The sequence below is a fragment of the Streptomyces sp. NPDC006529 genome (genome assembly GCF_040611795.1).
Lineage (GTDB): Bacteria > Actinomycetota > Actinomycetes > Streptomycetales > Streptomycetaceae > Streptomyces.
Genome location: NZ_JBEXPB010000024.1, coordinates 56,437 through 99,428, shown reverse-complemented (window position 1 = coordinate 99,428; position 42,992 = coordinate 56,437). Strand labels below are relative to the sequence as shown.

The 42,992-nt window shown below is 73.3% G+C and carries 41 protein-coding genes and 1 pseudogene (1 of these 42 running past the window's edge); 21 read left to right on the top strand and 21 right to left on the bottom strand.

Translation table 11 applies throughout. The features are described 5' to 3' along the window. Positions 1–766: 766 nt before the first annotated feature. From ABZY31_RS18545 to ABZY31_RS18530, 4 genes are all read right to left on the bottom strand, one after another. Complete coding sequence (locus tag ABZY31_RS18545) at positions 767–1,285, bottom strand: carboxymuconolactone decarboxylase family protein (RefSeq protein WP_356411485.1); 519 nt, start codon at positions 1,283–1,285, stop codon at positions 767–769. A 159-nt stretch (positions 1,286–1,444) separates the two neighbouring features. Next, the gene (locus ABZY31_RS18540) at positions 1,445–2,530 is read right to left on the bottom strand and encodes a MerR family transcriptional regulator (RefSeq protein ID WP_356411520.1); all 1,086 of its coding nucleotides are present in this window, start codon (positions 2,528–2,530) and stop codon (positions 1,445–1,447) included. Positions 2,531–2,706: 176 nt separating this feature from the next. Further along, entirely contained in the window at positions 2,707–3,003 is a 297-nt protein-coding gene (locus ABZY31_RS18535; RefSeq protein ID WP_356411482.1) for a hypothetical protein, read from the bottom strand. Positions 3,004–3,090: 87 nt separating this feature from the next. Then, positions 3,091–4,662, bottom strand: a complete 1,572-nt coding sequence (locus ABZY31_RS18530; protein ID WP_356411479.1) for an APC family permease — start codon at positions 4,660–4,662, stop codon at positions 3,091–3,093. A 334-nt stretch (positions 4,663–4,996) separates the two neighbouring features. On the opposite strand from ABZY31_RS18530, the gene ABZY31_RS18525 reads away from it, so the two are divergent. Then, positions 4,997–5,686, top strand: a complete 690-nt coding sequence (locus tag ABZY31_RS18525) for a hypothetical protein (protein ID WP_356411478.1) — start codon at positions 4,997–4,999, stop codon at positions 5,684–5,686. Between the two features lie 44 nt (positions 5,687–5,730). Here ABZY31_RS18525 and ABZY31_RS18520 read toward each other — a convergent pair whose 3' ends face one another. From ABZY31_RS18520 to ABZY31_RS18500, 5 genes are all read right to left on the bottom strand, one after another. Then, positions 5,731–7,218, bottom strand: a complete 1,488-nt coding sequence (locus tag ABZY31_RS18520) for an aldehyde dehydrogenase family protein (RefSeq protein ID WP_356411475.1) — start codon at positions 7,216–7,218, stop codon at positions 5,731–5,733. Further along, positions 7,215–8,954: a D-aminoacylase gene (locus ABZY31_RS18515; RefSeq protein ID WP_356411472.1), complete on the bottom strand. Its 1,740-nt coding sequence runs from the start codon at positions 8,952–8,954 to the stop codon at positions 7,215–7,217. The genes ABZY31_RS18520 and ABZY31_RS18515 overlap by 4 nt, the downstream gene beginning before the upstream one ends. A 101-nt stretch (positions 8,955–9,055) precedes the next feature. Then, entirely contained in the window at positions 9,056–10,177 is a 1,122-nt protein-coding gene (locus ABZY31_RS18510; protein WP_356411517.1) for an LLM class flavin-dependent oxidoreductase, read from the bottom strand. Between the two features lie 105 nt (positions 10,178–10,282). Continuing rightward, positions 10,283–11,068 carry a glucose 1-dehydrogenase gene (locus ABZY31_RS18505; RefSeq protein ID WP_356411470.1) on the bottom strand — a complete coding sequence of 262 codons (786 nt, stop codon included), beginning with the start codon at positions 11,066–11,068 and terminating at the stop codon, positions 10,283–10,285. Positions 11,069–11,125: 57 nt separating this feature from the next. Then, positions 11,126–12,073, bottom strand: a complete 948-nt coding sequence (locus tag ABZY31_RS18500; protein ID WP_356411467.1) for an LLM class F420-dependent oxidoreductase — start codon at positions 12,071–12,073, stop codon at positions 11,126–11,128. A 236-nt stretch (positions 12,074–12,309) separates the two neighbouring features. On the opposite strand from ABZY31_RS18500, the gene ABZY31_RS18495 reads away from it, so the two are divergent. The 4 genes from ABZY31_RS18495 (at position 12,310) to ABZY31_RS18480 (ending at position 15,489) form a co-directional block, all read left to right on the top strand. After that, on the top strand, positions 12,310–12,591 hold the full coding sequence (locus ABZY31_RS18495; protein WP_356411465.1) for a hypothetical protein: 282 nt from the start codon (positions 12,310–12,312) through the stop codon (positions 12,589–12,591). 9 nt (positions 12,592–12,600) lie between these two features. Further along, entirely contained in the window at positions 12,601–14,187 is a 1,587-nt protein-coding gene (locus ABZY31_RS18490) for an alpha/beta hydrolase (RefSeq protein ID WP_356411462.1), read from the top strand. Then, positions 14,184–14,696, top strand: coding sequence for a hypothetical protein (locus ABZY31_RS18485; RefSeq protein WP_356411459.1), 513 nt, complete (start codon positions 14,184–14,186; stop codon positions 14,694–14,696). Before ABZY31_RS18490 ends, ABZY31_RS18485 begins: the two co-directional genes overlap by 4 nt. A gap of 109 nt (positions 14,697–14,805) precedes the next feature. Further along, complete coding sequence (locus ABZY31_RS18480; protein WP_356411456.1) at positions 14,806–15,489, top strand: hypothetical protein; 684 nt, start codon at positions 14,806–14,808, stop codon at positions 15,487–15,489. Here the strand turns inward: ABZY31_RS18480 and ABZY31_RS18475 are convergent. The 3 genes from ABZY31_RS18475 to ABZY31_RS18465 form a co-directional block, all read right to left on the bottom strand. Beyond that, positions 15,467–15,721, bottom strand: a complete 255-nt coding sequence (locus ABZY31_RS18475) for a glutaredoxin domain-containing protein (RefSeq protein WP_356411453.1) — start codon at positions 15,719–15,721, stop codon at positions 15,467–15,469. The genes ABZY31_RS18480 and ABZY31_RS18475 overlap by 23 nt on opposite strands. 32 nt (positions 15,722–15,753) lie before the next feature. Then, positions 15,754–16,989: an ATP-binding protein gene (locus tag ABZY31_RS18470; protein ID WP_356411450.1), complete on the bottom strand. Its 1,236-nt coding sequence runs from the start codon at positions 16,987–16,989 to the stop codon at positions 15,754–15,756. Between the two features lie 122 nt (positions 16,990–17,111). Then, complete coding sequence (locus tag ABZY31_RS18465; RefSeq protein WP_356411447.1) at positions 17,112–17,771, bottom strand: response regulator transcription factor; 660 nt, start codon at positions 17,769–17,771, stop codon at positions 17,112–17,114. Between the two features lie 90 nt (positions 17,772–17,861). Between ABZY31_RS18465 and ABZY31_RS18460 the strand changes: the two genes are divergently transcribed. From ABZY31_RS18460 to ABZY31_RS18440, 5 genes are all read left to right on the top strand, one after another. Next, a complete protein-coding gene (locus tag ABZY31_RS18460) occupies positions 17,862–18,386 on the top strand; it encodes a hypothetical protein (RefSeq protein ID WP_356411444.1) in 525 nt (174 codons plus the stop codon). Next, complete coding sequence (locus tag ABZY31_RS18455) at positions 18,383–19,525, top strand: peptidoglycan-binding protein (RefSeq protein ID WP_356411441.1); 1,143 nt, start codon at positions 18,383–18,385, stop codon at positions 19,523–19,525. Before ABZY31_RS18460 ends, ABZY31_RS18455 begins: the two co-directional genes overlap by 4 nt. Further along, positions 19,522–20,286: an ABC transporter ATP-binding protein gene (locus ABZY31_RS18450; protein WP_356411438.1), complete on the top strand. Its 765-nt coding sequence runs from the start codon at positions 19,522–19,524 to the stop codon at positions 20,284–20,286. Before ABZY31_RS18455 ends, ABZY31_RS18450 begins: the two co-directional genes overlap by 4 nt. Continuing rightward, a complete protein-coding gene (locus tag ABZY31_RS18445; RefSeq protein WP_356411435.1) occupies positions 20,283–21,515 on the top strand; it encodes an ABC transporter permease in 1,233 nt (410 codons plus the stop codon). The genes ABZY31_RS18450 and ABZY31_RS18445 overlap by 4 nt, the downstream gene beginning before the upstream one ends. A gap of 94 nt (positions 21,516–21,609) precedes the next feature. Next, positions 21,610–22,065, top strand: coding sequence for an NUDIX domain-containing protein (locus ABZY31_RS18440; RefSeq protein ID WP_356411432.1), 456 nt, complete (start codon positions 21,610–21,612; stop codon positions 22,063–22,065). A gap of 65 nt (positions 22,066–22,130) precedes the next feature. Here ABZY31_RS18440 and ABZY31_RS18435 read toward each other — a convergent pair whose 3' ends face one another. Both ABZY31_RS18435 and ABZY31_RS18430 read right to left on the bottom strand, forming a co-directional pair. Further along, the gene (locus ABZY31_RS18435; RefSeq protein WP_356411429.1) at positions 22,131–23,012 is read right to left on the bottom strand and encodes a trypsin-like serine protease; all 882 of its coding nucleotides are present in this window, start codon (positions 23,010–23,012) and stop codon (positions 22,131–22,133) included. Positions 23,013–23,163: 151 nt separating this feature from the next. Beyond that, positions 23,164–24,381: an amidohydrolase family protein gene (locus tag ABZY31_RS18430; RefSeq protein ID WP_356411426.1), complete on the bottom strand. Its 1,218-nt coding sequence runs from the start codon at positions 24,379–24,381 to the stop codon at positions 23,164–23,166. Between the two features lie 254 nt (positions 24,382–24,635). Between ABZY31_RS18430 and ABZY31_RS18425 the strand changes: the two genes are divergently transcribed. From ABZY31_RS18425 to ABZY31_RS18415, 3 genes are all read left to right on the top strand, one after another. Continuing rightward, complete coding sequence (locus ABZY31_RS18425) at positions 24,636–27,743, top strand: BTAD domain-containing putative transcriptional regulator (RefSeq protein WP_356411423.1); 3,108 nt, start codon at positions 24,636–24,638, stop codon at positions 27,741–27,743. Positions 27,744–27,914: 171 nt separating this feature from the next. Next, positions 27,915–28,130, top strand: coding sequence for a hypothetical protein (locus ABZY31_RS18420; protein WP_356411420.1), 216 nt, complete (start codon positions 27,915–27,917; stop codon positions 28,128–28,130). A 155-nt stretch (positions 28,131–28,285) separates the two neighbouring features. Further along, positions 28,286–29,056: a class I SAM-dependent methyltransferase gene (locus tag ABZY31_RS18415; protein ID WP_356411417.1), complete on the top strand. Its 771-nt coding sequence runs from the start codon at positions 28,286–28,288 to the stop codon at positions 29,054–29,056. Between the two features lie 32 nt (positions 29,057–29,088). Here the strand turns inward: ABZY31_RS18415 and ABZY31_RS18410 are convergent, their stop codons facing one another. Further along, the gene (locus ABZY31_RS18410) at positions 29,089–30,819 is read right to left on the bottom strand and encodes a FadD3 family acyl-CoA ligase (protein ID WP_356411414.1); all 1,731 of its coding nucleotides are present in this window, start codon (positions 30,817–30,819) and stop codon (positions 29,089–29,091) included. 102 nt (positions 30,820–30,921) lie between these two features. On the opposite strand from ABZY31_RS18410, the gene ABZY31_RS18405 reads away from it, so the two are divergent. The 3 genes from ABZY31_RS18405 to ABZY31_RS18395 all read left to right on the top strand — a co-directional run bounded on the left by ABZY31_RS18405 (position 30,922) and on the right by ABZY31_RS18395 (position 33,369). Then, positions 30,922–32,073 (top strand): lipid-transfer protein, encoded by a 1,152-nt coding sequence (locus ABZY31_RS18405; protein ID WP_356411411.1) that lies wholly within the window; start codon positions 30,922–30,924, stop codon positions 32,071–32,073. Positions 32,074–32,164: 91 nt separating this feature from the next. Beyond that, a complete protein-coding gene (locus ABZY31_RS18400; protein ID WP_356411514.1) occupies positions 32,165–32,596 on the top strand; it encodes an OB-fold domain-containing protein in 432 nt (143 codons plus the stop codon). Continuing rightward, positions 32,593–33,369, top strand: coding sequence for an enoyl-CoA hydratase/isomerase family protein (locus tag ABZY31_RS18395; RefSeq protein WP_356411408.1), 777 nt, complete (start codon positions 32,593–32,595; stop codon positions 33,367–33,369). Before ABZY31_RS18400 ends, ABZY31_RS18395 begins: the two co-directional genes overlap by 4 nt. A 17-nt stretch (positions 33,370–33,386) precedes the next feature. On the opposite strand, the gene ABZY31_RS18390 is transcribed toward ABZY31_RS18395, so the two are convergent. Continuing rightward, positions 33,387–33,863: a hypothetical protein gene (locus ABZY31_RS18390; protein ID WP_356411405.1), complete on the bottom strand. Its 477-nt coding sequence runs from the start codon at positions 33,861–33,863 to the stop codon at positions 33,387–33,389. 140 nt (positions 33,864–34,003) lie between these two features. On the opposite strand from ABZY31_RS18390, the gene ABZY31_RS18385 reads away from it, so the two are divergent. The 3 genes and pseudogenes from ABZY31_RS18385 to ABZY31_RS18375 form a co-directional block, all read left to right on the top strand. After that, complete coding sequence (locus tag ABZY31_RS18385; protein ID WP_356411402.1) at positions 34,004–34,495, top strand: hypothetical protein; 492 nt, start codon at positions 34,004–34,006, stop codon at positions 34,493–34,495. A gap of 35 nt (positions 34,496–34,530) precedes the next feature. Further along, entirely contained in the window at positions 34,531–35,001 is a 471-nt protein-coding gene (locus tag ABZY31_RS18380) for an SUKH-3 domain-containing protein (protein ID WP_356411400.1), read from the top strand. Continuing rightward, positions 34,998–35,396 (top strand): annotated as a pseudogene (locus ABZY31_RS18375) (SUKH-3 domain-containing protein); the annotation flags it as partial. The gene ABZY31_RS18380 and the pseudogene ABZY31_RS18375, both read left to right, overlap by 4 nt. Before the next feature lie 188 nt (positions 35,397–35,584). On the opposite strand, the gene ABZY31_RS18370 reads toward ABZY31_RS18375, so the two are convergent. From ABZY31_RS18370 to ABZY31_RS18360, 3 genes are all read right to left on the bottom strand, one after another. After that, positions 35,585–36,079, bottom strand: a complete 495-nt coding sequence (locus ABZY31_RS18370) for a peptidylprolyl isomerase (protein ID WP_356411397.1) — start codon at positions 36,077–36,079, stop codon at positions 35,585–35,587. Positions 36,080–36,169: 90 nt separating this feature from the next. After that, positions 36,170–38,662: a serine/threonine-protein kinase gene (locus ABZY31_RS18365; protein WP_356411511.1), complete on the bottom strand. Its 2,493-nt coding sequence runs from the start codon at positions 38,660–38,662 to the stop codon at positions 36,170–36,172. 259 nt (positions 38,663–38,921) lie between these two features. Further along, complete coding sequence (locus ABZY31_RS18360; RefSeq protein ID WP_356411394.1) at positions 38,922–39,704, bottom strand: VOC family protein; 783 nt, start codon at positions 39,702–39,704, stop codon at positions 38,922–38,924. Between the two features lie 376 nt (positions 39,705–40,080). Here ABZY31_RS18360 and ABZY31_RS18355 point away from each other — a divergent pair, with 376 nt between their 5' ends. Further along, on the top strand, positions 40,081–40,728 hold the full coding sequence (locus tag ABZY31_RS18355; RefSeq protein WP_356411391.1) for a TetR family transcriptional regulator: 648 nt from the start codon (positions 40,081–40,083) through the stop codon (positions 40,726–40,728). Positions 40,729–40,851: 123 nt separating this feature from the next. Here ABZY31_RS18355 and ABZY31_RS18350 read toward each other — a convergent pair whose 3' ends face one another. Both ABZY31_RS18350 and ABZY31_RS18345 read right to left on the bottom strand, forming a co-directional pair. Next, positions 40,852–41,331 carry a nitroreductase family deazaflavin-dependent oxidoreductase gene (locus ABZY31_RS18350; RefSeq protein WP_356411388.1) on the bottom strand — a complete coding sequence of 160 codons (480 nt, stop codon included), beginning with the start codon at positions 41,329–41,331 and terminating at the stop codon, positions 40,852–40,854. Further along, positions 41,331–42,545, bottom strand: a complete 1,215-nt coding sequence (locus ABZY31_RS18345) for an acyl-CoA dehydrogenase family protein (protein WP_356411385.1) — start codon at positions 42,543–42,545, stop codon at positions 41,331–41,333. Before ABZY31_RS18345 ends, ABZY31_RS18350 begins: the two co-directional genes overlap by 1 nt. Positions 42,546–42,668: 123 nt before the next feature. Here ABZY31_RS18345 and ABZY31_RS18340 point away from each other — a divergent pair, with 123 nt between their 5' ends. Beyond that, a protein-coding gene (locus ABZY31_RS18340; protein ID WP_356411382.1) for an acetyl-CoA acetyltransferase crosses the window boundary here: on the top strand, positions 42,669–42,992 show its 5' portion. The gene runs 894 nt beyond the window's last position; 324 of the gene's 1,218 nt are visible here — the first part of the coding sequence; its start codon is at positions 42,669–42,671; its stop codon lies off the right edge, out of view.

Here is a 42,992-nt window from a genome sequence, read left to right as displayed (position 1 = left end):
ATGGCCTGCGGCCACTCTTGACATGCCACCCCGTCCCGGAAAGCCAAGAACTGTCGGGCCGCCCCCGGGGGGAGGCAGGGGGGAGGGTGCCCGTTCCTGCCGGTCCGCGCCCGGCCGCAGGCCGAGTGGAGCCGATACGCCGCCCTTTGGGCGGAAAGAGCGCCCCTAATCGCTACGCGCTCCTCCGAGAGAAGCGTCTGCGAGCTGCGTGGGGCTGAGACTTCGGCCAGATGGGTGTTGGTGCGGGTCAGACGCCCGGCCGCCCCAAGAGTGGAGATTAAAGCGCCACAAAAGGGGCGTTTTAAGCGGCTGTTGAGCCTCGACGGCTGCTTGACCCGAGTGGACTCTCGTCTGGCCGAGCTTTGAGCCCCGCCGCGCCCCTCAGCAACCCCGAACAGGCCGCAGACGCCTCTCTCGGCGAAGCGCGTAGCGATTTGGTGCGTTCCTGTCGCCCAAAGGGCGTCACATGGGCCCCACTCGGGCTGCGGCCGGGCGCCGGGCCCCAGGCGATGGGCACCCTCCCCCATGCCTCCCCCGGGGGCGGCCCGACAGTTCTTGGCTTTCCGGGGTGGGCTGGGCGGTCAAGGGTGGCCGCAGGCCATCGCGAAGCGACGCGACGAAGGAGCGCCCTTGAGGGCACGGCCCGCACCGGAGAGACAGTTGAACTGACGGGCAGCCCCCGGAACCACCCCGACCCCGGACGCACAAAGCGCGCGCCGTTCGCGGCGGAGCCGCGACCCGGCGCAGCCGGGCCCCCACCCACACCTCACCCCCACTGCCCCGAAGCCCCCACCCCCGCGAGGGGCTTGCCCACTACTGCCAGGGCAGTGAAGAAGTTGACCTGGCCTATCGCGACCGTCAGGGTGGCCAGGGCCTTCTCGTCGTACTGCTCCGCCACCCGCGCGTACAGGTCGTCCGAGACGCGCTCGCCCCGGGGGTTCGGCAGGATGACGGCCTCGACCAGCTCCAGCGCCACCCGCTCGGCAGCGGTGTAGAACGGCGCGTCCTTCCAGGACGCCACGGCAGCGATCCGCTCCTCGGACTCGCCCGCCTTGCGCAGCAGGCCCGAGTGCATGAGCGTCAGGTACGTGTTGCCGACGATCTGGCCGGCCCGCAGGTGGATCAGTCCGATCGTGGTGCGCGGCACCGACCGGTTGCCCGTGGCCTTGTACAGCGCGCCCCCGATGGTCGCCAGCTCCGGGATCAGTTCGGTCGGGTCCGACATCCGCGGACGGACGGCCTGCTCCGCGACGGCCTGCTCCGTGACGGTCGAGCGTGCGTTCATGGCGGTTCTCCTTCGGTGGTGACGGCCGTGGCGGCCGGGCGCCGCCCGCGTGGGTCGCGTGGCTACACACCTCTGACGGAGCTCGGCGCACGGATGTGACCGGTCGGCCGAAGAAGTCGGAGAAGGCGAAAAAGGTGGAGAAGGCGAAAAACCTTTCCGCTACTCGGCGTCCAGGCTCACCGGCATCAGGAGGGAGAAGGTGTCCTCGGCGGCGGGGCGCAGGAGGACGAGGGGGGCCTTGGGGCCGACGTACTCCAGGAGGAGGCCTTCGGTGTCCGGCCCGGCGGCGAGGGCTTCCAGGAGGTAGGCGGGGTTGACCCCCACGCGGTCGACGGCCGGGTCCGGCGTTCCGCCGTCCTCGGTGGCGGTCACGACCGTGACCGTGTCCGCCGTCAGGGCCAGGGTGCACACGTCCTCGCCGCCCTCGGCCTGGCCGGCGAGCGCCCGGCGCAGTGCGGGGACGTCGAGGGGGATGCGGCGGCCTTCGGGCAGCCGGGTCAGGCGGCGGTAGTCGGGGAAGTCCTCGCCGATGACCCGGCCGGCGACCTCGTGGCCCAGGGTCTCCAGTTCCACCCGGTCCCCCGCCACGCTCAGGTGGGCCGGGGCGCCGTCGCCGGTCAGCAGGGCGCGCATCGCGTCGACGAGCGCGGCGGGGACGGTCACCTGGACCCGCTCGCCGCCGTGCCCGGTGGTGGAGGTGCGGGCGACGGCCATCCGGTAGCGGTCGGTGGCCACGACGTGCAGGTCGCGGCCCTCGATGTCGAACAGGACCCCGCCGAGGACGGGCAGCTCGGGATCGGTCCCGGCGGCGAAGCGGACGGCGTCGAGGGCGGCGGCGAGATCGGTGGCCGGCACGGTCAGGCGGGCGGTGGCGGCAGTGGCGGTGGATGCGGTCATCGTGGTGTTCCCCTTGGGTGCGAGTAGCGCTCGTAGCGTGGAGAACTCCGCACGCGCCTCGGCGAGGCCGCGTTCGAGCCGGCGCAGGTGGCCTTCCAGCAGGCCGGGCACCAGGCCGGTGTCCGCACCGGACCAGCCCGCGAGCACCAGCCGGATGTCCGCCAGGGGCATCCCGGCCCGGCGCAGCCGGGCCAGGACGCGGGCCTCGGCGAGCTGCCCGGGCCCGTACCAGCGGTATCCGGTCGCCGGGTCGACCCGGGCGGGCATCAGGACGCCCGCCCGGTCGTAGAAGCGCAGGGCGCTAACGCCGAGGCCGCTGCCCCGGGCCAACTCGCCGATGGTGCGCAGGCCGTCGCGCTGCTCGGCGCGCCCGTCACGGCGCGCGTCGTCGCGGTCTTCGTCGCGCTCGTCCGCGCGCTGGTCGTTCTCCACGACGACGACTCTGCGACCTCCACCAGGTCGAGGGTCAAGCCGGGGGTGAGACCGTTGCGCCGCTCAGCGCGCGGCGGCCCGCGCTTGCGGGCTCAGCCGCCGACCTTGGGGGCCTTCGGCAGGCCCGTCTCCAGGGCGGTGCCCGTGCCCGCGAGGGAGCTGTCGGTGGCGTGGGCGGAGGTCTTGGCGACTCCCGCGGCCACGCCGACGGCGGTCTTGGCGTCCTTGACGGCCCCGCTCGGGTTGTCGACGATCTCGCCGACCCGTGCGGTGATCGGCGGGCCCTGCGGCGTGGTCTCGTCCGCGGCCTGGGCGAGGCCCGGGGTGAGGGCGATGGCGGCGCCGCCGGAGAGGACCAGGGCGGCGAGGGTGCGCTTCATGGCGTTCATGCCACGCCCAACGACACCGGCGCCCGCGGGTCACCCCGGGGCGCCGGCGCCGTTGACCGGCCGACCCGTCCGTCGGCCGCCCCGGCCTCAGTCGTTGACGACCAGTGCCGGGGTCGCTCGGGTGAGGACGCGCCCGCGGAAGAAGGCGGGGCTGCGGCGTTCGGTGACCAGCATGATGACCAGCCCCAGGAGCAGCAGGCCCACGCCGATGACGAACACGCTGCCGACGCCGAAGACCGTGGAGCCGGAGCCGTAGGACGGGTTCCACATGTCGACGAGGGTCTTGCAGAAGACCGCGGCGAGGAGCAGCCCGCCCGCCACCGGGAAGACGCCCTTGAACAGCAGGTCGCGGCCGGAGCGGCGCAGTTCGCCGCGGAAGTACCAGGCGCAGGCGAAGGCGGTCAGCGAGTAGTAGAAGCAGATCATCAGGCCGAGCGCGAAGATCGTGTCGGTGAGGACGTTCTCGCTGACGAGGGTCATCACGGTGTAGAAGGTGCCGGTCGCCGCGCCCGCCATGACGGTCGCCCGGCCGGGGGTCTTGAACCGGGGGTGGACCTTCGCGTACGCGGACGGCAGGGCCTCGTAGGTCGCCATGGCCAGCACCGTGCGGGCGACCGGGATGAACGTCGTCTGGAGGGATGCGGTCGCCGAGGCGAGGACCGCGACGAAGAGCAGGACGCCGAGGCCGGGGCCCATGACGGGGCCGGCGAGGGCGGCGAAGACGTTGCCGGAGGTGTCGGGGTTGCCGAGGCCGAAGCCCTTGTCGCCGGAGCCGACGGCCATCTGGGCGACGATGCCGGTGGCCAGGTACGAGCCGACCAGGACGACCATCGCGATGAGCGAGGCGCGGCCGGGGGTCTTGGCGGAGCCGGTGGTCTCCTCGTTGGTGGCCAGGCAGGCGTCCCAGCCCCAGTACATGAAGATCGAGAGCGAGAGCCCGGCGGTGAAGGAGGCCATGGATCCGACCGCGAAGGGGTTCATCCACTGCCAGGAGAAGTCGAGCCCGGTGTCGAAGGTCCCGGCGGAGGCCTTCTGGAAGGCCATGGCGACGAAGACGGCGAGCACGACGAGCTGGAGGCCGACCAGGGTGTACTGGATGCCCTTGGTGGCGGTCATCCCGCGGTAGCTGATGGCGGTGGCGACGGCGATCAGGCTGAGGCAGGTGGCGATGTGTACGGGTTTGCTGTCGTCCAGGGCCGCGAGGGCGGGGTTGCCGGTGATCTCACCGGCGAGCAGCCAGAAGTACGAGGTGGCGACGCCGGCCAGGTTGGAGAGCACGATGATCGTGGCGATCACCAGCCCCCAGCCGCACATCCAGCCGACGCGCGGGCCGAAGGCCTTGACGGTCCAGGTGAAGGAGGTGCCGCAGTCGGGCATCGCCTTGTTGAGCTCGCGGTAGGCGAAGGCGACGAGCAGCATGGGCAGGAACCCCGCGAGGAACACGGCGGGCATCTGGACGCCGACCTCGCCCGCGGTGGAACCGAGGGTGGAGGTCAGGCAGTAGACGGGGGCCACGGTGGAGATGCCGATGACGGCGCTGCCCAGGAGGCCCACGGAGCCCTTGCCGAGGCCCTTGCCCCGGACGTCGCCTCGGGCGGCGCTTTCGGGGGCTCCGCTCACGGTGTCTGCGGCCGGGGGCCGAACGTCCAGCTGTGTCATGCCTCAGGACGTTAGACGGTGCGGTTTCCACATTCGGAGGGTTTAAGTCCACTTAAGTGAACGCCAGATGACCTTTGAATCTTGCCCAGATGGCGCGCTCTTGGCTGGCAATGGAAGTCATGGCCTCTACCCGTCCACAGTTCGCAAGGCACCGAACGACGTGTTCCGGCATGCGGAAATCGCAGCCGTGTCCGTTTTGTGCAGTTAGAAACTTTCCCGTGTGACTTTCCCGGACTCCGTACGACCCCCCTCCGGCGCCCACTTTGCCGTGGACATGGCGAAGCCCCTACAGTCGCCGCCGTTCAAGGTCATTTTCACGGGGAGAGTCCGTTCCATGCGCATCACCTCAGCCCTCGCCTCCGGCGCGGCCGTCACCGCCCTGCTCGTCCTGACCGCCTGCGGGGGCGCGAGTACGGGCGCGAGCGGCTCCGGCGGCGGGGACGTCGGAGTCGTCGGCGGCATCGGAGCCGACGGCGGCAGCGACGGCGACGGGATGGAGGGCACCCTGGAGAACCCCACCAGGAACGGCGGCGTCAACGGCAACGCCCCCAAGGACGGCACGCCCTTCCAGCAGCTGCCCAAGGCGGGCACCATGGCCGCCGCCGCCCGCTTCGTGGGCGGCTACACGCGGTGCCCCTCCGTCTCCACGGAGCCCACGGACGACGAGAGCCCCGCCGACGACGCGAAGTACGACGCCGGCTGGTCCGTCACCGAGCGCGGCTACTGCGGCCGCGGCACCCGCATCTTCATGGTCAAGGACATGAAGAAGTTCCAGGCCGCCTACAAGGCCGACCTGGACAAGGAACGCGCCCAGTCGCCGGACCGGGGCCTCACCGGCGGATTCCTCATCGGTCAGGACTTCGCCGTCCTGGCAACGAGCGACAACGCCATCACCGCCATGGCCCGCCCGGGCGGTCTCCTCATCCTGAACTGCCACCCGGGCTTCACCGCGCCCAGCGGCTACGTGAAGACGAACGCCCAGGCCAAGGGCTGTGTCCTCACCGACTACTACAACGACCACTGAGCGCGGCCGGGGCCGGGCGACCGCGCCCGGCCCCGCCCGCCGCGTCAGCCCCAGACGATCGACTGGACCTCGCTGTAGGCGTGCAGTGCGTACGAGCCCACGTCCCGGCCCACCCCGCTGCGCTTGAAGCCGCCGAACGGCGCCTCCATGTTGCGCCCGATGGTGTTCACGCCGACCCCGCCGGCCCGCATCCGCCGCGCCACCCGGAAGGCGCGCGCCGCGTCCCCGGACCACACGTAGTGCAGCAGGCCGAAGTCGCTGTCGTTGGCCAGCGCGATCCCCTCCTCCTCGTCGTCGAAGGGGACCACCACGACCACCGGCCCGAAGATCTCCTCCCGGACCACCCGCATGTCGTTCGTGCAGTCCACGAGCAGCGTCGGGGCGACGTAGAACCCCTTGCCGTCCGGGCCCACCACCGGGCGCTCGCCGCCGTACGCGACCCGCGCCCCCTCCTTGCGGCCCAGCTCGACGTACGACTCCACCCGGTCGCGGTGCGCCGCGGAGATCACCGGGCCGACCACCGTGCCGCGCGCGCCCGGGTCGCCGACCTTCATGAAGCCCAGGTAGCCGGTCAGCTTCTCGACCAGCCGGTCGTGGATGCCGCGCTGGGCGATCACCCGGGTCGGGGCCGTGCAGATCTGGCCGCTGTAGAAGGAGAACGTCGTCCCGATGCCGAGCACCGCCGCGTCCAGGTCCGCGTCGTCGAAGACGACCGCCGCGCCCTTGCCGCCCAGCTCCATCAGCTGCCGCTTCATGGTCCGGCCGCACACCTCGGCGATCTTCTGCCCGACGACCGTCGAGCCGGTGAAGGACACCATGTCCACGTCCGGGCCGTCCACGGCCGCCTCGCCGACCTCCACCGACGCGCCGTTGACCACGTTCACCACTCCGGGCGGGGCCCCCGCCTCCTGGAGCGCCGCCGCCATGCGGAACACCGACAGCGGGTCCTGCGGAGCGGGCTTGACCACGACCGTGTTGCCCATCGCCAGCGCGGGGGCGACCTTGCCCGCCGGATTGGCCCACGGGTTGTTGTAGGAGGTGATGCAGGTGACCACGCCGACCGGCTGGCGGATCTCCAGCGCGCCCAGCACACTGGCCGCGCCCATCGGGCCCGCCTCGGTGACCTGCGGGGGCAGACCCCGTTCGACCGGCTCCAGGGCGCCCTTCGCGTACCGCCGGAAGCGCGCCACTCCGACCCCGACCTGCATGCCGCGGGCGATCCCCGTCGGCGCGCCGGTCTCGGCCCGGGCCAGGCGCGCCCACGGCTCGTACTCCCGCTGCATGATGTCGGCGGCCCGGTCCAGGATCGCGGCCCGCTCCTCGGGCCTGGTCCGGGACCAGCTCGCGAAGGCCGCCCGGGCCGCGGCGGCGGCCTCGTGCACCTGCTGCCGCGAGGCCTCGGGGGCGAGGCCGACCACCGACTCGTCCGCCGGGTTGATCACCTCGTAGTGGCCGCCCGCGGGGGCCACCCACTCACCGTCGATCAGGAGCTGCTGCGGCTGGTCCGCGCCCGCCCCGCTCGCCCCGCTCACCGCGTGCTCACCGTCCTCGTGTCCCGGCCCGAACGGAGCACGGTCCCGGGGACCGCCCCCGTGATCTCGTCGTCGCGGATCGTCTCCACCCCGTTGACCCGGACGGAGACGATGCCGATGGCCCGCGAGTCCAGCCGCGGGCTGTCGCCCGGCAGGTCGTGCACGAGCGTGGCGGGCCCCGCCTCGATCCGCTCCGGGTCGAAGAGCACCAGATCGGCGTGGAACCCCTCGGCGATCCGGCCCCGCTCGCGCAGCCCGAAGAGCTGCGCCGGGTCGTCCGTCAGCATCCGTACCGCCTGCTCCAGCGGCACCAGCTTGCGCCCGCGCAGGCAGTCCCCGAGGAACCGCGTCGTGTACGGGGCGCCGCACATCCGGTCCAGGTGCGCGCCCGCGTCCGAGCCGCCGAGCATGACGTCCTCGTGCTGCCAGGTCTCCTGGCGCAGCGCCCAGCTGGCCGGGTCGTTGTCGGTGGGCATCGGCCACAGCACCGTGCGCAGGTCGTCGGCCGCGCAGATCTCGACCAGGCAGTGGAAGGGGTCCTGGCCGCGCTCGGCCGCGATGTCGCGCACCACACGGCCGGAGAGCCCGGCGTTCTGCGGGGTGTAGGTGTCCCCGATGACGTAGCGGCCGAAGTCGGCGAGGCGCCGGAAGACCCCGGCCTCCTTGCTGTCGGCGCGGCGCAGCATCTCGGCCCGTACGTCCGCGTCGCGCAGCCGGGCGATCCGCTCGGGCACGGGCAGGCCGAGGACCTCCCCCCAGCCGGGGATCAGGTTGAGCGCGCAGAAGGTGCCGAGCGACATGTTCATCGGCGTCAGGATCGGCATGGTGAGGGCGACGATCCGGCCGCCCGCCTTACGGGCCCGCTCGCTCGGCAGCAGCTGGCGCGGCACCCGCTCCGGTACGGCGGCGTCGATGGTCAGCACGTTCCAGTTCAGGGGGCGGCCGGCGGCCGCGCTCATCTCGACGAAGAGGTCGATCTCCTCGTCCGCGAACTGGTCCAGGCAGCCCGCGACGATCGCCTCCAGCTGGGTGCCCTCGTGCTCGGCCACCGCCCGGGAGAGGGCGAGCAGTTCGGCGGGCTTCGCGTGCCGGGAGGCGACGGGGGCGCCCGCGCCGTCGGAGTGGGTGGAGGACTGGGTGGTGGACAGGCCCCAGGCGCCCGCGTCCATCGCGTCGTGGAGCAGCGCCAGCATCTGGTCCATCTGCTCGGGCGTGGGCTGGCCGCCGACCGCGTCCTCGCCCATGACGTGGCGGCGCAGCGCGCAGTGGCCGACCATGAAGCCCGCGTTGACGGCGATCCGGCCGTCGAGGGCGTCGAGGTACTCGCCGAAGGTGGACCAGGTCCAGTCGACGCCCTCTTCCAGGGCGGCCAGCGCCATGCCCTCGACCCTGCTCATCATCCGGCGCGTGTAATCGGCGTCCTCGGGGCGGTCCGGGTGCAGCGGGGCCAGGGTGAAGCCGCAGTTGCCGCCCGCGACGGTGGTGACGCCGTGGTTCATCGAGGGGGTCGCGTAGGGGTCCCAGAAGAGCTGGGCGTCGTAGTGCGTGTGCGGGTCGATGAAGCCGGGGGTCAGGACGAGGCCGTGCGCGTCCTCGCCGGTCCGGGTCTCCTCGGTGACGGTGCCGGGCGCGGCGATGACCGCGATCCGGCCGTCGCGTATCCCGACGTCCGCCACGCGGGCGGGGGCGCCCGTACCGTCCACGACGGTGGCGCCCTTGATCAGGTGGTCGAGCATGACGTCCCTTCTGCGGTGTACCTGTCTGCCTCCGGCGGCGCCTCGAACGCCGGCGGGGCTGACATCGCGCCCGGCGCAATCCAGCCCCACCGGCCCCGAGGTCAGACCGCGTCGCGGAAGCGGGTCGTCCGGTGCACCGGGTCCGTGTCGATCTGCGGGATCACGTGCTCGCCGATGAGCTTGACGGTGGTCATGGTGTCCTCGTACGACACCCCGGTCGGCAGACCGAAGGACAGCTGGTCGGCGCCCGCCTGCTCCCACCGCTTGCACTGCTGGAGCACCTCGGAGGGGTCGCCGCAGATCAGCAGTTCCTCGGCGATCAGCAGCTCGATGATCTCCGCGTTGTACTCGGGGAGGATTTCGGGCCACTGCGGGATCGCCTCGGGCCGCGGGAAGGTGTCGTGGTAGCGGAAGACCAGCGACTGGAAGCGGTTCATGTTGGCGTTGACGGCGATCTCGACGGCCTTGTCGTGGGTCTCGGCGCAGATCGCGGTCGAGGTGACCATGACGTTGTCGTTGACGAAGGCGCCGATGGCCTTCGCCTCCTGGATGGCCGTCTTGTACTGGTCCAGCACCCACGCCATGTCGGAGACCTTCTGCACGCTGAAGCCCAGCACGCCGAGGCCCTTCCTGGCCGCCATCGCGTACGAGGCGGGCGAGCCGGCGGCGTACCACATGGCCGGGTGGGCCTTGCCGTACGGCTTGGGGAAGATCTTCCGCGGCGGCAGCGACCAGTGCTTGCCCTGGAACCCCTCGTACTCCTCCTGGAGGAACATCTTGGGGAACTCCGCGATGGTCTCCTCCCAGATCTCCTTGGTGCCGTTCATGTCCTCGATGCCGGGGAGGAAGCCGAGGATCTCGTGGCTGCCCGCGCCACGGCCGGTGCCGAACTCGAAGCGGCCCTTGGAGAGGTGGTCGAGCATGGCGACCTTCTCGGCCACCTTGACCGGGTGGTTCACCGGGGCGAGCGGGTTGAAGATGCCGGAGCCGAGGTGGATGCGCTCGGTGGCGTGGGCGAGGTACCCGAGGAAGACCTCGTTCGCCGAGAGGTGGGAGTACTCCTCCAGGAAGTGGTGCTCCGAGGCCCAGGCGTACTTGAAGCCGGACTTGTCGGCCTGGATGACGTACTCGGTCTCCTCGATCAGCGCCTTGTGCTCTGCCTCGGGGTCGACCTTGGACCGCGCCTCAGCCACGTATCCCTGCACAAAGAGCCCGAATTCCAAGGGGTTCACCGTCCTTAGGTTTCTGACGTTGCGTCAGATCGATGGCCCTGACTGTTCCACCGCGTGCGGGAGCCGTCAATAGCTGACGCTCCATCAGATAGGCGCCTAGAGGATGCTGACGCCGGCCATCCAGCCGCCGTCGATCACGAAGGGCTGGCCGGTGATGTACGACGAGTCCTCGCTGGTCAGGAACAGGGCCAGGCGCGCGATCTCCTCCGGGCGGCCCACCCGCCCCATCGGCACGACCCGCTTGTACAGCTCCGCCATCGCGTCCCGCGCCTCGTCCGTCATCCCGGCCGGGTCCAGCAGCCCGGGGTTCGCCATGGGGGTGTCGACGGCCCCCGGGCACATCGCGTTGACCCGGATGTTCCCGGCGGCCAGCTCCAGCGCGGCCACCCGGGTCAGGCCGAGGATCGCCGCCTTGGTGGCGGCGTAGGCACCGACGTAAGCCATGCCCGTCAGACCCGTGTAGGACGAGGTGTTGACGATGGTGCCGCCGCCCGCCGCCCCGATCTCGGGGGCGACGGCCTTGATGCCGAGGAAGGTGCCGATCTGGTTGACCTGGATGATCTGCTGGAACTCCTCCAGCGGGGTGCTCACCAGCTCGTTGAAGCGCAGGATGCCCGCGTTGTTGACCAGCCCGTCGACCCGGCCGAAGGCCTCCTTCGCGGCGGCCACGGCGGCCGCCCAGTCCTCCTCCCGGCTCACGTCCATCCGTACGTACCGGGCCCGCTCCTCGCCGATCTCCTTGGCGACCGCGGCGCCCTGCTCGTCCAGCACGTCCCCCAGCAGCACCTTCGCGCCCTCGGCGGCGAAGATCCGGGCCTCCTGCTCGCCCTGGCCGCGCGCCGCCCCCGTGATGATGACGACGCGCCCGTCCAGCTTGCCCATGCCGATGCCCTCCGTGGTGGATTGGTTGGCCGTTCAGTCGCTCGGTCGCTCGGTCGTTCAGTCGTTGAGGAGGGGACCGACCTCGGACCCGAACGCGGCGATCTGGTCCACGAGTTCGGCCCGGTCGCGGCTGCGGAAGCGCACCTGTATCTGGTCCGCGCCGAGCGCCTTGTACGCGCGCAGGGACTCGGCCAACGCCTCCGCCTTGCCGGTGAGGGTGCGCCGGCCGGTGTCCCATCCGGGCTCCCCGACGTACAGCGCCTCGGTGATCGCGCCCATCTCGACGGGCGCGGTGACCCCGGCGGCGGCGCGCAGCTCGCGGATGCGGGCCATCCGGTCGGGGAGCTTCTCCCGCGGATCGCCCTGCGGGAGCCAGCCGTCGCCGCGCAGCGCCGCCCGGCGCAGGGCGGCGGGCGAGGACCCGCCGATCCACACCGGAATCCGCTCCTGGGCCGGGCGCGGCAGCTGCCCCAGGTCCTTGAAGGCGAAGGCCTCGCCCTCGAAGTCCGGGTACTCGCCGGGCCCGAGGGCCGCCCGAAGGGCGTCGAGGGTCTCGTCGAGCAGCGGTCCGCGCCGGGCGAAGTCCACGCCGAGGGCCTCGAACTCCTCCTGGACGTGCCCGGCGCCGACCCCCAGGATCAGCCGGCCGCCGCTGAGGTGGTCGAGGGTCGCGTACTGCTTGGCGCTGACCAGCGGGTGGCGCAGGCCGACGATCGCGACGTGGCTGAGCAGCCGTACGTTCTCGGTGACCGCGGCCAGGTAGGACAGGGTGGCGACCGGGTCGTACCAGACGGTGCCCATCGGCCCGGCGAGCCGCCGCGGGATGGCCACGTGGTCGCACGAGGCGAGGTACCCGAACCCGGCCCGGTCCGCGGCCCGCGCCACCTCGACCAGATCGGCCGCGCCGGCCGAGGCCTCCCAGGGCTCGGCGTAGAGGGTGCTCTGCGACTGGACCGGGAGCTGCATCCCGTAGACCAGCCGACCTTCCGGAAACACGCGCGCCATGCCGTCCCCGCCTCGCCTTCGTAGTGGAAGCCGCCTTCACCACCGCACGGACCGACGTGCCGTCCCGTGGAGCCGTGGGGCCATCGTCGTAGCTGACGCACCGTCAGGCAAGGCCCTCGGCAGCCCCGTTCGGACGGGCGCCGAGACCGACCGGCTGGCCACTCGCCTCGAATGTCCATACGATCATCGAATTCGCACGAGTAACGGGGGGAAACGACATGGGGTGGGACCTCAACGTGTCACAGACCGACCTGCGCGCCTCGGCGGGCGCGGTCGACACCTTGGTGACGGATCTGCGGCCGCACCTGAAGAAGGCGCTGACCGACCTCGCCGAGGCCGGAGCGTCCTTCGCACCGTGGACCGCGGGGGCCAGGATGACGGGGGCGAGCCAGGGGTGGGGCGACGCGCTGGGCACCCTTCAGGACGTCTTCGCGAGCCATGCCGAAGGCCTGCGGCTGCTCGCCGACGGACACGACGCCCTGGAGCACGACGTCATATCCAAGTTCCGGGGCTGGTGAGCGCCCGCGATGCCGGAACTCTTCGCACAGCTCATGCGGCAGGACTTCGCCGAGATCGAGGCGGCCACCGCCTCCTGGAAGAAGCTCGCCAAGGCACTGGACGACACGCAGTCCGGCAGCCGCAGGCGGGTGAGCGGCCCGCTGCACAAGGCGGGCTGGACCGGAGCGGCCGCGACCAACGGCTTCGACGCGATGGAGGCCACCGAGACCAAACTCGGCACCGGCCAGCGCAACGCGGTCCTGATCTCGGTGGTCCTGCACGCCCTCAGCACCAAGATGCAGGCGGCCCAGCGCACCCTGCGCCACGCCGTGTCCGACGCCGAACAGGCCGGGCACACGGTCCGTGACGACGGCTGGGTCGAGGCCAAACAGGCGGTCGATCCCGCCTACCACAACGACCCCGACTACCAGGCCGTGCAGCAGCAGGCCAACAGCGGCCTGGGCGGCTACCGCGCGCGGATCGAGGCGGCGGTGAACGAGGCGGTCGGCGTCAGCGCCAACGCCACCGAGACGCTCCGCCAGCTCGACCCCTTCGACCTCGACAAGCGCTACGGCGGCGAGAACGCGCAGAAGGACGCGGCGGCGGTCGCCGCGTTCGCCGGGATCAGTCCCAAGGACATCCCGGACGGCAAGGACCCGCAGCGCTCCCAGGAGTGGTGGGCCTCGCTGGACGACGAGAAGCGGGGTTTCTACCTCGCGGCCTACCCCGACGCCATCGGCGCCCTGGACGGCCTGCCCACCCCCGTCCGCGACCACGCCAACCGGGACGTCCTGGACCAGCGCCTGAACGACTACGCGCTGCGCGAGAGCAGCCTCGGCTACCACGACCGCTACGGCTACCGGGGGCTGACCGCCCTCAAGGACCGCCTGGAGAAGTCCGACAGCGGGCCCGCCCACAAGCAGCTGTACCTCCTCGGCTTCGGCACCGAGAAGGACGGCCGCGCCATCGTCGCCCTGGGCAACCCGGACACCGCCCGGCACACGGCGGTGCTGGTCCCGGGCACGGACACGCAACTGGACAAGTTCGGCGGCCAGATCAGCCGCATCGACAAACTCCAGGACGCCGCCGGACGCCGGACCACGGGAACGGATGTGTCCGTGATCAGCTGGATGGACTACGACGCTCCCGAGCCGGACCTCAGCGTGGCCACCCGCGGCAGGGCGGAGGCGGGTGCGCAGGACCTGCGCGACTTCACGCACGGACTGCGCGCCTCCCACCAGGGCGACCCGGCCCACCTCACCGTCATCGGACACAGCTACGGCTCGACCATGACGGGCGCCGCCGACGCCGGCGGCGCGGGCCTCGGAGCGGACGACGTCCTGGTGGTCGGCAGCCCGGGCCTGACCGTGGAACGCGCGGACCAGCTGCACGTCGACCCCCGGCACCTGTGGGTCGGCGCCGCCGCGGACGACTTCGTCTCCAACGACCTCTCGGGACTCACCCTCGGCGAGGATCCGAAGGATCCCGGGTTCGGCGCGCAGCGGATGTACGTGGACACGGCCGGGCACAGCGGCTACTGGGACGAGGGCAGCAAGAGCCTGAACAATCAGGGCCGCATCATCGCCGGCAAGACGCCCGAAGGGCCCCGCTCATGAACCGACGGAAGAACGCTGCGGTCGCGCTGGCGCTCGTCCTGCTGCTGGGAGGCTGCATGTCCGACGACGGAATCAACGATCCCCTGCCCCGGATGAGCAGGGAGAAGGCGGAGGAGTGGGGCCGGCACTGGGTGGAATCCATGGTGCGCACCACGCAGGGCGAGACCCTGCCCGGCACCCTGGAGCCCCACTTCTCCGAATGCACCGGCAAGGGCAGCGAAACGGCCGAGGACGGCCGGTTCACCCTCCAGTACAACGGGCGCGCCACCGTGCCGCGCGACAAGCAGCAGGCGGCCATCCGGGCGCTGCGGGACGAGCTCAAGACCCAGGGCTTCGAGATCGTCGGCTACCGGGAGGACACCAGCGTGGATCCCGCCTACCTGGTGGACGCCCAGCACCCGAAGGACCGGCAGTTCGTCAGCGCGGAAGACCTCGACGGCAACACCTTCACCTACGTGGTCAACACCCCCTGCCTCCTGCCGCCCGGCGTCGAGCAGCAGCGGTTCTGACCTCGCGGGGCCTGGGCCCCGCGCCCTGCGTTGGCTAGGGTGCGGTGCCCGGGCCGGCAGGGGCGCGGAGTGCGGGTGCGAGTGGGTTGTGCGAGTGCGGGAGACGCGCGTGGAGCTGTTGCTGACCCTGGTGAGCGGGATCGCCTGGACCGTCGTCTACGTCGAGGCCATCCGGCTCGGGCTGCGGCAGCGGACGTACGCGATGCCCGTGGCCGCGCTCGCGCTCAACTTCGCGTGGGAGACGACGTACGCCGTGAACGACGTGCGCGGCGGGATCTCCGCGCAGGGGGTCGTCAACATCGTGTGGGCCGTCGCCGACCTGGTGATCGTCTGTACGTTCCTGCGCTTCGGGCGGGCCGAGCTGCCCGGATTCGTCACCCGGCCGCTGTTCGCCGTCTGGAGCGTGCTCGTCTTCGGCAGCGCGTTCGCCGTGCAGTGGCTCTTCCTCGCGCACTTCGGCGCGCACGACGCGTCCCGCTATTCCGCGTTCCTGCAGAACCTGCTGATGTCCGGGCTGTTCATCGCGCTGTTCGCGGGGCGCGGCGGGGCGCGCGGGCAGAGCCTGGTCGTCGCCGTCGCCAAATGGCTCGGCACGCTGGCCCCGACGCTGCTGTTCGGGGTGATCGAGGACGCGCCGTTCATCCTCGGACTGGGCCTGCTGTGCTCGGTGTTCGACCTCGCCTACATCGCCCTGCTGGCGCGCGAGCGCGCTCTGCGCCTCACGGACAAGGACACGGACACTGACACTGACTCGGACGGCGCGCGGCGGATCAGGCCGCCAGAGCCCGCTTGACGGCGGCGAGCGAAGGGTTCACCAGGGCCTGTTCGGTGCCCGTCGCGGAGCGGACGCGGACCGTGGGGACGGTCTCGTTGCCGTCCGCAACGCTGCGGACGAAGGCGGCCGCCTCGGGGTCGCGCCAGATGTTGACGGGCCGGTAACGGGTGCCGGTGAGACGCAACTTGAGCCACAGCTTCATGCAGAAGACGCATCCGGGCCGCCAGTAGACGGTGATTTCAGGGCTCATGGGGTGCACCCTACGGCGGGGCGCGCACCAGGTCACCCCGCTGGGGGCGGCGGGGATCCGGCCGCCGGGAAGCGGACCCGCACCGTCAGGCCGCCGGACGGGGCCGGGTTGGCCTCGGCGGTCAGGGCCGCGCCGTGCGCCCGCGCGATCGAGGCGACGATCGAGAGCCCGAGGCCCGCGCCCTCGCCCGCCGTGTGACGCCGTTCCGCGCGCCGCCGGAACGGCTCCAGCAGCCGGGCCACCTCTCCGGGCGGGATCACCGGGCCGGTGTTCGAGACCGTGAGGACCCCGTCGGGCGAGGTCCGCAGCTCGATGCGGCCGCCCGGGCGGTTGTGGCGCACCGCGTTGGCCAGGAGGTTGCGGACCAGGTGGCCCAGGAGCAGCCGGTCCCCCGCCACCGCAAGCGGCGCCAGCGCCCGCTCCACCGACAGCCCGGCCGGCCGGTCCGGCCCGAGCGCCCCCTCCCCCGTGCACTCCGCCAGCTCCGCCGCCGCCAGCGCGGCGAGGTCCACCGTCCGCGTGCTCTCCAGACCCTCCTCGGACACCGCGAGGAGCAGCAGCGACTCGATGAGGTGCTCGCTGGAGTCCGCGACCCCGATCAGCTTCTCGCGGATACGGGCCACCTTCGCCGGATCCGGCTCCCCGGCCAGCCCGATCTCGGCCGCCGCCCGCTGCACCGCGAGCGGGGTGCGCAGTTCGTGGGCGGCGTTCGCCGCGAACCGCCGCTGGGCGCCGACCAGGTCCTCCATCCGGTCGAGCATCCCGTCGAAGGTGTCCGCGAGCCGCTTCAGCTCGCCGGGGGGCGCGGCCAGGCCGATCCGCTCGTGCAGGTTCGCCCCGGACAGCCGCCGGGCCGTCTCGGTGATCACCCCGACGGGGCGCAGCACCCGGCCCGACATCCACCAGGCCAGCCAGATCGACAGCACCGCGAACACGGCGAGCGCGACCAGGGACACGGTCAGCAGCTCGTGCAGCGCGGCCCGCTCGGCGGCGCTGCTGAGGTCGCGGGTGGCCCGGTACGTCGCCAGCTGCTCCGGGGTCAGCGCGGCGCCCGGCGCCTTCTGGGCCGGCACGGCGAGCGCCGGCCCCTCGCGCAGGGTCTGCGTCTGGTGGAGGGCCGGGGCGTAGGTGGTGACGGCCTGGTTGATGCTGCGGAACAGGCCCTTGCGGACCAGGACGTTCAGCAGCGCGACCAGGCCGCCGCCCGCGAGCACCAGCAGCGCGCCGTAGAGCGTGGTCAGCCGGGCGCGCTCGCTGCGTGGCAACAAGGCGGCCGGCGAGAGGTACGGGCGGAGCCGGCCGGCCCCGCGGACCGGGTGCGCCCCGCGGACCGGGTGCGTCCCACGGACCGGGTGCGCCCCGCGGACCCCGGGGGTCCCGCGCCTCCCCCTCATCGCGGGATCCGGTAGCCCGCGCCCGGCACGGTCTCGATCAGCGGCGGCTCGCCCAGCTTGGCGCGCAGCTTGCTGAGCGTGACCCGGACGGCGTTCGTGCGGTAGCTGGTGTCCGCCTCCCACACCTGCTCGATCAGGTCCTCGTTGCTGATCACCGCCCCCTCGGCACGCAGCAGCGCCTCCAGGACCGCGAACTCTTTCCGCGACAGGGCGAGCCGGTGCCCGTCGCGGACCGCACTGCGCCGCGCCGTGTCCAGGGCGATCCCGGCGGCCTCCAGCACGGGCGGCAGCGCGGGCCGGGCGCGCCGGCCCAGGGCGAGGACCCGGGCGAGGAGTTCGTCGTAGGCGAAGGGCTTGGTCAGGTAGTCGTCAGCGCCCAGGCCGAGGCCCTCCACCCGGTCGCGGACCGTGCCGGAGGCGGTGAGCATCAGGACCCGGGTGAGCAGCCGCTCGCGCACCACCTGGCGGCACACCTCGTCGCCGTGCAGCCCGGGCAGGTCGCGGTCCAGGACGAGGACGTCGTACGCGCCGAGGCGCAGCCGCCGCAGGGCCTCCGGGCCGTCGCTCGCCTCGTCCACGGCCAGCGCGTCGCGGCGCAGACCCTCGGCGATCATCTCCCGGAGGAACTCCTCGTCCTCCACCACCAGAACTCGCATGGTGTCCTCTTTACCGGAGAGGCGCATTTCGCCGTTGTAAGCACGGGGCCTTAGAGAAGGGAGATCCCCTCCTCGCGCAGGCTCTGCCGCATGAAGCGATCCACGACCACGACCACGGCCGCCCTCCTCACCGGGATGGCCCTCTTCGTCACCGCGTGCGCGGGCGGCTCCGGCGGCCCGGACGGGAAGAAGGACGGAAAGCAGGAGTCCTCGAACTCGGCCGGCGCGAGCGGTGGAGCAAACGGCGGCGCAAACGGCGGCACGGACGCCGACAAGGCGCTCAAGACGCGCAAGTGCCTGCGCGACAACGGCATCGACGCCCCCGACCCCAAGCCGGGCGAGGACCCGCGGGGCATGACGTTGGGCGCGGGCGGCGACCCGGAGGCGGTGAAGAAGGCGTTCGAGAAGTGCGGCATGCAGGCCCCGGGCACCGGCGAGGTCCGCCAGGCGGACAAGGACAAGGCCCTCAAGACGGCGAAGTGCATGCGGGACCACGGCTTCGACGTGCCGGACCCGGAGTTCAACGGGAGCGCGATGAGTGCCACCTCGATACCCGAGGGCGTCGACAAGGACGCCTTCGTCGCCCGGATGAACAAGTGCAGCGCGGGCGAATGAGCGGGCGCCGGAAGTGGTTCCTGGGCTCGGTGGCCCTCGTGCTCGCCGTAGCGGGGGGCGGGTACGCGGTCGTCGCGCAGGCCGGGACGGGCAGCGAGGAGACCCACCGCCGGCGCACGGACGGGCTGCCGGGCGCGACGGCGCCGGTCACCCGCGGCGACCTGGCCTCCGGCCTGCGGGTCGACGGCACGCTCGGGTACGCGCAGGAGCGCAAGCTCAGCGCCCCGGGAGGCGCGCCGGGGACGGGCGGCAGCGGTACGGGCCCGGGCACAGGAGCCGGCTCCGCCACCCTGACCTGGGCCGCCCCCGCCGGTTCCGCGGTCGAGCGCGACGGCAGGCTCTACGAGGTCAACGGCAGGGTGGTGCGCCTGATGTACGGCACCACCCCCGTCTACCGGACCATGCGCGGCGGGGACAAGGGCGAGGACGTCAAGCAGCTCAAGCGCAACCTCCAGGCCCTCGGCTTCGGCACCGGCCTGGACGCCACGGACGCCACCTTCACCGCGGGCACCGTCACCGGCGTCAAGCGCTGGCAGAAGTCCCACGGTCTCAAGGAGACGGGCGAGATCGGCAGGGAGGACATCACGTTCGCCCCGGGTCCACAGCGGGTCCAGAAGAACGACATGGCGGTCGGCGACGACGCGGGGTCCGGCACGCCCGTGCTGACCCTGACCGGAACCGAGCGGATGGTCCGCTTCCAGCTGGACGTGGCCAAGGCGGGCACGGTCAAGGCGGGTGACCCCGTGACGGTGGGCCTGCCCGGCGGCGGCGTCGCCCAGGGGAAGATCGAGTCGGTGGGCAGCACCGCCAACCCCGACGACCCGGCCACCGGCGGCAGCGGCGGCGACAAGAAGCCGAAGGTCCGGATCGACGTCACCCTCGACGACGCCGCCGGGGCCAAGGGCCCCGACCAGGCGCCCGTCTCGGTGAACCTGACCGGCGAGGTCCGCAAGAACGTCCTCTCCGTACCGGTCAACTCCCTCCTCGCCCTCGCCGAAGGCGGCTTCGGCGTCCAGGTCGTGGAGAACGGCACGGTCCGCGAGGTCAAGGTCGAACCGGGCATGTTCGGCAAGGGCCGCGTCGAGGTCAAGGGGGACGCCCTCACCGAGGGCATGCGCGTGGGAGTACCGGCGTCATGACCGATCCCGTCTTCGCGGGCGCGCCCGCGCCGCCCGCCCCCCGGCACGCCCGTCCCGTCGTCGAGCTGACCGCGGTCACCAAGGAGTACCCCGGCGGGGTCTCGGCCCTGCGCGGGGTCGACCTCACCGTCATGAACGGCGAACTCCTCGCCATCGTCGGCCCGTCGGGATCGGGCAAGTCGACGCTGCTGCACATCGTGGGGACCCTGGACCGGCCGAGCGCGGGCCGCGTCGCCATCGCCGGGTACGACATCGCGAGCCTCTCCGACCGCTCGCTCTCCGCCCTGCGCTCCCGGCACGTCGGCTTCGTCTTCCAGTCCTTCCACCTGGTCCCGGGCATCAGCGCCCGGGCCAACGTCGCCGAGGGCCTGCTGTACTCGGGCCTCTCCCGGGCCGAGCGCGGACGGCGGGCCGAGCGTGCCCTGGAGCGCGTCGGCCTCGGCGACCGCATGGACCACCGGCCGCACGAACTCTCCGGCGGCCAGAAGCAGCGCGTGGCGATCGCCCGGGCCGTCGCGGGCGAACCCGACCTGCTGCTCGCCGACGAACCGACGGGCGCGCTCGACACGGCGTCCGGCGCCTCGGTGATGGAGCTGCTGCGCGAACTGAACGAGGACGGAGCCACCATCGCCGTGATCACCCACGACAACGAGATCGCGGCGAGCCTGCCCCGGCAGGTCCGCCTGCGCGACGGAGCGATCGTGGCGGACGGGTGGAACGCCGGCGCGCCCGACGGCGGCGCCGCGGGGGTGATCGCGTGAGGGCGGCCCGTACGAACGCCCGCGCCCGGCGCTCCGGCCGCCGGCTCTCGCCGCCGCGGCTGGGACCCGGGGACGTCCTGCACGTGGGCTCGGCGGGGCTGCGCTCGCGTCCGCTGCGCGTCTTCCTGTCCGCGCTCGGCATCGCCATCGGCATCGCGACGATGATCGCGGTGGTCGGCGTCTCCTCGTCCAGCCAGGCCAAGCTGCTGCGCGAACTCGACGCGCTGGGCACGAACATGCTGGTCGCGACCCCGGCCGCGGCCATGTTCTCCGGGCAGGACACCAGCCTGCCGAAGGAAGCCCCGGGCATGATCGCCCGGATCGACGGAGTCGAGTCGGTCGGAACGACGGGGGACGTCAAGGAAACGGTCCGCCGCAGCGAGAACATCCCGAAGGAGGAGACCGGCGGCATCGCCCTCAAGGCGGCCAAGGACGACCTGCTCCAAACCCTGCGCGCGCGGATGCGCGCCGGAAGCTGGCTCAACGACGCCACGGGCCGCTATCCCGCCGTCGTCCTCGGCCACGTCGCGGCCGAGCGCCTGGGCATCACGGCGCCGGGCGGCCAGGTCTTCATCGGCGGCCGGTACTTCACCGTGACCGGCGTCCTGGACCCGGTCCCGCTGGCCCCCGAGATCGAGCGTTCGGCGCTGATCGGCTGGGAGGCGGCGCAGAGCCTGCTGGGCTTCGACGGCCACCCCACCTCCGTCTACGAGCGTTCCGCGGACGACCGCGTGCGGGCGGTCCGCGCCCTCATGGGCAGGACCGCCAACCCGGCGTCGCCGGGCGCGGTGGCGGTCACCGACCCGTCGGCGGCGCTCCAGGCGAAGGCGGCCACCGAGGGTGCCTTCAGCACCCTGCTGCTCGGGCTGGGCGGCATCGCCCTGCTGGTGGGCGGGGTCGGCGTGGCCAACACGATGATCATCTCGGTGCTGGAGCGGCGCCACGAGATCGGGCTGCGGCGCTCCCTGGGCGCGACCAGGGGCCAGATCAGGGTGCAGTTCGTGACGGAGTCCCTCCTGCTGTCGGGACTCGGCGGCCTGGCCGGCATCGCGCTCGGCGGGATCGCCACCCTGGTCTACGCACGGGCGGGCGACCTGCCCTGGGTGGTTCCGCCGTGGGCGGTGACGGGCGGCTTCGGCGCGACCCTGGTCATCGGCACCGTCGCGGGCCTCTACCCGGCGGTGCGGGCGGCCCGCCTGTCCCCGACGCTGGCCCTGCAGGCGGCGTAGCGGCGGCGGGAGGCGGCGGGCGGGCCCGGGCGGGGGCGTGAGGGTGCGTGCAGACCGCTACGGCCCGCCGGGGGTCCCGTCGTACATTGATCTGATGAGAACTCCACGGCAGGCAGCGCGAATTGTCGTCCTCTCGCCCAGCGGATCGGTCTTCCTGTTCCGCGAGAACAACATCGAAGTGGGGATCCACTGGCTGCCGCCCGGCGGCGGCATCGACCCCGGCGAGAGCCCCGAGGAGTGCGTGCGGCGCGAACTGCGCGAGGAGACCGGCTGGACGGACCTCGCCCCGCAGCGGCTGCTGTGCACCTGGGAGCACGATTTCACCCACCAGGGCATCCCGGTCCGCCAGCACGAGCACATCTACGTCACCACCGGCCCGCACCGCGACCCCGTCCCCGAATACCCGGAGGCCCACTGGCAGTGGCTCTCCCCGCCGCACCTCGCCGCCCTGGGCGAGCCCCTGTGGCCCCCGCTGCTCCCTGACCTGCTGGCGGCGGGACCGGACTCGGGGCCGGTGCACCTGGGGCTGGTGGACCAGGTCATCGGGTAGCGCGCGGGGCCGGGGCCCCGGGGCTGGTGGCGCAGGTCATCGGGTAGCGCGCGGGGCCGGGCCCGTCAGGCGTTCGGCGCGGTGGCCTTCGCGTAGAGCGCGGACGCCCAGGCACCGAAGACGGTGCTGGTGGAGACGTCGTCGGTGTCGCCGCCCGTCAGGATGCCGATGATCTTTCCGTCGCGGGCGATCCAGGCGCTGCCGCTCGTGCCGCCGGGGAAGTCGGCGCAGTCGAAGCGCTGTTCGGTCGCGCTGTCGCGGACGGTGACGGCGGTGCAGGTCCGGGGCACCTTGCGGTCGGCCGGATACCCGGTGACCGTGACCTCCTCGGCGGACCGGCCGGAGGCGTCGAAGGGGGCGGCGCCGGTGACGTCCTCGATGGAGCGGCCCGCGGCGTCCGGGGCGAGCCGGGCAAAGGCGAGGTCGAAGTCGTCGTCGTTCTCCTCGGACCAGTGCGGGTCCTCGAAGACCTTCTCGACCTTCCAGGTGCCGTAGGGCGCGCTCCCGTTCGCGTACGCGGGTGCGAAGACCGCTCCGGCGCCGCCCTGGTCCCCGGCGACCAGGCAGTGCCCGGCCGTGACGATCGTGTTGCGGCCCGCGCTGTGCACGACGGTCGCCGTGCAGAAGTGGTCCCCGTCGAGGCCGCCGGTGAAGAGCGCCCCCGCGATGGCCGTGGGCGTGCCGGGCGGGGACGAGGGGGCGGCCGGGGCGGGGGTGCCGGACGCGGACGGGGCGGGGGTGCCGACCGGAGCCGGGGTGGTCCGCTGCGACTGGGCGGATGATTGCGATCGCGATGGCGAAGTGGTCGGCCGCTTGGCCGCGGGCGCAGCCTTGGCGTGCGCGGAGGACGGCGCCTCCGGGGCCGGCACCACCTGGGTCATGGCGGCGGAGGCGCCGAGCGCCGCCACCGCGCACAGCACCACGGTCACCACGGTCCGCTTGTCCACCACAGCCGCCCCTTCCCCTTTGCTCCGGCGAAGCATGCCTTGAGGCCACGCCGACCGCAAGGGGCGGCCCGCCCCGGGCCGCCGCGCTCCACCCTCTCACTGGACACGGGAGGTGGCGGAGGCGGTCACCGAATACCCGGGACGGCGCCCCCTAAGCCACCCACAGCCCTTCGGGGGAGAGCCCCAGCAGGTCGATCGCGTTGCCGCGGACGATGCGCTCCACGACGTCCGGGGCGAGGTGGCCCATCTGGCCCTCGCCGACCTCGCGGGACTTGGGCCAGGTGGAGTCCGAGTGCGGGTAGTCCGTCTCGTACAGGACGTTCGGCACGCCGATCGCGTCCAGGTTCTTCAGCCCGAAGGCGTCGTCGAAGAAGCAGCCGAAGACGTGCTCGGCGAAGAGTTCCGACGGCGGCCGCAGCACCTTGTCGGCGACGCCGCCCCAGCCGCGGTTCTCCTCCCAGACCACGTTCGCGCGCTCCAGGATGTAGGGGATCCAGCCGATCTGGCCCTCCGCGTACATGATCCGCAGGTTCGGGAAGCGCTCGAACTTGCCGCTCATCAGCCAATCGACCATGGAGAAGCAGCAGTTGGCGAAGGTGATCGTGGATCCGACGGCGGGCGGTGCGTCCGCCGAGGTCGAGGGCATCTTCGACGAGGAGCCGATGTGCATGGCGATGACCGTGCCGGTCTCGTCGCACGCCCGCAGGAAGGGGTCCCACGCGTCCGTGTGGATGGACGGCAGGCCCAGGTGCGGCGGTATCTCGGAGAAGGCGACCGCCCGCACCCCGCGCGCCGCGTTGCGCCGGACCTCCGCCGCGGCGAGTTCGGCGTCCCAGAGCGGGATGAGGGTGAGCGGGATCAGCCGGCCCTGCGCGAGCGGGCCGCACCACTCCTCCACCATCCAGTCGTTGTAGGCCCGGACGCCGAGGAGCCCCAGGTCGCGGTCCTTGGCCTCGGTGAAGGTCTGCCCGCAAAACCGCGGGAAGGTGGGGAAGCACAGGGCCGACTGGACGTGGTTGACGTCCATGTCGGCGAGGCGTTCGGGAACCGAGAAGGACCCCGGACGCATCTGCTCGTAGGTGATGACTTCCAGTTTGATCTCGTCGCGGTCGTATCCGACCGCCGTGTCCAGTCGGGTCAGCGGCCGGTGCAGGTCTTCGTAGACCCACCAGTCGCCGATCGGCCCGTCGTCGCCCTTGGCGCCCATGACCGGGGCGAACTTGCCGCCCAGGAAGGTCATTTCCTTGAGGGGGGCACGGACGACGCGGGGGCCGACGTCGTGGTACCTGGACGGGAGCCGGTCCCGCCAGACGTGGGGCGGCTCCACCGTGTGGTCGTCCACCGAGATGATCTTCGGGAAGGTCTCCATGAGCACCACGGTAGCGTTGATCTGACGATGCGTCAGCTAGTTGGACGGCGATCGGTCCCCGGCGGACTGACGTGCCACCGCAAGACAGGGCAGACTGGCCACCACACCGACGGAAGGCAGGGGGGACGACGATGGACGGAATGCCGGCCATCCCGCACCAGCGGAACCACCCCGAGGCATCCCGGCCCGGCGCCGCGGCAGCCCGGTCCGCCGTACCCCCTCCGCCCGCCCCGCCCGAACCGGAACCGGCTCCCGTGACACCGACCGCACCCGAGACCGCCCGCCAGGCCTCCCCCGAGGCCGCCCGCGAGGCCGCCGCCGACAGCGCCCGCGAGGCCGCCCGCCGGGCCGCCCCCGCCCGGCCGGCCGCGACCCCCTCCGGGGACACGTCCGCGCCCGGCTCTCGGTTCGCCGTACTCGGCCCCATCCGCGCCTGGCGCGGCGACGAGGCCCTCTCCTCCGGCAGTCCGCAGCAGCGCGCCCTGCTCGCCGCGCTGCTGCTGCGCGACGGCCGCACCGCCACCGCGCCCGAGCTGATCGACGCGATCTGGGGCGAGGACCCGCCCCCGCAGGCGCTGGCCGCCATCCGCACCTACGCGTCCCGGCTACGCAAGGTGCTCGACACCGGGCTGCTGGTCAGCGAGTCCGGCGGGTACGCCATCCGGCTCGGCTCCAGCGCCGCCCTCGACCTCGGCGTCGCCCGCGCCCTCAGCACCGACGCCGACAAGGCCCGCGCCGCCGGTGACCGCCCCCTGGCCCGCACCCTGCTGAACCGGGCCCTGGACCTGTGGGACGGCGAACCCCTCGCCGGGGTCCCCGGCCCCTACGCCGAGACCGAACGCGTGCGGCTCGGCGAATGGCGCCTCCAGCTCCTGGAGACCCGCCTCGACCTCGACCTCGAAGTCGGCAGCCACGCCGAGGCCGTCTCCGAACTCACCGCGCTCACCGCCGCCCACCCGCTGCGCGAGCGCCTGCGCGAGCTGCTCATGCTCGCCCTCTACCGCAGCGGCCGCCAGGCCGAGGCCCTCGCCGTCTACGCCGACACCCGCCGCCTCCTCGCCGACGAGCTGGGCGTCGACCCGCGCCCCGAACTCGCCGCCCTCCAGCAGCGGATCCTGCGCGCCGACGCCGAACTCGCCCGCGCCGCCGATCCGGCGCCGGCCGCCGTCCCCGCCCAGGTCCGCCCTGCGCAACTGCCCGCGACCGTGCCCGACTTCACCGGCCGCGCCGCCTTCGTCACCGAACTGGGCCGGGTCCTGGCGGGCGCCGACGGCCAGGTCATGGCCGTCTCCGCGCTCGCGGGCATCGGCGGGGTCGGCAAGACCACCCTCGCCGTGCACGTCGCACACGCCGCCCGCCCGCACTTCCCCGACGGACAGCTCTACGTCGACCTCCAGGGCACCGAGGCCCGCCCCGTCGAGCCCGAAGCCGTCCTCGGCGCCTTCCTGCGCGCGCTCGGCACCCCCGACACCCGGATCCCCGACTCCCCCGCCGAACGGGCCGCGCTCTACCGCTCCACCCTCGACGGCCGCCGCGTCCTGGTCCTCCTCGACAACGCGCGCGACGCCGCCCAGGTGCGCCCCCTGCTCCCCGGCACCGCGGGCTGCGCCACGCTGGTGACCAGCCGGGTCCGGATGGCCGGGCTCGCCGGCGCCCACCTCGTCGACCTCGACGTGATGAGCCCCGACGAAGCGCTGCTCCTGTTCACCCGGATCGTCGGCGCCGAGCGGGTCGGCGCCGAGCGCCAGGCCGCCCTCGACGTCGTCGGGGCCTGCGGCTTCCTGCCCCTGGCGATCCGCATCGCCGCCTCCCGGCTCGCCGCCCGCCGCACCTGGACCGTGTCCGTCCTCGCCGCGAAGCTCGCCGACGAGCGCCGCCGCCTGGACGAGCTCCAGGCCGGTGACCTCGCGGTCAAGGCCACCTTCGAGCTCGGCTACGGCCAGCTGGAGCCCGCCCAGCAGCGCGCCTTCCGGCTGCTGGGCCTCGCCGACGGCCCCGACATTTCGCTGCGCGCCGCGGCCGCCGTGCTCGACCGGCCCGAGCACACGACCGAGGACCTGCTGGAGGCCCTCGTCGACTGCTCCCTGCTGGAATCCGCCGCCCCCGGCCGCTACCGCTTCCACGACCTCGTCCGGCTCTACGCGCGTGCGTGCGCGGAACGCGACGAGCACCCCGCGAGCGAGCGGACCGCCGCCCTGGACCGGCTCCTCGACTTCTACCTCGCCACCGCCTCCCGCGTGTACGCGCTGGAGCGCCCCGGCGACCGCCTCGTGGCCCACCTGTCCCCGACCCGCTACCCGGGACGGGACTTCACCGAGCCGCGCGCCGCGCTGGACTGGCTGTACGCCGAGGCGGACACCGTCCTCGCGTGCGTGCGCCAGGCGGCGATCCGCGCGGTCGCCCCCGGCGGCGGGCACGACGGCGCGTCCGGCGGGGGGCCCGACGGCGGGCCCGGCGGCCGGCCCGGCGGCACGCTGCGGCGGGCCGTGGACCTGCTGTGGGCGGCCAAGGACCTCGCCGAATCGGGCGCCAACTCCAAGCAGTACGAGTCCACGGCCGGAGCCGTCCGCGACGCGGCGCGCGCCGCCGGGGACCCGCGCGCCGAGGGCCGGGCCCGCACCACCCTCACCACCGTCCACCTGATCGCCGGCCGCTTCACCGCGGCGGACGACGAGGCCCGCCGGGCCCACGCCCTGGCCAAGGCCGCCGAGGACCCGCTGCCCAGCTGCTGGGCGCCCAACGACCGCGGGATCATCGCCCTGCACCAGGGCCGCTACGCGGACGGCGAGCGCTTCCTGCTGGAGGCCATCGACAACTTCCGCGCCGACGGCAACCACGTCGGCGAGGCCAGCGCCCTGTGCAACCTCTCCCGCATCCACGTGGAGATCGGGCGGCTGCCCAGCGCCATAGAGCTGGCCCGGCAGGGCATCGCCATCTACGACCGGATGGGCCTGAGCCTGCGGCTCGCCAACGGCCGCTACGCCCTGGGCATCGCCCTGACCCAGGCCGGACGGCTCCAGGACGCCCAGGAGCAGCTCACCGAGGCGCTCTCGCTGTTCCACGAGAACCGCCAGCCGCTGTGGGAGGGCGTGACCCACTTCCGGCTCGCCGAGGCCCACCTGGCCGCGCGCCGCCCCACGCTCGCCGCCTCGCACGCCGAGCAGGCGATCGCGCTGCGCGGGATCGGCGGCGAGTGGCGCCGGGCGACCGTCCTGACCGTGCTGGGCAAGGCGCTGCGGAGCCTGGGGCAGACCGACCGGGCGCGGGTGTGCTGGCGGGACGCGGAGACCGTCTTCGAGCAGCTGGGCTCGCCCGAACTGACGGAAGTACGGGCCCTGCTGGCCTCGGCGATCGCCGCGTGACCGCAGGCGCCGGGCGGCGATGAACGGGGCGTTCATCGTTCGTTTATCGCCACCCGCCACCATGAGTACATCGACTCGTCGCATCGGGGGAGCGGACGGGTCGCTGGACCACCCGTTCGGCGGTCGCGGGGGAATCGCCGAACGGGCCCGACCCATCATCAGGAGTGCGCGATGACGACGAACGAGAACGCCCTGCCGAACGTGCCGAACGTGACCGCCGTACCCACGGCACCGGCCACCGCCGGCCTGCTGCCGCTGACCGACGACGGTGAGCTGAAGCCGCTCGACAACCACGCCTCGGGCGCCGAAGCCAAGCCCGCGGACAACCACGCCTCGGGCGAGGAACTCCAGACGATGGACAACCACGCGTCGGGACCCCGCCCGTAAGGGGCGCTCACACGTCCGGTCCCCACCCGTCACAGGGGGTAATGGGCAGGGACTGACGAAGGTACGGGGGACGGTGGTCGCGGTGGCCCGGAGGGGGAGCCATCGCGACCACCGCGTATCCATGTCCGCAGCCGGGCCGGTACTACGCTGAGCACGTGTTCACCACCGAGGGTCCCAGCGTGCGCGAGCTGGCCGTGCAGGCCCTGTCCTCCGTCGAGCGGGGCTACGACCTGCTGGCGCCCACCTTCGACCACACGCCCTTCCGCACCCCGGACCGGATGCTCGACGCCGTCGAGGAGACGCTCGCCCGGTGCGGGGGCAGGGGTTCCTTCGGCGCCGGACTGGACCTGTGCTGCGGCACGGGGGCCGGGACCGGGATGCTGCGGCGGCTGTGCCGGGAGCGGGTGACCGGGGTCGATCTGAGCGCCGGCATGCTGGCCCGGGCCCGCGCGGCCCATCCGGGGGACGGGGGCCCGCTCGCGCCCGAGTTCGTACGGGCCGACGTCCGGGAGCTGCCCGCGGGCTTCGCGGACTCCTACGACCTGGCGGTCAGCTTCGGCGCCTTCGGCCACTTCCTGCCCGCCGAGCGGCCCGCCCTCTTCGCCTCCGTGCACGGCGCGCTGCGCCCCGGCGGGCTCTTCGCCTTCCCGATCGGGGCGCCGTTCCCCCTCGCCTCGGCGGCCTGGTGGGCCACCGCCGGTTTCGACGCGGTGATGCGGGTGCGCAACGCGGTGTGGCGGCCGCCGTTCGTCATGTACTACCGGACCTTCCCGCTGAGCGGGGTCCGGACCGACCTCGCGGCGGCGGGCTTCACGGTGGAGACGGCGCCGCTGGAGCACTTCGGGCGCCGCCCGCGCGACGGCAGCCCGAACTGGCGGCTCGTGCTGGCCCGCAAGGACCGTACGGCGGCGGCCGAAGGCCAGTAAGGACCGTATGGCGGCAGGGCGTTGCGGCCCGGTCAGGCCCGCGCCCGCAGCTGCGTCTTCAGCACCTTGCCGCTCGCGTTGCGCGGCAGCTCCGCCACGAACTCCACCGAGCGCGGCACCTTGTAGTTCGCCATCTCCCGGCGCGACCAGGCGATCAGGTCGTCGGCGGTCAGCGTCGAACCGGGGCGGCGCACCGCGTACGCGCGGCCCACCTCGCCGAGCCGCGGATCCGGTACGCCGATCACCGCGACGTCTGCGATGTCCGGGTGCAGGCCGAGGAGTTGCTCTATCTCGGCGGGATAGGCGTTGAAGCCGCCCACGATGAACATGTCCTTGATCCGGTCGGTGATCCGCAGGTTGCCGTCCGCGTCCCGCACCCCGACGTCACCGGTGCGCAGCCAGCCCTCGGGGGTGATCGCCCGCGCGGTTTCCGCCGGGTCCTCGAAGTACCCGCGCATGACGTGGTGGCCGCGCACCCACACCTCGCCCGCCTCCCCGGCCGCCCGCGCACGCCCCTCCGGGTCGGCGATCATCACCTCGGTCCCGGGGATGGGCCGCCCCGAGGTGGCCGCGATGCTCTCGGCCGGGTCGCCGCGCCGGCACATGGTGACGATGCCACTGGCCTCGGAGAGTCCGTACGCCGTCAGGACCGTCCCGATCCGCAGCTCACCGCGCAGCCGCTCCACGAGCCGCAGCGGGACGACGGCGGCGCCGGTCACGACCAGGCGCAGCGCCGAGAGGTCGTGGTGGTCGCGGGCCGGGTGGTCGAGGATCGACTGGTGCAGGGTGGGCGGGCCGGGCAGGACCGAGATCCGCTCGGCGGCGACGTTGGCGAGGACCGTGTCCACGTTGAAGACGGGCTGCGGCACCATCACGGCCCCGCGCATCAGGCAGGCGATGATGCCCGCCTTGTACCCGAAGGTGTGGAAGAAGGGGTTCACGATCAGGTAGCGGTCGCCCTCGCGCAGCCCGGCCAGTTCGCTCCACACCAGGTAGCAGCGCAGGGTCTGGGCGTGCGTGATGACCGCGCCCTTGGGGCTGCCGGTGGTGCCGGAGGTGAAGATGATGTCGGAGGGGGCGTCGGGGCGTATCGAGTCGGCGCGCGCCCGGACGGCGGCGGCGGTGACGCCGTCGCCGCCCGCGAGGAAGTCCTTCCAGGTCCGGAAGGACTCCGGGGCGTCCTCCGCCAGGACGACGACGTGCTCCAGGTGGGGCAGGCCGGGCAGCGGCCCGCGGCCGGGGCCGTCGGCCGCGGCGCGGCGCAGGGAGGCGACGTAGGAGGTGCCGAGGAAGGTGCCGGTGACGAAGAGCATCCGGGCGCGGCTGCGCTCCAGGACGTACGCCGCTTCCGCGCCCTTGAAACGGGTGTTCAGCGGGACGAGCACCGCGCCGGCCGAGACCGCGCCGAGCGCGGAGACGATCCACTCCAGGGTGTTGGGGGCCCAGACCGCGACCCGGTCGCCCGGCTCCAGGCCGGCGGCGATGCAGGCGGCCGCGGCGCGTTCGACGCGCTCGCCGAGCTGCGCGTAGCCGATCCGGACGCGGCCGTCGACGACGGCCTCGCGGTCGCCGAACCGGGCGGCGGCGTCCCGGACCAGCGCCGCGATGGTCCCCCAGCGCAGGTCACCGCGGCCGTCCTCGGCGGCCACGAGCGCGGCGGCCTCCTCGCGCCCGGCCACGGCAGGCTCCTCGCCCGCCTCCCACCCCGCGCCGCGCGCCCGCCCGGCCCCGCGCAGGTGCTCTTCCGCCGCTTCCTCGCCCATCGCACGCCCCTCACCCGCGAACCGACAGCTCCCGTAGCTGACTGTTCGTCAGATTAGCTGTACCCTTCGCGGCTGTCAGTACTGGCGCACCCGGAGGTGGCGATGGCGGCAACGCTCAAGGACGCGACGGCGATAGTCGGCATCGGGCAGACCGCCTTCGCCAAACAACTCCCGCAGACCGAAAAGGAGTTGGCCTGCCGCGCCATTCTCGCGGCACTCGCGGACGCGGGGATAGCCCCCTCCGAGGTCGACGCCTTCGCCTCCTACACGATGGAGGAGACCGACGAGGTCGAGGTCGCCAAGGCCATCGGCGCCGGCGACCTGACCTTCTTCTCCAAGGTCGGCTTCGGCGGCGGCGGTTCCTGCGCCACCGTCGGCCACCTCGCCGCCGCCGTCGCCACCGGCCAGGCGAGCGTCGGCGTCGCCTGGCGCTCGCGCAAGCGCGGCTCCGGCCCGCGGCCCTGGAAGAACACCGCCGTCCAGCTGCCCACCCCCGGCCAGTGGACCCGCCCCTTCGGCCTGCTGCGCCCGGCCGACGAGATCGGCATGCTGGCCCGCCGCTACATGCACGAGTACGGCGCCACCCGCGACCACCTCTTCAACGTGGCCCTGGCCTGCCGCAACCGCGCCAACCAGAACCCCGCCGCGATGATGTACGAGCGCCCGATGACCCGCGAGAGCTACATGACGGCGCGGATGATCAGCGAACCGCTGTGCCTCTTCGACAACTGCCTCGAAACCGACGGGGCATTGGCCTGCGTGATCGTCTCGGCCGAGCGCGCCCGGGACTGCCGGCAGAAGCCCGTGTACGTCCATTCCGTGGCCCAGGGCCTGCCCGCGCAGCACCACGGGATGGTCAACTACTGGAACGACGACCCGCTGACCGGCCCCGCCTGGACCGCCGCCCGGCACCTGTGGAAGCAGGCCGACTTCGGACCCCAGGACGTGGACGTCGCCCAGATCTACGACGCCTTCACCCCCCTCATCCCGCTCTCCCTGGAGGGCTACGGCTTCTGCGGGCGTGGCGAGGGCGCCGCCTACACGGAGGGCGGGGCCCTGGAGATCGGCGGCCGCCTGCCCATCAACACCGGGGGCGGCGGGCTCAGCGAGGCCTACGTCCACGGCTTCAACCTGATCAACGAAGGCGTCAAGCAGCTGCGCGGGATCTCCACCGCCCAGGTGCCGGACGCCGCGACCTGCCTGGTGACGGCGGGCGAGGGAGTCCCGACGTCCGCGATCCTGCTGAGGAGCTGACCGCCCCATGACCACCACCGCCTCCGCGGCCGCGTCCGCACCGCTGCCCTCCGCCACCGCGACCGCACCCTCCTCCGCCCCCGCGGAGGGGCTGCTGCTGCCCGTCCCCGACGAGGACGGCGCGCCGTTCTGGGAGTACGCCGCCCGGGGCGAGCTGCGCGTCCAGGCCTGCGCCGCACCCGGCTGCGGCAAGCTCCGCTTCCCGCCCCGCCCCTGCTGCCCGCACTGCCAGTCCTTCGAGAGCGAGTGGCGGCTGATGAGCGGCCGGGGGCGCGTGTGGTCGTACGTCCGCCCGCACCCGCCGCTGCTGCCCGCCTACGCCGCGCAGGCCCCGTACAACGTGATCCTGGTCGAACTGGCCGACGCCCCGCACATCCGGCTCGCCGGGAACCTGGTCACGGCCCCCGACGCCCCGCTGGACTCCCTCGATCCGGCGCGGTTGCGGATCGGGGCGCGCGTGCACGTGGCGTTCACGGAGCAGGACGGTGTGAGCGTGCCCCGCTGGCTGCTGGAGAAGTCGTGAGCCTGCGCGTGGACCGGGACGGGGCGGCCGGGGTCGCCGTCGTCACCCTCGACCGGCCGGAGCGGCACAACGCGGTCGACCTGGAGACGGCAGCCGAACTGGGCGCGCTGTGGCGGGAGTTCCGGTTCGACGAGGGTGTGCGGGCGGTGGTGGTGACCGGGGCCGGGTCCGCCGCCTTCTGTACGGGGATCGACCGCTCGGCGCAGGTCCCGCAGCCCGCGTCGCCGTACTCGATCGACGACCCGATGACCGCGATCGGGCCCAAGGCCAACGACCTGTGGAAGCCGGTGATCGCCGCCGTCAACGGCATGGCGTGCGGGGGCGCCTTCTACCTGCTGGGCGAGGCGGAGTTCATCATCTCCTCGACCACCGCGACGTACTTCGACCCGCACACCAGCTACGGCATGGTCAGCGCGTACGAGGCGATCTACATGGCGCAGCGGATGCCCTTCGGGGAGGTCGCCCGGATGTCGCTGATGGGCACGTCCGAACGGCTCTCCGCGCGCCGGGCCCACGAGATCGGCCTGGTCTCGGAGCTGGCGGAGCCCGCGGAGCTGATGGCGGCGGCGGAGCGGGCCGCGCGGACCCTGGCCGGCTTCCCGACGGAGGCCGTGCAGGGGACCGTACGGGCGTTGTGGGCGGCCAAGGAGGGGGCGCGGGCCCAGGCCCTGGCCCAGGCGCCGCACCTGATCGCGCTCGGCAACCTGCCGCCGGAGCGGCAGGCGGCCCTGTTCGCGGCCCGCCGCCCGGGAGCGGACTTCCGCGTCCGCTAGGGCACGTGCGGCCGGCGCTACGAGATGGGGCCGACCCGGCAGCTGCGGACCTTCGCCGCGTCGCCCGGGCTGTTCATCTGCACGCTGACGGTCTTGGTCTCGCGGGGCGCGAGCGTGACGCGGACGGAGCCGTAGTCCTCGCCCGCGACGCCCGCGGCCAGGCTGACGACCGGCACGTTGACCGTACGGGTCGTGTCGACGTCGGAGGTCACCCGGACGGTGGCGACGGCCGACGAGGGGCCCGCGCAGCTGACGATCACGGCGTGGGCGGGCGGTCCGGACCGGGTGGGCGAGGGGCTGGGCGTCCGGGTACTGCTGGACCCGGAGCCGCCACTGCCGCTGGTACCACCGGAGGTGCTGGTCCGGTGGGTGGACTTGGAGCTGGAGCAGCCGTGCCCGCCGCTGCTGCTCTTGTGCTTCCCGGTCGAAAACCCGGTCAGCGCGAACACCACGGCGACCAGGACGGCCCCGAACCTCAGACGACGTGCCAGCACGGCCCGCTCCCTCCCCTGGACGACGGCGCGCCACGGTACCAGGCCCCTCCCCCGGCTGCCGGACCCCGCATGCGGCGGGCCCGCACCCGACGTAGCGTCGGGGACCACAGCGCACTCCCCCGTTTCCGGAGGGCCGGGCCTTGATCCGCAACGCAATCGGTTCCCTGTTGGGTCTCATCGGAGCGGCCTCGGCCCTCTGGAGCCCCTTCCGCGCGTGGTACGACGGCCGGCACGGCCGCGACTACCGCCTCAGTGACCTCTTCTCCGGCGCGGGCATCGACCCCACCGGCAAGTCCGGGGTCATGACCTCGATCCTGCTGCCGTTCCTCGTCGCCGCCCTGCTCACCCTGGTCGCGATCGTGCTCCGCTCGCGCGTGGTGATGGCCGTCGCGGGGGTTGTCGTGATCGGCTTCACGGTCCTGTGGATGGTCCGCCAGGGCCAGGCGGTGGGCAGCCTCTCGGTCGGCGGCGACGGCACGGGCCTCGGCCAGGGCGTGGCGAACGCCTTCGCGGGCGGCGCCCTCATGATCCTGGCCGCGGCCCTCATGCGCGGCCGCCCCCGCCACCGCCCGGCCCCCCTGCCCCCGCACCAGCCGGACCGCTACGAAGATCCCGGCGACCCGTACCAGTAGCCCCCGGCGCCGCCCGATCGGCGAGAATGCCGACCGTGCCGAAACTGACGACCCCCGCCGAGGTGGACACCTGGTTCCGCCGGCACGGCTGGTATCCGGGCCGGGACATCGGACCCCAGGTCCAGGACCTCGTCGCTCAGGCGATCGCCGCATACCGCGAGGAGGGCGTCAACCTGTGCCCCCTCCCGACGGCCACCGCGTTCCTCGCGGAGCACGGATCGCTCCGCCTGGTCATCAGTCGGCGGAGAGGCGACTCGGTCGTCTTCGAACCCGCGAAGACGTGGCACGGAGAGCCCGCGGAGGTGTCGGAACTGGCGGAAACCCTCGGCGTCGCGCTGTTCCCCATCGGATATGACACGTCCGAAGGGTCCTGCCTCCTCATGGACGAACGAGGACGGTTCTTCTACGTGCACGAGACCGGCAACCGGTACATGGGCGCCCACAAGCACGCGGCTTTCATCAGCCTCGGGAACGCCCCCATGCCCGACGCCGAGGACGGGGCATGAGGCCCCCCGCACCGCCGGACGTGGTGGAGGCGTGGCTGCGCGGCCACGGATGGGATCCGGACCGGCACGACAGCGCCGAGGCCGACCGGCTCATCGGCCTCCGCGTCCGGGATTCCGCGCGGCAGGGGTTCCCGCTGCTGCCCTGGGAGGCGGTGCGGGAGTTCGTGAGCCGGTACACGGGTCCGGCGTTCCGGCTCCCCCTGGCACCCGAACGCGCTTTCGTCGCGGACCCCACTCTCGGTTATGAGGGGGACGCCGAGGACATCACCGGTCTGGCGGGCGAAGTGGGGCGCAAACTGTTTCCCGTCGGCTACGAGTACGGCGAGGCGGGGATCGTCCTCATGGACGACCTGGGCCGGTTCTTCTACCTCCACCACACCGGACCGTACGTCCTCGGCGAACACACGGGGAAGTTACTTCGCCGGCGCCGACGCCCACGAGGCCATCGGCCGCCTGCTGGGCGGGGCGCTGGAGGACGCGGACGGCTACTTCGCCTGACGGGAGCCGGGCGGGCGCCACGGCGTCGGCCCCGCCCCCTCGGGGGGCGGGGCCGGCGTGCCTGGGGGTTCGGGGCCCCGGGGGACTACTTCTCGACGACGCCCGACGCGGCGATCTCGATCTTGGCCTTGGTGGCGCCGGACTGGGAGCCCAGGGACTCGATCTTCTGGACCAGGTCCGAGCCCTCGACGACCTCGCCGAAGACGACGTGCTTGCCGTCCAGCCACGGGGTGACGACCGTCGTGATGAAGAACTGCGAGCCGTTGGTGTTGCGGCCGGCGTTCGCCATCGACAGCAGGAACGGGCGGTCGTGCTTCAGGTCGAAGTTCTCGTCGGCGAACTTCTCGCCGTAGATGCTCTTGCCGCCGGTGCCGTCACCGCGGGTGAAGTCACCGCCCTGGAGCATGAACTGGGGGATGACGCGGTGGAAGCCGGAGCCCGCGTAGCCGAAGCCGTGGACGCCCGTGGCCAGCTCGCGGAAGTTCGTGGCGGTCTTCGGGACGACCTCGTCGAAGAGGTTGAAGACGATGCGGCCGGCGGCCTCGCCGTTGATGTTGATGTCGAAGTAAACGTTGCTCATGGGGTCCATCCTGTCACTCCCGGTGCGCCGCGCGACCCGGCGGGGCCGCAGTCCGTCACCCGCGCGCCGCGCGGGCGCCACCCGTGCAGGTCAGGCGCCCGTGCGCGTACCGGTCCCCTTCGCCGCGTCCAGGGCGTACACGCAGCGGTCCTTGCTGCACGCGTAGACCACGCCCGCCTCCGCCACCGGCGAGCCGGTGATCTCCCCGCCCGTCGCCAGTTTCCAGCGCAACTGGCCGCCCGCCGCGTCCAGGGTGTAGAGGCAGTGGTCCGCCGACCCGAAGTGCACGCGGCCGTCGGCGACCGCCGGGGAACCGGTGATCTCGCCGCCCGCCGCGAAGCGCCACTTGGGGGTGCCGGTGACCGCGTCCAGGGTGTAGAGCGCGCTGCCCGCGCCCAGGTGGACGTTGCCGTGGGCGACGATCACCGGGTCCGGGGACTGGCGGGGCTCGGTGGCGATCCGCCAGCGGTCCTTGCCGGTGGTGGCGTCCAGCGCGTACACGGTGCCCAGGTAGTCCACCAGGTACACGCCGCCGCCGGTCACCGCCGGTCCCGGCGCGAAGGCGGGCGGGGCCGTGAACACCGCGGGGGCCTCGAAGTGCCAGTGGACCCGGCCCGAGGCCCGGTCCACCGACAGCACCCGGGAGCCGGCCGCGACGTAGACGTTGCCGTCGGCGGCCGGAGTGACGCGGACGGGAACGTTCCCGCAGGACGCCGCGTCGCCCACGGGGTACGTCCAGGCCTCCCGGCCGGTACGGGCGTCCAGCGCGCGCAGCCGCGCGTCCTGCCAGACGTACACCGTGCCGTCGTGCAGCGCGGGCGCGGCCTCCGGGGTCTCGAAGTCGGTCTGGGCGCCGGTCAGCTCCCACAGCTTCCGGCCGTTGGCGGCCTCCCAGGCCTGGACGCCGCCCCCGCGCGTCGCGGTGATCACGGTGCCCCGGTCGGCGCGCAGCGCGTACACCCAGGAGTCGGTGGCCAGGCGCCAGCGCTCCGAGCCCTCGGCGGCGTCCAGCGCGTAGAGCGAGGGGCCGTCGGAGGCGTGGATGCGGCCGTCCGAGACGGCCATGGACCAGGCGACGTCCCGGGTCTTGAACTGGCGGCGGCCGCTCGCCACGTCCAGGGCGTGCACCTCGAAGGAGGTGACGTACAGCAGGTCGCCCGCGACGGTGGGCGTGCCCCAGACCTCGTTGGACATGCGGAAGCGCCACGGCCGCCAGCGGCCGCCGTCCGGACCCGGGCCCGGACGCGGCACCCCGGCGGTGTCCGGCAGCCCGCCGGAGGCCCCCCGCGACGGCGGTACGGACGCGGCGGCCGAGGACCCGCCGGGCGGCCGGACCCACCCCGTCGCCGAGTCCGCGCCGGCCACGGAGGACAGGCCCGAGGGAGCCGCCAGGGCCGCCACGGACACCCGCGGCCCGGGCCCGATCGGCACGGGCGAGCCGCCGAGCCGCACCGGCTCGCCCGGCAGCGGAGCCATCGGCGGATGCTGCGGCCGCGGCGGCGGGGCCTGGCCGGTCCGCGGGTCGGCCCAGGGGTCCGACCCGCGCGGCGGGGTGGGCCGCCGCTGGTGCGTACCGGCGCTGCGGGCCGCCCCGTCGCGGCCGCCCGCACCGGGCCCGTGACCGGCACCCGCACCGGCTGCCGCGCCGGCGCGCGCCGCGGCACCGGAGCCGGGCGTACGGTGCCCCACGGCCCGCCGGGTCTCGATCATCGCCACGGCCCGCGTGGGCAGCCAGGCCGAGGCGGTACCGCTGTCGTCGCCGACCTCGCCCACCGCGAAGAGGTGGGGGGCCAGCTGCGCCTGGAGGTCGGCCGGGGTCGGCCGGTTCAGGGCGTCCATCTGCATGCAGGAGTCGATCAGCGGCCGCAGCTCGTCCGGCAGCCCCTCCAGGTTCGGGCCCTCGCGCAGCAGCATGAAGACCGTCTCGACCGGATTGGCCCCGTGGTAGGGCGGGTGCCCGGTGGCGGCGAAGACCAGGGTGGAACCGAGCGAGAAGACGTCGCTGGCCCCCTTGACGCTCCGCGAGTCCTTCGCCTGCTCGGGCGACATGTAGGCGGGGGTGCCGACGGCGACGTTCGTCATGGTCAGACGGGTGTTGGAGACCCCGCTGGCGATGCCGAAGTCGATCACGCGCGGCCCGTCCTCGACCACCAGCACGTTCGACGGCTTCAGGTCGCGGTGGACCAGGCCCGCCCCGTGGATGGACTGGAGCGCCTCGGCGATCCCGGCGGCGAGCCACCGTACGGCCTGGGCGGGCATCGGCCCGCACTCGTTGACGATCTCCTCCAGCGAGGGCGCCGGGACGTACGCGGTCGCCAGCCACGGCACGGCGGCGCGCGGGTCGGCGTCGACCACGGCGGCGGTGTAGAAGCCGGACACGGCGCGCGCGGCCTCGACCTCGCGGGTGAAGCGCACCCGGAAGAGCTGGTCCTCGGCGAGTTCGGTGCGCACCGTCTTGATCGCGACCCTGCGTCCGGACGCCGACCGTGCGAGATAGACCAGCCCCATGCCGCCGGCGCCGAGCCGTCCCAGCACCTCGAAGGGGCCGATCCGTCTCGGGTCGTGCTGCGTCAGCTGCTCCACCACTCGCCTCACACCTCCCCGTACGGACCTCCGACGGCCCGTTTCCGCCGGCGTCCCCGCCGGCCCCGTGCAGCGTCTCACTCCCGGACACCGCCCGGGGGTCGCGCAGTCCCGATTCTGTCAGGCCCGCGCCGGGTCCGGGCCCTGGCTCCGCCGAGGCTCCGGCACCGGCTGCGTCACACCGGGCCCCGCGTGCGGCGACGCGCGCCGCCCGGTCCGCCCCGATCGGGCCCGGATCCGGCGGCACTGTGGTCCCGCGTCAGTCCCGGGGCTCGGAAAGGAGGGCGAAGACGGCACCCTGGTCGTCGACGACGACCGCGACCCGGCCGTACGGCGTATCGAAGGGATCCGCCGTGATCCGGCCACCCAGACGGCGTACGGTCAGGGCCGCCTCGTCGCAGTCCGGGACCGCGAAGTACACCAGGAAGTGCGCGGGCATGGCCTCCGGGAAGGCGTCGGTGATCAGGCTGCGCCCGATGACCGCGGTGGCCGGGCCGGGGGCGGTGCCGGGCGGGGACCACGTGCGGTAGTCGGTGCCCGCGTCGTCCTGGTCCTGGGCGACGTACCCGAAGACGTCCGCGTAGAAGACGTCGACGGCGTCCCTGGCCCGCGTGTACAGCTCGGTCCAGCAGTACGAGTACGGCTCCTGCTGGACCTCGAAGCCGTCGTGGGTGCCCGGCTGCCAGAGCCCGAAGACGGCGCCGCCGGGGTCGGCGGCCATCGCGGCCGTGCCGTACGGGCCCACGGGCACCGGGTTGGTCACCAGCTGGCCGCCCGCCGCGCGGATCCGGGCGGCGGCGGCATAGACGTCGGCGGTGTGCAGGTAGACGCCCCAGACGGTGGGCATGCGGCCGTCGGGCTTGGGGGCGAGGGCGGCGACGTTGCGGCCCCGGTGGTAGGCCTGCGTGTAGTGGCCGTAGGTGGCGCCCGCGCTGTTCCCGAAGGTCCAGCCGAAGAGCTCCCCGTAGAAGCGCTTGCCCGCCTCGACGTCCGGAAGGGAGGCGTCCACCCAGCAGGGCGTGCCCTCCGAGAATGCGGCCATGGGCCCTCTTCCTTCCGTTTTCCTACGGTGCCGTACGGTCTCGTACCATCCCGCCCCCGATGTGATGCATGAGAGTCATGCCGCACATGAGAGTCATGGGCCGCATGCGGCCCATGAGGCAGTCTGCCCTCCCGGCCATGATCTCCCCCTCGGCTTGTCCACACCCTGTTGACAAGACTATTCGGGGGACGCCGTCCGGGCAGGTGTCCGGCGGCCGGGGCCCGATGGCCCAGGCGCGGGACCGCCTTGCCGGGCTTGCGGCGCGGGGGCGGCCGGATCTCGCCCCCCGGGCGCGGTACCCGCAGGCCAGGCACCCCGTAACCCCATTTGCAGGCGGCCGAATCGCGCGCAGATCACCCCTCGGTAAGCTGACGGCATGACAGGACAAGTACGCACCGTCGACGGCCGCGTGGCCGGTCGGCGCGGCCAGGCGACGCGGCAGAAGCTGCTCGACTGCCTCAGCGAGATGCTCAGCTCCTCGCCGTACCGCGACGTCAAGGTCATCGACGTCGCCCGCAAGGCCGGTACCTCCCCCGCGACCTTCTACCAGTACTTCCCGGACGTGGAAGGTGCCGTCCTGGAGATCGCCGAGGAAATGGCCACCGAGGGCGCGCAGTTGACCGCGCTCGTCGAGGGCCGTGCCTGGGTCGGCAAGGCCGGCTGGGCCGCCGCGGAGGAACTCGTCGAGGGATTCCTGGACTTCTGGCGGCGCAACGACGCGATCCTGCGGGTCGTCGACCTCGGCGCGGCCGAGGGCGACAAGCGCTTCTACAAGATCCGCATGAAGATCCTCAACTCGGTCACCAACTCCCTCACCGAATCGATGAAGGAACTCCAGGCGAAGGGCAAGGTCGACAAGGACGTCAGCCCTGCCGCGATGGCCGGTTCCCTGGTCGCGATGCTCGCCGCGGTGGCCTCGCACCAGAAGGGGTTCCAGACCTGGGGCGTGAAGCAGGCCGAGCTGAAGCCGAACCTGGCGCTGCTCGTCCACCTCGGCATCACCGGCAAGAAGCCCACCCGGTAACGGCGGACCCCCCGGGGTCCGCCGCCCCGGCGGTCATCGCACCGCCGCCCGTCCCGCAGGCCCCGCGCCCGCCCGGCAACTCCCCTCACCCTCCAGTTCGTTGCTCCGCCCGCTCCGGCCCGATCAGCGCCGCTCCAGCCGGAACAGCCGGATCTCGCGCTCGATGCGCGCCTGGTACGCCGCGTACGGCGGCCAGAACTCCAGCGCCGCCCGCCACGCCGCCGCGCGCTCCTCGCCCTGGAGCAACCGGGCCCGTACGGCGATGTCCCGGCCCTTCCAGCTCACCTCGGCGTCGGGGTGCCTGATCAGGTTGCCCGTCCAGGCCGGATGGCCGGGGCGGCCGAAGTTCGACCCGATCAGGACCCAGCTCACCCCGTCCTGCTCCGGCATGCACGCGAGTGGCGTGGTGCGCGGCTCACCCGTCTTGGCGCCCTTCGCCGTGAGGATCACGCCGGGCAGCATCTGCGCGCTGAGGATCACCTTGCCGCGCGTCAGCCGGTGCACCGCCTTGTCCAGGGCGGGGATGACGTGCGGCGCGATCTTGGCGAACAGGAGCGTCGAGGAAACCTTCTGCATCAGCCGGACGCCGGGAGCCGGGGCCATCAGACGGCCACCCTTTCGCTGTCGTCGTGCGCGGCGGTCCCGCCGCGCGCGGTGAAGAGGCCCGCCCGCTCGGCGGCGTGTGCGCGCAGCCGGTGGACGGGGCCGAAGAGCAGTTCGTCGGCCGCCGCGCGCTTGAAGTACAGGTGCGCGTCGTGCTCCCAGGTGAAGCCGGTCCCGCCGTGCAGCTGGATGGCCTCCCCTGCGGTAACGCGCAGCGCCTCCAGGGCCTGGGCGAGTGCGAGCGCGCCCTGTTCCGGGTCCCAGGCGGCGTAGTAGGCGGCCGAGCGCGCGGCCTGCACCCGGACGTACAGGTCGGCCAGCCGGTGCTTGACCGCCTGGAACGATCCGAGCGCCCGGCCGAACTGCTCGCGCGTGCACACGTGGTCCACGGTCCGGGCGAGCGCCTGTCCGGCCGCGCCGACCGCCTCGGCGGCGAGGACGGCGGCCGCGCCGCGTCCGGCGGCGGCCAGCGCCTGCGCGGGGTCCGCGTCCGCGCGTTCGCCGAGCAACTCCGCTGGGGTGTCCCGCAGTTGGACGCGGGCCTGCGGCCGGGTCTCGTCGAGGGCCGGCTGCCGGGAGCGTACGAGCCCGGGCGCGTCCGACCGTACGAGGAACAGCAGCGCCCGGCTGCGGGCGAAGCCCCCCGCATGGGCGGCGACCAGCAGCACGTCCGCGCTGTGACCGTCCAGGACCTGGGCGGCCTCCCCGTACAGCCGCCAGCCCGCCTCACCCTCGGGGCGGCGGGCCTGCACCCCTCCGGCCCGGCCGCCGCCCGCCCACTCACCGGCGGTGTTGTCGCCGGTGAGACCGAGCGCGGTGGACAGCGCGGCGCCGGGGACGGTGAGGGCCGCGGTGAGCGTTCCGGCGGCGAAACCGGGCAGCAGCGCGGAGCGCTGGGCCGGGCTGCCCAGCGCGGTGACCAGCGGCGCGGCGAGCACGACGGTGGCCAGCAGCGGCGAGGGCAGCAGCGCCCGCCCGGTCTCCTCGCAGGCCAGGGCCAGGTCGGCGGGGGCGCAGCCGACGCCCCCGTACTCCTCGGGGAGGGCGATCCCCGGCAGCCCGAGCTCCTGGGCGAGCTGCCGCCACAGGTCCGGGTCGTATCCGGCGTCGGTGCGGACGGCAGCCTTGACCTCGTCCGGACCACAGCGTTTGCCCAGGATTTCGCGCAGGGTGCGGCGTATCTCTTCCTGCTCCGCGGTGAAGGCGGCGTCCATCGTCGGGCTCCTCCCCAGATCTGACGGGCCGTCATGTTAGGCCGGGGGGCGGCAGATGCACAGAGGGGCGACCGCCGCGTCACCCACTAGAAACTGATGGCCCGTCAGTTGTACCGTCACCCCATGCCTGGACCCCTGCCCGGCCCCACGCCCGGACCCGCCTCCCGCGCGACGCACCCCCGCCCCCGCCGCCGGGTCGCGGTCGCGGGCGTCGCCCTCTCGGACTGCGGACGGGTGGACGGCCCCACCCCGTACGCCCTGCACGCCCAGGCCGCGCGCCGCGCGCTGGCCGACTCCGGCCTGGACCGCGCGGTGATCGACGGCTTCGCCTCCGCCGGCCTCGGCACCCTCGCGCCGGTCGAGGTCGCGGAGTACCTCGGCCTGCGCCCCGCCTGGGTGGACTCCACCTCGGTCGGCGGCGCCACCTGGGAGGTCATGGCGGCCCAC

What these genes read in the sequence shown, in the direction of transcription:
- ABZY31_RS18475 (WP_356411453.1), bottom strand. Translation starts at nt 15,721, where the DNA reads ATGAGCCCTGAAATCACCGTCTACTGGCGGCCCGGATGCGTCTTCTGC.
- ABZY31_RS18485 (WP_356411459.1), top strand. Translation starts at nt 14,184, where the DNA reads ATGAACCGACGGAAGAACGCTGCGGTCGCGCTGGCGCTCGTCCTGCTG.
- ABZY31_RS18535 (WP_356411482.1), bottom strand. Translation starts at nt 3,003, where the DNA reads ATGAACGCCATGAAGCGCACCCTCGCCGCCCTGGTCCTCTCCGGCGGC.
- ABZY31_RS18545 (WP_356411485.1), bottom strand. Translation starts at nt 1,285, where the DNA reads ATGAACGCACGCTCGACCGTCACGGAGCAGGCCGTCGCGGAGCAGGCC.
- ABZY31_RS18455 (WP_356411441.1), top strand. Translation starts at nt 18,383, where the DNA reads ATGAGCGGGCGCCGGAAGTGGTTCCTGGGCTCGGTGGCCCTCGTGCTC.
- ABZY31_RS18370 (WP_356411397.1), bottom strand. Translation starts at nt 36,079, where the DNA reads ATGAGCAACGTTTACTTCGACATCAACATCAACGGCGAGGCCGCCGGC.
- ABZY31_RS18450 (WP_356411438.1), top strand. Translation starts at nt 19,522, where the DNA reads ATGACCGATCCCGTCTTCGCGGGCGCGCCCGCGCCGCCCGCCCCCCGG.
- ABZY31_RS18505 (WP_356411470.1), bottom strand. Translation starts at nt 11,068, where the DNA reads ATGGGCAAGCTGGACGGGCGCGTCGTCATCATCACGGGGGCGGCGCGC.
- ABZY31_RS18525 (WP_356411478.1), top strand. Translation starts at nt 4,997, where the DNA reads ATGCGCATCACCTCAGCCCTCGCCTCCGGCGCGGCCGTCACCGCCCTG.
- ABZY31_RS18350 (WP_356411388.1), bottom strand. Translation starts at nt 41,331, where the DNA reads ATGGCCCCGGCTCCCGGCGTCCGGCTGATGCAGAAGGTTTCCTCGACG.
- ABZY31_RS18515 (WP_356411472.1), bottom strand. Translation starts at nt 8,954, where the DNA reads ATGCTCGACCACCTGATCAAGGGCGCCACCGTCGTGGACGGTACGGGC.
- ABZY31_RS18440 (WP_356411432.1), top strand. Translation starts at nt 21,610, where the DNA reads ATGAGAACTCCACGGCAGGCAGCGCGAATTGTCGTCCTCTCGCCCAGC.
- ABZY31_RS18345 (WP_356411385.1), bottom strand. Translation starts at nt 42,545, where the DNA reads ATGGACGCCGCCTTCACCGCGGAGCAGGAAGAGATACGCCGCACCCTG.
- ABZY31_RS18410 (WP_356411414.1), bottom strand. Translation starts at nt 30,819, where the DNA reads ATGGGCGAGGAAGCGGCGGAAGAGCACCTGCGCGGGGCCGGGCGGGCG.
- ABZY31_RS18430 (WP_356411426.1), bottom strand. Translation starts at nt 24,381, where the DNA reads ATGGAGACCTTCCCGAAGATCATCTCGGTGGACGACCACACGGTGGAG.
- ABZY31_RS18420 (WP_356411420.1), top strand. Translation starts at nt 27,915, where the DNA reads ATGACGACGAACGAGAACGCCCTGCCGAACGTGCCGAACGTGACCGCC.
- ABZY31_RS18460 (WP_356411444.1), top strand. Translation starts at nt 17,862, where the DNA reads ATGAAGCGATCCACGACCACGACCACGGCCGCCCTCCTCACCGGGATG.
- ABZY31_RS18530 (WP_356411479.1), bottom strand. Translation starts at nt 4,662, where the DNA reads ATGACACAGCTGGACGTTCGGCCCCCGGCCGCAGACACCGTGAGCGGA.
- ABZY31_RS18490 (WP_356411462.1), top strand. Translation starts at nt 12,601, where the DNA reads ATGCCGGAACTCTTCGCACAGCTCATGCGGCAGGACTTCGCCGAGATC.
- ABZY31_RS18360 (WP_356411394.1), bottom strand. Translation starts at nt 39,704, where the DNA reads ATGGCCGCATTCTCGGAGGGCACGCCCTGCTGGGTGGACGCCTCCCTT.
- ABZY31_RS18405 (WP_356411411.1), top strand. Translation starts at nt 30,922, where the DNA reads ATGGCGGCAACGCTCAAGGACGCGACGGCGATAGTCGGCATCGGGCAG.
- ABZY31_RS18465 (WP_356411447.1), bottom strand. Translation starts at nt 17,771, where the DNA reads ATGCGAGTTCTGGTGGTGGAGGACGAGGAGTTCCTCCGGGAGATGATC.
- ABZY31_RS18355 (WP_356411391.1), top strand. Translation starts at nt 40,081, where the DNA reads ATGACAGGACAAGTACGCACCGTCGACGGCCGCGTGGCCGGTCGGCGC.
- ABZY31_RS18500 (WP_356411467.1), bottom strand. Translation starts at nt 12,073, where the DNA reads ATGGCGCGCGTGTTTCCGGAAGGTCGGCTGGTCTACGGGATGCAGCTC.